General features: G+C 65.2%; 40 protein-coding genes. 19 read left to right on the forward strand and 21 right to left on the reverse strand.

Annotated features, from left to right (window positions below):
- Positions 1-187 (forward strand): hypothetical protein (locus ABDB81_RS14720; protein WP_346811798.1); only part of this gene is annotated, 187 nt, incomplete at its 5' end.
- A gap of 77 nt (positions 188-264) precedes the next feature.
- Here ABDB81_RS14720 and ABDB81_RS14725 read toward each other — a convergent pair.
- Positions 265-1,041, reverse strand: coding sequence for an enoyl-CoA hydratase (locus tag ABDB81_RS14725; RefSeq protein ID WP_346811800.1), 777 nt, complete (start codon positions 1,039-1,041; stop codon positions 265-267).
- Between the two features lie 276 nt (positions 1,042-1,317).
- On the opposite strand from ABDB81_RS14725, the gene paaG reads away from it, so the two are divergent.
- The 3 genes from paaG to paaK all read left to right on the forward strand — a co-directional run bounded on the left by paaG (position 1,318) and on the right by paaK (position 4,014).
- On the forward strand, positions 1,318-2,157 hold the full coding sequence (paaG, locus tag ABDB81_RS14730; protein WP_346811802.1) for a 2-(1,2-epoxy-1,2-dihydrophenyl)acetyl-CoA isomerase PaaG: 840 nt from the start codon (positions 1,318-1,320) through the stop codon (positions 2,155-2,157).
- Positions 2,158-2,199: 42 nt separating this feature from the next.
- Positions 2,200-2,640 carry a hydroxyphenylacetyl-CoA thioesterase PaaI gene (gene paaI / locus ABDB81_RS14735; protein ID WP_160473008.1) on the forward strand — a complete coding sequence of 147 codons (441 nt, stop codon included), beginning with the start codon at positions 2,200-2,202 and terminating at the stop codon, positions 2,638-2,640.
- Positions 2,641-2,709: 69 nt separating this feature from the next.
- The gene (gene paaK, locus ABDB81_RS14740; RefSeq protein WP_160473009.1) at positions 2,710-4,014 is read left to right on the forward strand and encodes a phenylacetate--CoA ligase PaaK; all 1,305 of its coding nucleotides are present in this window, start codon (positions 2,710-2,712) and stop codon (positions 4,012-4,014) included.
- Here the strand turns inward: paaK and norR are convergent.
- Entirely contained in the window at positions 3,915-5,555 is a 1,641-nt protein-coding gene (norR, locus tag ABDB81_RS14745) for a nitric oxide reductase transcriptional regulator NorR (RefSeq protein ID WP_137928547.1), read from the reverse strand. The two genes, paaK and norR, sit on opposite strands and share 100 nt — an antisense overlap.
- A gap of 155 nt (positions 5,556-5,710) precedes the next feature.
- On the opposite strand from norR, the gene ABDB81_RS14750 reads away from it, so the two are divergent.
- On the forward strand, positions 5,711-7,999 hold the full coding sequence (locus ABDB81_RS14750) for a nitric-oxide reductase large subunit (RefSeq protein WP_346811805.1): 2,289 nt from the start codon (positions 5,711-5,713) through the stop codon (positions 7,997-7,999).
- Positions 8,000-8,114: 115 nt separating this feature from the next.
- Here ABDB81_RS14750 and cobA read toward each other — a convergent pair whose 3' ends face one another.
- From cobA to ABDB81_RS14805, 11 genes are all read right to left on the reverse strand, one after another.
- On the reverse strand, positions 8,115-8,969 hold the full coding sequence (gene cobA / locus ABDB81_RS14755; RefSeq protein WP_346811807.1) for a uroporphyrinogen-III C-methyltransferase: 855 nt from the start codon (positions 8,967-8,969) through the stop codon (positions 8,115-8,117).
- A gap of 12 nt (positions 8,970-8,981) precedes the next feature.
- Entirely contained in the window at positions 8,982-10,460 is a 1,479-nt protein-coding gene (locus ABDB81_RS14760; protein ID WP_346811809.1) for a cytochrome D1 domain-containing protein, read from the reverse strand.
- On the reverse strand, positions 10,457-11,620 hold the full coding sequence (gene nirJ, locus ABDB81_RS14765; protein WP_346811811.1) for a heme d1 biosynthesis radical SAM protein NirJ: 1,164 nt from the start codon (positions 11,618-11,620) through the stop codon (positions 10,457-10,459). The genes ABDB81_RS14760 and nirJ overlap by 4 nt, the downstream gene beginning before the upstream one ends.
- Complete coding sequence (locus ABDB81_RS14770; RefSeq protein ID WP_160473014.1) at positions 11,613-12,179, reverse strand: Lrp/AsnC family transcriptional regulator; 567 nt, start codon at positions 12,177-12,179, stop codon at positions 11,613-11,615. Before ABDB81_RS14770 ends, nirJ begins: the two co-directional genes overlap by 8 nt.
- A 10-nt stretch (positions 12,180-12,189) precedes the next feature.
- On the reverse strand, positions 12,190-12,672 hold the full coding sequence (locus ABDB81_RS14775; RefSeq protein WP_160473015.1) for an Lrp/AsnC family transcriptional regulator: 483 nt from the start codon (positions 12,670-12,672) through the stop codon (positions 12,190-12,192).
- Positions 12,669-13,652 (reverse strand): Lrp/AsnC family transcriptional regulator, encoded by a 984-nt coding sequence (locus ABDB81_RS14780; protein ID WP_137927760.1) that lies wholly within the window; start codon positions 13,650-13,652, stop codon positions 12,669-12,671. The genes ABDB81_RS14775 and ABDB81_RS14780 overlap by 4 nt, the downstream gene beginning before the upstream one ends.
- 5 nt (positions 13,653-13,657) lie before the next feature.
- Positions 13,658-14,836, reverse strand: coding sequence for a cytochrome D1 domain-containing protein (locus tag ABDB81_RS14785; protein WP_346811830.1), 1,179 nt, complete (start codon positions 14,834-14,836; stop codon positions 13,658-13,660).
- On the reverse strand, positions 14,836-15,159 hold the full coding sequence (locus tag ABDB81_RS14790) for a cytochrome c (RefSeq protein ID WP_346811832.1): 324 nt from the start codon (positions 15,157-15,159) through the stop codon (positions 14,836-14,838). Before ABDB81_RS14790 ends, ABDB81_RS14785 begins: the two co-directional genes overlap by 1 nt.
- Before the next feature lie 36 nt (positions 15,160-15,195).
- Positions 15,196-15,510 (reverse strand): c-type cytochrome, encoded by a 315-nt coding sequence (locus ABDB81_RS14795; RefSeq protein ID WP_137927758.1) that lies wholly within the window; start codon positions 15,508-15,510, stop codon positions 15,196-15,198.
- A 109-nt stretch (positions 15,511-15,619) separates the two neighbouring features.
- Positions 15,620-17,251, reverse strand: coding sequence for a nitrite reductase (locus tag ABDB81_RS14800; RefSeq protein WP_346811814.1), 1,632 nt, complete (start codon positions 17,249-17,251; stop codon positions 15,620-15,622).
- 442 nt (positions 17,252-17,693) lie between these two features.
- Positions 17,694-18,821 carry an MltA domain-containing protein gene (locus ABDB81_RS14805; protein WP_160473306.1) on the reverse strand — a complete coding sequence of 376 codons (1,128 nt, stop codon included), beginning with the start codon at positions 18,819-18,821 and terminating at the stop codon, positions 17,694-17,696.
- A 159-nt stretch (positions 18,822-18,980) separates the two neighbouring features.
- Between ABDB81_RS14805 and ABDB81_RS14810 the strand changes: the two genes are divergently transcribed.
- Entirely contained in the window at positions 18,981-19,190 is a 210-nt protein-coding gene (locus tag ABDB81_RS14810) for a hypothetical protein (RefSeq protein WP_160473019.1), read from the forward strand.
- A 33-nt stretch (positions 19,191-19,223) separates the two neighbouring features.
- Here ABDB81_RS14810 and apaG read toward each other — a convergent pair whose 3' ends face one another.
- Positions 19,224-19,598: a Co2+/Mg2+ efflux protein ApaG gene (gene apaG / locus ABDB81_RS14815; protein WP_137927755.1), complete on the reverse strand. Its 375-nt coding sequence runs from the start codon at positions 19,596-19,598 to the stop codon at positions 19,224-19,226.
- Positions 19,599-19,815: 217 nt separating this feature from the next.
- On the opposite strand from apaG, the gene rpe reads away from it, so the two are divergent.
- From rpe to ABDB81_RS14855, 8 genes are all read left to right on the forward strand, one after another.
- A complete protein-coding gene (gene rpe, locus ABDB81_RS14820) occupies positions 19,816-20,517 on the forward strand; it encodes a ribulose-phosphate 3-epimerase (RefSeq protein ID WP_346811834.1) in 702 nt (233 codons plus the stop codon).
- 2 nt (positions 20,518-20,519) lie between these two features.
- The gene (gene gph, locus ABDB81_RS14825; protein WP_137927754.1) at positions 20,520-21,254 is read left to right on the forward strand and encodes a phosphoglycolate phosphatase; all 735 of its coding nucleotides are present in this window, start codon (positions 20,520-20,522) and stop codon (positions 21,252-21,254) included.
- A gap of 493 nt (positions 21,255-21,747) precedes the next feature.
- On the forward strand, positions 21,748-23,268 hold the full coding sequence (gene trpE, locus ABDB81_RS14830) for an anthranilate synthase component I (RefSeq protein ID WP_160473020.1): 1,521 nt from the start codon (positions 21,748-21,750) through the stop codon (positions 23,266-23,268).
- Positions 23,269-23,285: 17 nt separating this feature from the next.
- Complete coding sequence (locus ABDB81_RS14835) at positions 23,286-23,855, forward strand: aminodeoxychorismate/anthranilate synthase component II (protein ID WP_137927752.1); 570 nt, start codon at positions 23,286-23,288, stop codon at positions 23,853-23,855.
- A gap of 62 nt (positions 23,856-23,917) precedes the next feature.
- Positions 23,918-24,946, forward strand: coding sequence for an anthranilate phosphoribosyltransferase (gene trpD / locus ABDB81_RS14840; RefSeq protein ID WP_137927751.1), 1,029 nt, complete (start codon positions 23,918-23,920; stop codon positions 24,944-24,946).
- 6 nt (positions 24,947-24,952) lie between these two features.
- Positions 24,953-25,756 carry an indole-3-glycerol phosphate synthase TrpC gene (gene trpC / locus ABDB81_RS14845; RefSeq protein WP_137927750.1) on the forward strand — a complete coding sequence of 268 codons (804 nt, stop codon included), beginning with the start codon at positions 24,953-24,955 and terminating at the stop codon, positions 25,754-25,756.
- Positions 25,757-25,769: 13 nt separating this feature from the next.
- Positions 25,770-26,411, forward strand: a complete 642-nt coding sequence (locus ABDB81_RS14850; RefSeq protein WP_346811816.1) for a CYTH domain-containing protein — start codon at positions 25,770-25,772, stop codon at positions 26,409-26,411.
- Entirely contained in the window at positions 26,411-27,175 is a 765-nt protein-coding gene (locus ABDB81_RS14855) for a uracil-DNA glycosylase (protein ID WP_346811818.1), read from the forward strand. The genes ABDB81_RS14850 and ABDB81_RS14855 overlap by 1 nt, the downstream gene beginning before the upstream one ends.
- Here the strand turns inward: ABDB81_RS14855 and ABDB81_RS14860 are convergent, their stop codons facing one another.
- Positions 27,176-27,463: an acylphosphatase gene (locus tag ABDB81_RS14860; RefSeq protein WP_346811819.1), complete on the reverse strand. Its 288-nt coding sequence runs from the start codon at positions 27,461-27,463 to the stop codon at positions 27,176-27,178.
- A gap of 146 nt (positions 27,464-27,609) precedes the next feature.
- Here ABDB81_RS14860 and ABDB81_RS14865 point away from each other — a divergent pair, with 146 nt between their 5' ends.
- Entirely contained in the window at positions 27,610-29,352 is a 1,743-nt protein-coding gene (locus ABDB81_RS14865) for an ABC transporter permease subunit (protein ID WP_346811821.1), read from the forward strand.
- Between the two features lie 14 nt (positions 29,353-29,366).
- A complete protein-coding gene (locus ABDB81_RS14870) occupies positions 29,367-30,701 on the forward strand; it encodes an AAA-associated domain-containing protein (RefSeq protein ID WP_346811823.1) in 1,335 nt (444 codons plus the stop codon).
- Here the strand turns inward: ABDB81_RS14870 and ABDB81_RS14875 are convergent.
- The 4 genes from ABDB81_RS14875 to ABDB81_RS14890 all read right to left on the reverse strand — a co-directional run bounded on the left by ABDB81_RS14875 (position 30,685) and on the right by ABDB81_RS14890 (position 39,364).
- A complete protein-coding gene (locus ABDB81_RS14875; protein ID WP_346811836.1) occupies positions 30,685-32,169 on the reverse strand; it encodes an efflux transporter outer membrane subunit in 1,485 nt (494 codons plus the stop codon). The genes ABDB81_RS14870 and ABDB81_RS14875 overlap by 17 nt on opposite strands.
- 29 nt (positions 32,170-32,198) lie before the next feature.
- On the reverse strand, positions 32,199-35,372 hold the full coding sequence (locus ABDB81_RS14880) for a multidrug efflux RND transporter permease subunit (protein WP_137927745.1): 3,174 nt from the start codon (positions 35,370-35,372) through the stop codon (positions 32,199-32,201).
- A 13-nt stretch (positions 35,373-35,385) separates the two neighbouring features.
- Positions 35,386-36,633 (reverse strand): efflux RND transporter periplasmic adaptor subunit, encoded by a 1,248-nt coding sequence (locus ABDB81_RS14885; RefSeq protein WP_137927746.1) that lies wholly within the window; start codon positions 36,631-36,633, stop codon positions 35,386-35,388.
- Between the two features lie 295 nt (positions 36,634-36,928).
- Positions 36,929-39,364: a carbohydrate-binding family V/XII gene (locus ABDB81_RS14890; protein WP_346811825.1), complete on the reverse strand. Its 2,436-nt coding sequence runs from the start codon at positions 39,362-39,364 to the stop codon at positions 36,929-36,931.
- Positions 39,365-39,602: 238 nt separating this feature from the next.
- On the opposite strand from ABDB81_RS14890, the gene ABDB81_RS14895 reads away from it, so the two are divergent.
- A complete protein-coding gene (locus ABDB81_RS14895) occupies positions 39,603-40,745 on the forward strand; it encodes a metallophosphoesterase (protein ID WP_137925328.1) in 1,143 nt (380 codons plus the stop codon).
- A 157-nt stretch (positions 40,746-40,902) separates the two neighbouring features.
- On the opposite strand, the gene ettA is transcribed toward ABDB81_RS14895, so the two are convergent.
- The gene (gene ettA, locus ABDB81_RS14900) at positions 40,903-42,570 is read right to left on the reverse strand and encodes an energy-dependent translational throttle protein EttA (protein WP_137925327.1); all 1,668 of its coding nucleotides are present in this window, start codon (positions 42,568-42,570) and stop codon (positions 40,903-40,905) included.
- 233 nt (positions 42,571-42,803) lie between these two features.
- On the opposite strand from ettA, the gene ABDB81_RS14905 reads away from it, so the two are divergent.
- Positions 42,804-43,028: a hypothetical protein gene (locus ABDB81_RS14905; protein ID WP_137925326.1), complete on the forward strand. Its 225-nt coding sequence runs from the start codon at positions 42,804-42,806 to the stop codon at positions 43,026-43,028.
- A 49-nt stretch (positions 43,029-43,077) separates the two neighbouring features.
- On the forward strand, positions 43,078-43,632 hold the full coding sequence (locus tag ABDB81_RS14910) for a M48 family metallopeptidase (protein WP_346811838.1): 555 nt from the start codon (positions 43,078-43,080) through the stop codon (positions 43,630-43,632).
- A 3-nt stretch (positions 43,633-43,635) separates the two neighbouring features.
- Here the strand turns inward: ABDB81_RS14910 and ABDB81_RS14915 are convergent.
- Positions 43,636-43,823: endo alpha-1,4 polygalactosaminidase (locus tag ABDB81_RS14915; protein ID WP_346811828.1), on the reverse strand; the 188-nt coding region annotated here is incomplete at its 5' end.

The raw sequence follows: 43,823 nt of genomic DNA on the forward strand, positions 1-43,823 counted from the left end.
GCAAAACCCCGCAACCCCCGCCACTGCTGCCCCGCAACCCTTGTCCCTGCTGCGTTTGCAGCGCGGTTTGTGTTGCGAGGGGGCGAATATTAAGACCGATTCGGAAGCTTTGCAACACGTATGTCACGGAGCCGTGGAGCGGAATTGGGATTATGCAGTTCAAGCCATTGATTTGAAAGGAAAGTAGGGCTGGAAATTAATTCTCCAGCCCCGCAAATACCCTACTGATCACCTCGGGTATTCCCTAGATTTGGCATCCCGACATCATTGATGACGGAAATTGGGTGCCCTTTTCTCCACAAAAGCGGCCATGCCTTCCTTCTGGTCCTCCGTGGCGAAGGTGGAGTGGAAAAGTCGACGCTCGAAGTGGACGCCTTCGTTGAGTGTTGTCTCATAGGCGGCGTTGACCGACTCCTTGATCATCATGACCACGGGGAGCGAGAAGCCCGCGATGGTGTCGGCCGCAGCGAGGGCGTCTTCGAGCAGCTTGTCTGCCGGCACCACGCGCGAGACCAGTCCGGCGCGTTCCGCTTCGGCGGCATCCATCATGCGGGCGGTCAGGCACAGGTCCATGGCCTTGGCCTTGGATACCGCGCGGGGCAGTCGCTGCGTACCGCCAGCGCCGGGCATCGTGCCGAGCTTGACCTCGGGCTGGCCGAACTTGGCGGTGTCGGCGGCAATGACGATATCGCACATCATGGCCAGCTCGCACCCGCCGCCCAGCGCATAGCCGGCCACGGCGGCAATCACGGGCTTGCGGATGCGGCGGATCGTTTCCCAGTTCCGGGTGATGTAGTCACCCTTGTAGACATCCATATAGGAATACTTCGCCATCATGCCGATATCGGCGCCGGCGGCAAACGCGCGCTCGCTGCCGGTGATGACGATGCAGCCGATCGCCTCGTCGGCGTCGAAAGCGGTCAGGGCCGCGCCCAGTTCGTCCATCAGGGCGTCATTGAGGGCGTTCAACGCTTTCGGGCGGTTCAGCGTCACCAGCCCGACGCGGCCGCGGGTCTCCACCAGGATGTTCTCGTACGACATGTCTTCTCCTATCGTTGGGGGCGTCTTAGATTGCGGATCGATACTCCACTGCTGCCGTGGCAGCGGTCAAGGCGGCGTGTGCCGCCAGGCGGATCGACTTGGCAATATCGCGACGGATGATCCGGCACAGTTGCCAGACATATTGCGCCCCGCGCCCATCCCCTCTATTATTTGCCGACCGTCCGGTCGGTTTATTTAACAGGCGCGCATGCTATCTACAATGGCTCATGCGACGCTTCGTGGACAAAGACCCACACCATCGACCTGGAGAACAACATGGCGCAGGAGACAACCATGCCCCCCACCCCGGCGCAATGCGCGCGCGGCACCATTGAATCCGGACCGATCCTGCTGCGCTGGCAGGCTGACGTGGCCGTGGTCACGCTGAATCGCCCCGACAAGCTCAACAGCTTTACGCGCGAGATGCATCGTGTGCTGGTGCAGGCGATTGATCAGGTCGAAGCCGGTGGCGCCCGGGCGCTGCTGCTGACTGGCGCCGGCCGTGGTTTCTGCGCGGGGCAGGATCTTGCCGATCTGGACTTCACGCCCGAGAACGCCACCGACCTCGGCGAACTGATCGATACCTGGTTCAATCCGCTGATCCGCCGGCTGCAGGCACTGCCGTTGCCGGTGCTGGCCGCCGTGAACGGAACGGCCGCCGGGGCCGGGGCGAACCTGGCGCTGGCATGCGACATCGTGCTGGCCGCGCGGTCCGCCAGCTTTATCCAGGCATTCGTCAAGATTGGCCTCGTGCCGGACTCCGGCGGCACCTGGCTACTACCGAAGCGGCTGGGCATGGCGCGCGCGATGGGACTGGCCATGACTGGCGATCGGCTAACTGCCGACGACGCCGAGAAATGGGGCCTGATCTGGGAAGTCATGGACGATCCGCTGTTGCCTGAACAGGCCATGGCACTCGCCACGCACCTCGCCTCGCAGCCCACGCGCGCGCTGGCCGCCATCAAGCAGAGTTTCCGGGCCAGCGCCACGAACACGCTCGATGCGCAGCTCGATCTCGAACGTGACCTTCAGCGCGAGCTTGGCCGGTCGCACGACTACACGGAAGGCGTAAATGCCTTTCTCGAAAAGCGCGCGCCGCATTTCACTGGCGCCTGAACAGCAAACGGTTCAACTGATTCCTTCGGGAAGGAGTGTCGCTTGACTCAAGATCCCCAGGCTTTGGCCGAGGCCGCCGCCCGCGCCATGTACGAATCCGACGCATGCAGCCGCTGGCTTGGCATTTCCGTCGATGCAGTGCGGCCCGGCTATGCCCGGCTGTCGATGACTGTGCGGCCGGAATTCCTGAACGGCCATGCGATCTGCCACGGCGGGTTGATGTTCACGCTGGCCGATTCTGCCTTCGCCTTTGCCTGCAACAGCCACAACATCAACACCGTGGCGTCGGGCTGCTCGATCGAGTTCCTGCGGCCCGTGCAGGGCGGCGACGTGCTGACCGCCGAGGCCGAGGAGCAGATCCTGTCCGGCCGGCACGGCATCTACGATATCAAAGTGACCAATCGAGCCGGAGAGCCGGTGGCGATGTTCCGCGGCAAGTCGGCCCAGATCAAGGGCCATGTGGTCCCGCCGCCCGACGCATAAATCTCTCGCACTGGCACAGCTTTCCCCCGCGCCAACGTAGCGCACCGATCCCGGAATGTGGAGACATCGATGAGTACCCGCCCCACCGATCTGCCGCTCGAGCCGATCGAGCACGCCAGCCGAGCCGAACTGCAGGCGCTGCAGCTTGATCGCCTGAAATGGTCGCTGCGCCATGCCTATGACAACTCGCCCGTCTATCGGCGCAAGTTCGATGAGGCCGGCGTCCATCCGGATCAGGTGCAGTCGCTGGCCGATCTCGCGCGATTCCCGCTCACCACGAAGAAGGATCTGCGCGACCACTACCCGTTCGGCATGTTCGCCGTGCCACAGGACCGTATCGCGCGCATCCACGCATCGTCGGGCACCACGGGCAAGCCCACGGTGGTGGGTTATACGCTGAAGGACATCGATACCTGGGCTACGGTGATGGCGCGGTCGATCCGGGCGTCAGGTGCGCGGCGTGGCGACAAGGTGCATATCAGCTACGGCTACGGCCTGTTTACGGGCGGTCTCGGTGCGCACTACGGTGTGGAGAAAGCCGGGCTCACCGCGATTCCGTTTGGCGGCGGCCAGACCGAGCGGCAGGTGCAGTTGATCCAGGACTTCAAGCCCGAGATCATCATGGTGACGCCAAGCTACATGCTGGCGATTGCCGACGAGCTGGAGCGCCAGGGCATCGACCCGGCCTCCACGTCGCTGCGCATCGGCATCTTCGGGGCCGAGCCCTGGACGCCCGAGATGCGCACGGCCATCGAGAAGCGCATGAATATCTCCGCCGTCGATATCTATGGGCTGTCGGAAGTCATGGGACCTGGCGTGGCCAACGAATGTGCCGAGACCAAGGACGGCCCTACTATCTGGGAAGACCACTTCTATCCCGAGATCATCGATCCCGACACCGGCGAGGTGCTGCCCGATGGCGAGTTCGGCGAACTGGTTTTCACATCGCTGACCAAAGAAGCAATGCCCGTGGTGCGCTATCGCACGCGCGACCTGACGCGGCTGCTACCCGGCACCGCGCGCGCCGCGTTCCGGCGCATGGAGAAGATCACGGGCCGCACGGACGACATGATGATTGTGCGTGGCGTGAATGTCTTTCCGTCGCAGATCGAGGAACTGATCCTCAAGCACGGCGAACTGGCGCCGCATTACCAGTGCGTGCTGAACAAGGACGGCCCGCTCGATACGCTCACTGTCCGCGTGGAATGCGCCCATGGCGCCGATCCGTCGGTGGCCGGCCAGGCGCAGGCGATGCTGGCACACGATATCAAGTCCTATATCGGCGTGTCGGCGGGTATCGAGATCCTGCCCGAAGGCGGTGTGGAGCGATCCGTGGGCAAGGCGCGACGGATCGTGGACAACCGACCGCGCTGAAGGGCATCGCGCTTGTAGCCCAGTCGGCCGGCCAGTTTGTGCAAATTGCTGGCGTCCACACCCAGCAACCGCGCGGCCTGCGCCCAGTTGCCGTCCTGCGCAGCGAGTGCCTGTTCGATACAGGCACGCTGGCAGGCATCCACGGCTTCGCGCAGCGTCATGCCTGCGTCCGCGATCTGAACGGGAGGCGCGGGGGGCGCGGCGGACGGATCCGAAATCGAATCCGCGAACAGGTCGGCAAAAAGGTCCGCATCCAGCGTCACGATGTCGGTGCGGCTCGCGCCCCGGCTGACGCACTTCAGCGCGGCGCGGCTGATCACGTGCTCCAGTTCTCGCACATTGCCCGGCCAGGGATAGCGCCGCAGCGCCACCTGCGCCGTGGCGGACAACCGCAGGCTGCGCAGCCCCAGCCGCGCCCGATTCAGTTCGAGGAAGTGTCCGGCCAGCAGGAGCACGTCGTTGCCGCGCTCGCGCAGCGTCGGTATCGGGATTGGATAGACGGACAGCCGGTGATAGAGATCGGCGCGGAACGACCCGGCCCGCACCAAATCGCGCAGGTGCCGGTTCGTGGCGGCGATCACCCGCACATCCACGCGGCGCGGCCGGTCAGACCCCAGCCGCTGGATCTCGCCGTTCTGCAGCGTCCGCAACAGCTTGGCCTGGATCGATAGCGGTAACTCCCCCACCTCGTCGAGGAACAGCGTGCCACCGTCAGCGGCTTCGAAGCGGCCCGGCCGGTCGCCCGTTGCGCCGGAGAACGCGCCGCGCGCATGGCCGAACAGTTCGCTCTCGGCCAAGGATTCCGGCAACGCCGCGCAGTTCACGTGGATCAGCGCACGATTGCGGCGCCGCGACAGCCGATGCAGCCGGTGCGCGAACAATTCCTTGCCCACGCCCGTTTCGCCGAGCAGCAGCACCGGCAGCTCCGAGTCGGCCACCACCCGCAGTTCGTGCAGCAGATGGCTCACGGCTTCGCTCTGGCCGATGATCTCGCCGTCGTCGCGTATTGCCTCGCCTGCAGGCGCCTCCGTACGTCCTAGCCGCAGTGCGCGATTCTCGGCTTCGAGCCGCGACATACGGATGGCTGCCTCGATTGTCGGGATCAGCCGGCGCAGTGCCGCCTGCGCAGCCGCAGTGAACGTGCCCACTTGCAACGCATCGAGTGTCAGCACGCCCCACGGCTTGCCCTCGACGTGGAGGCTGACGCCCATGCAGTCGTGCACGGGCAGCGGCTCTCCCACGTGCTCGTCGATCAGGCCGTCGTAAGGATCGGGCAGCACGCTGTCGTGATCGAAACAGGTCACATCGCGCCGGGCCAGGATAACTGCGAGCCGGGGGTGCAGTCCGGTGGCAAAGCGACGACCCAGTGCGTCGCGGACCAGGCCGTCCACTGCCACGGGCCGCAGATGGTCTTCCTCCTGCTGGAGCAATGCCACGGCGCCGCAACGGAATTGCGCGCGCAGGCCCACCACCAGCCGCTGCATGCGCTCGGCCTGCGGCAAATCCGCCGAGAGATCCGCCATGAGACGTTCGCCAATCATGGTTGAAAAAACCCTTCCATGGTTAATTTCACCGCGTCCGGGTATGGTTCAAATCACCATGGAGCGCGGCAAATCATTGAATTTCCGATGCATTTGTTCCGGCACAAGATTCGCACAGGATGCGCCGACATCTGTTGCGAAGGAACAAATCCATCATGGGTCCCTACAAGAAACTATGGTTCACGCTGATCGCCGTGCTGGCGATCACCTTTTCGCTACTCGGCTACTACGGCGTGGAGGTCTACCGTCAGCAGCCGCCGATCCCCGCCAAGGTCGTCACGGTCGATGGCGTCACGCTGTTCACATCCGAGGACATCCTCGACGGACAGACCGCATGGCAATCGGTCGGCGGCATGCAGCTCGGTTCGGTCTGGGGCCACGGTGCCTACCAGGCGCCGGACTGGACCGCCGACTGGCTGCATCGCGAACTCACCGCCTGGCTGGACCTGGCCGCACGCGAGCGCCACGCAAAGGACTACGCCTCGCTCGACGTGGGTGAACGCGCCGCCTTGCGGGCAGAACTCAAGGCCGAGTACCGTGGCAATCAGGCTGACGTCGCAACGAACGTGCTGACCGTATCGGAGCGTCGGGCCAAGGCCATCGCGCTCACTGCCAACTACTACTCGCGCTTGTTCTCCGATGCGCCAGAACTGCGCACCAGTCGCGAGAGCTTTGCGATGAAGGAGAACACGCTGCCATCGGCGGAGCGTCGGGCCAGCCTGACGCAGTTCTTCTTCTGGACGGCCTGGGTGGCAGCCACCGAGCGCCCCGGCCACACGGCCACGTACACGAACAACTGGCCGCACGAGCCGCTGATCGACAACCGGCCTACCGCCGAGAACGTGGTCTGGTCGATCACCAGCGTGGTGGTGCTGCTGGCCGGCGTGGGGCTACTGATCTGGGCGTGGGCGTTCCTGCGCGAAAAGGAGGCCCCACTGCCTGCGCCTCCGGCACGCGATCCGCTGACGACCTTTGCCCTGACACCCTCGCAACGGGCGCTTGGCAAGTACCTGTTCCTGGTGGTGGCGCTGTTCGCCTTCCAGGTGCTGATCGGCGGCTTCACCGCGCACTACACGGTCGAAGGACAGAAGTTCTACGGCGTGGATGTCTCGCAGTGGTTCCCATACGCACTGACGCGCACCTGGCATATCCAGAGTGCGCTGTTCTGGATCGCCACCGGGTTCCTGGCCGCCGGCTTGTTCCTGGCGCCGCTGATCAACGGCGGCAAGGACCCGAAGTTCCAGCGGCTGGGCGTCGATGTCCTGTTCTGGGCACTGGTCATCGTGGTGGTGGGCTCGTTTGTGGGCAACTACCTGGCCATCGCGCAGAAGATGCCGGCGAACCTGAACTTCTGGCTCGGCCATCAGGGGTACGAGTACGTGGACCTGGGACGCCTGTGGCAAATCGGCAAGCTGGCCGGTATCGTCATCTGGCTGGTGCTGATGATGCGCTGCATCGCGCCTGCCCTGCGCGCGCGCGGCACGGGCGACAAGAACCTGCTGGCGCTGCTCACCTCTTCGGTGATCGCCATCGGTCTGTTCTACGGCGCGGGATTGTTCTACGGCGAGCGCACCAGCCTGACCGTGATGGAGTACTGGCGCTGGTGGGTGGTCCACCTGTGGGTGGAAGGCTTCTTCGAAGTATTCGCCACCACGGCGCTGGCCTTCATCTTCTCGACTCTTGGGCTGGTCTCGCGCCCGATGGCCACTGCCGCGAGCCTGGCGTCGGCATCGCTGTTCATGCTCGGTGGCATTCCGGGCACGTTCCACCATCTCTACTTTGCCGGCACCACCACGCCCGTGATGGCGATTGGCGCCACGTTCTCTGCGCTGGAAGTCATGCCGTTGATCGTACTCGGCCACGAAGCCTGGGAAAACTGGCGCCTGAAAGCCCGCGCACCGTGGATGGACGCCCTGCGCTGGCCGGTGATGTGCTTCACCGCCGTGGCGTTCTGGAACATGCTGGGCGCTGGCGTCTTCGGCTTCATGATCAACCCGCCGATCTCGCTTTACTACGTGCAGGGCCTGAACACCACCCCCGTCCACGCCCATGCGGCACTGTTCGGGGTCTACGGCTTCCTGGCACTCGGCTTCACGCTGCTGGTGCTGCGTTATGTGCGGCCTTCCTACGTGTTGAACTCGCGGCTGATGTCGATGGCCTTCTGGAGCCTCAACGGCGGACTGGTGCTGATGATCGCCACGAGCCTGTTGCCGATCGGGATCATCCAGGCACTGGCAAGCATCAACGAAGGGCTCTGGTATGCGAGGAGCGAAGCGTTCGTGCAGCAGCCACTGCTGCAGACCTTGCGATGGGTGCGAACGTTTGGGGATGTGGTGTTTCTGGTGGGGGCGTTGATGTTTGTCTGGGTGGTGGTGAAGGGTGTGGTGGGGCGCAGCCCGACGGTTGTCTCCCCTCTCCCGCTCGCGGGAGAGGGGCGGGGGTGAGGGCTGGCGGCACAAACCGCGGCTTGTGGAAATTTGCGCTGCTGGCCCTCACCCCCAACCCCTCTCCCACTGCGCGGGAGAGGGGAGCAAAACGAGAGGTGTGAATACGCGTCAGCTATGTAACAGCGGGGAGCAAAACAGCCGGAAGCGGTGAGAACACCGGCGGCAAATCAGCCAGTGTCAGCACCTCCGGCGCGGACGCTTTCGTTACGGGCACCGTTCCCACGACGTCGCCGATCAGGATGATGGCCGGGCTTTCGAGTCCGGCTGCGATCGCGTCCGCCAGCGTGAGCAGCGTGCCCGTCCACTGCCGTTCATCGCTGCAACTCGCCTGCATGACCACCGCTGCGGGCGTGTCAGGACGCATGCCTGCCCGTAGCAGCGCATCGCGAATCGAGGCGATCCTGAGCATCCCCATGTAGATCACGAGCGTGGTGCCGCTGGCGGTCAGCGCGCGCCAGTCCGGATCGCCATCGCCGCGCGTGTGGGCGGTCACAAATGTCACGCCGTGGCAATGTGCGCGATGGGTCAGTGCGATGCCCAGTGACTGCGCGGCTGCCACGCCACTGCTAATGCCGTTGACCACCTCCACCTCGATACCATGCCCACGCAGGAACGCGGCTTCCTCGCCACCGCGGCCGAATGTCAGCGGATCGCCACCTTTCACGCGCGCCACGCAGCGTCCTGCCCGTGCGTGCTCCAGTGTCAGCGCCTGGATACTTGTCTGGCTGACCGAGCACCGCCCCCCGCGCTTGCCCACGGGCACCATCTGTGTGCCGGGGCTCGCGTAGTTCTGGATCGAGGCCGGCACGAGATCATCCACCAGCCACACCTGTGCCTCGGCTAGCGCACGAACGGCCTTCACCGTCACCAATTCCGGGTCACCCGGTCCCACGCCGACGAGCCAGACCTTTCCGGGCTGCTGGACACCGCCCTCGTTCCGCTCCTTGATATCGCTCGCATTCATCATCGTTCATCCATTTCAGTGACTCGTCCCCGAAGAGCGCGTGGTCTTGTTGAAGACGTTGTACTTGCCGACCGGCCGGTCCATCGGCAGCCGCTTGACTTCGCGCAGCGTGGCCGCGTCGTAGACAACGATGGCGCCATCGGGCTCCATCAGGCTGACTAGCGCGTAGCGGCCATCGCGCGTGAATTCGACATGCGCGGCGGTACGACCCGGCGACGGTGTCACGGTGCCCACCACTTTCAGCATCTGCTTGTCGATGATCTGCAGGGTGTCGCGGCGCGGACTCATCATCGCGTCGGTCCACGCGTAGGGTGTGGCCTCGTGGCTGCGAATGAAGAAGCCCGGGCCGTTAGTGGGAATCGTCGCCACGGTCTGCCAGCTCTCCATGTCGATCACACTGAGCTGGCCCATTTTCAGGTTGGGCGAGGCCATCACCTCCCGGCCGCCGCGATACCAGGTGATGCCGCTGCCGAGGTGCGGCATGCCGCTCAATGCGAGGTCCGCGACCTTGTGCCCGGCGTCGAGATCGATCACCTGCCCGCCACCCGCCCGAGACGCGCCCAGGATGTGCCGGTAAGGTTGATCGAAAAAGAAATCGTCGAGCACGGTATCCAGGGCGATGACGCGCGGCTCCAGCGTGGCATAGGGGATCTCCCAGACCTCGGGGATATCGCGTAGCGCAGCGATAAAGGATTTTCGCGGCGCGGCGTCATAGACGGCTGACACCCGTGACGAGGCCCCGCCCTTCCCCACCACGGGATAGATCCGTGCGAGCGAAAGATCGTCGGCACGCAACAGCACCATCGTCTGCGGCAGCGTATTGCCGGCCATGACCCACTGGCCGTCGTCGCTGACGGCGACATTGCGCGTATTCAGCCCGACGCGGATTTCCGCCACGAGTGTCAGGTTCCACAGGTCGTACTTGCTGATCCATCCATCGCGGCTGGCTACGAAGACGAAGCGACCGTCTCGGCTGAACTTCGGACCGCCGTGCAAGGCAAAGCGCGTGGCGAATCGATGGATGGGTTCCAGCTTGTCGCCATCAAGCACATTCAGGTGATGGCTACCGGACTCCACCACGAGAAACAGGTTGAGCGGATCGGTGTCGAAGGCAGGCCGGCCCGGCAGGCTGCCTGACGCGTGGATCACCGTGCGCGACGCGCGGATATCGTCGGCTTCCCAGTGCGGCGTGGCTGCCGGCGCCGTGCGCAGCCAGGACACCAGTTGATCGAGCACTGGTTCGGACAACACACCGGCGAACCCCTGCATCTGCGTGGCGGGCCGGCCATGGCGCAGTACATCGCGCAGGGCATCGGGCTTCAGCCGCTCCAGGCTCTCGGGCAGCAGCGCCGGCCCCATGCCGCCCAGCCTGTCAGCGCCATGGCAATTGGCACAGTTCGCGCGATACACGGCGGCGAGGTCGGTGGTCTCCGCCGCGTGTGCCCCGCCGAGCGCCATGGCCACCCAGGCAAGACCGACAAGAAGCGCTTTCATCCGGCCACCTCCGCGCCGGGGGCCTCGGCGGTCTCGGCATCCAGCAGGTAGCAGCCCGGGTCCTCCGCCCAAGGATTACCACTGACCGCGTAGGCACGCACCCGCGTATTGCCATTGCAGATGTCGCGATGCAGGCACACGGCGCAGCGTCCTTCCAGTGGACGGGGACTGGCATTCAGTCCATGCATCAACGGATGATCCCGATCGCTCCAGATGTCGGCAAACGCGCGCTCGCGCACATCGCCAATCGTCACATGCCACCACATCGTGTCCGGATGCACGCGGCCGAGATTGTCGATATTCGCCACGCCCACGCCGGTGGCGTTGCCGCCCCAGTTCACCAGCCGCTGCCGCATGTCGGCAAGCCGACCTGGCTGGCGCCGCGCGATCCAGTACAGCAGCGCCACACCGTCGGCATCGTTGTTACCGGTCACGAAATCGCCAGCGTCGCCGCGCAGCGTTCGCTCCCACACATAGTCGAACAGCCAGTCCACCGCCACTCGTGTGTGGGCGTGATGCGCATCGTCGGCGCGATGGCTGCTGCCCCGCCCCGCATAGTTGAAATGCGAGAGATAGAACTTGTCGATGCCCTCGCCTTCCGTCAGCGCCACCACGTCGGGCAGCTCATCGGCGTTGGCTTCGGTCAAAGTCATACGTACCCCCACGCGCAGGCCGGCCGCCTTGGCCGCGCGCAAGCCGGTCAAGGCCTGATCGAACGCGCCCACGCTGCGCCGGAAGCGATCATGCGTATCGCGCAGCCCATCGAAGCTGATGCCCACATAGTCGAATCCAGAGGCCATCAGGCGTGTGGCGTGATGATCATCGAGCAGCGTCCCGTTCGTCGACAGCGACAGATGAAAGCCCAGCAGCTTGGCTTGTGCGGCGATGTCGTAGAGGTCCTGGCGCAGCAGTGGCTCGCCGCCGGACAGGATCAGCGCCGGCACTCTGGCCGCCTTGAGTTGATGCAGCACGGCAAGCGCTTCCTGCGTCGACAATTCGCCCTTGAAATCCGTATCCGCCGATGTCGAGTAGCAGTGCTTGCAGTTGAGATTGCAGCGCCGCACCAGATTCCAGATCACCACCGGACCCGCCGCCCTGCGCCTCGGTGCCACAGGCCCGCCGTCGCGCAGTGCCTCCATGAAACGGGACAGCCTAAACATGGTTGCCCCTCCGGGAAGCCGGCAGTCGCAAGCCTGTCTTCTTGAGGATGCGGGTGGACCACAGCACGTCGTGCGCGCGGCAGGCATCGCCCAGCAACACGCGGATTTCCTCCACCTGCGGCATGGCCTGCTCGCGCGACCGCGCATGTACCATCGCGAACAGGTTGTAGGGCCAGCCGGGCTGACGCCTGGGCCGCAGATAGCAGTGGCTCACAAACGGCAGCGCGCCCACCTGCTCGCCTAGTTCCCCGGCCCGGGCGTCATCCACATTCCACACCGTCATCCCGTTGGCCCGCCATCCCAGCGCATAGTGGTTCGGTACGGCGGCAATCCGGCGCAGCACACCCGCATCGCGCAGCGCGACAAAGCGCGCGAGCACCTCCTCTCCCTGCAGGCCAAGCGGTTCGCCCAGCACGCGCCAGGGCTCCGCGACGAGGGGCAGGCCACCCTGCGTGGCCGCGATCAGGGCCCGGTCGATGGCGTCGAAGGTATGGGCGGCTGCGAGGCCGGATGAGTCGGTATGTTTCGGAACGTGGACGATGCGGGACGCTTGCGGCATTGCTGGATGGCTAAACGGGTAGATACAGGTTGACGAAGAACTCGCGCTTCTTGGGGAATGGCAGGATGTCGATGTCCGCGCGAGCGGCAATGCGCACGAGCGTGTCCGGAACATCGGACTTGTTTGCCACCGCGACCACGAACCAGAGATTCAGGTGATGGGTACGCTCGTAGTGGTGGGCAACTTCCGGAAAGGCATTGATTGCGGCGATAACTGCTTCGAGCCGATGTGCGGGCGCGTGGCACGCGCACAGCACGAACTGGCCGCCGGCCTGTTCGATCTGGAACAGCGGTCCGAAGCGCGTCAGCACGCCGCGCGCCAGCAGCGCGTGCAACCGCTTGAGCAATTCCGCCTCGACGATGCCCAGCGATCTGGCCGCATCGGCATACGGGTGCGGTGTCAGCGGCAGACCTTTTTGCAGCGCGTTGACGATGCGGCGATCAATGGGATCGAGCCAGGCAGGCGGCCGGCCCGGCGTGTGGACAGGATTCATCCCGGCGTCGCCTCCCAGCTGTAACGGGTGCCGCGCTGCCGGTAGCAGGTGCCGCTGCGCAGCACCACGCCGGGCATCGGCGCCATGCCTGCCTCGCGATCAAACAGGTCCAGCGCTGCCTGCAGCTCAGGCTCGCTCCGCGCGTGGACCATCGCAAACAGGTTGTAGCGCCAGACCGGCTCCCGTCGTGTCCGGCAGTAGCAGAGGTTGACCGGCGCCACACCGGCAAGGCGGATGCCAACCTTGTCCACGCAATCGTCGGGCACATCCCACGCGCACATTGCGTTGTGACGGAAGCCGAACGGCCGGTGATGGAGGATCGCGCCAAAGCGGCGGATCACGCCGCTCGCACGCCATTGCGCGATGCGCGTCAGCACCCTGTGCAGCGGCACCCCGCACTGCCGTGCCAATGCATGAAACGGCTCCGGCGTCAGGGGCAAGCCCGTTTCAAGCGCAGCCACAAGACGCCATTCGTCATCGTCGAGGAGCGTCGCCGCCGGTGGTTGCATGCGCCGGCGGCTCCTGCGGGAACGCGCGCCCGAGATCGGAAAGCCCAGGTCGATGTGGTACTCGCGCTCCATCGGCAGATCCAGCGGCATCTGGCCCACGTCGGAGGCGATGCGCAACAGCAGCGTGTCGAGCGCGGCCCGGTGGCGCGCGCCGGCGACGAACCAGAGGTTGTAGCGATGACCGCTGCGCGCGTAGTTGTGGCTCACCGCGCCGTAGGCATTGACGCGCGCCGCCACCTCCTCGAGTTCGGACGGCGGCACGGCCAACGCGGCCAACGTGCTGGTGCCGATCACGTTGGGGGCAAAGACCGCGCCGATCCGGCTGATACGCCCCGCGCCCACATCGCGCGCCAGCACGCTCAGCACGGCGTGCTCCGACAAATCCATCGTCGCCCCCGCGCTGCGGAAGGGCCTGGGCTCGATGGGCAGATCGCGTTGGAGGCGGTCGTAAAAGCGTTGCTCGTCGAACATGGTGGTCACATGCCCATGCGCTGGGCGCGTGCGGTGAAAAAGATGCCCGAAGGCTGGTCAGCCGGCAGGGTCGCCACGCGTTCGAAAGTGGCGGTGTCGTAAATCTCCACGCGGTTGTCGTCCCGGCACGGAAGCCACAGCGATTCGCCCTTCGGGGTGAACTCCATGTGCAGCACGCCCCGGCAAGGCGTGAGTGTCTTGACCACGCTGCGCGTGACGGTGTCGATCACCTGCACGGTGTTGTTCTTCGGAAATGCAAAGTTCACCCAGACCTGGCGTCCGTCCGGGCGCGCCATCGCGAAGACCGGCTGCCCCGCCACGGCCACGCGGCCCGCTTCGCGCCAGTCATGCGCCGGATCTGCCACCAGCAGTTCGTGGCGCCCCACTGCTGGCAGCCACGCCTGCCCTTGCGCCATCGCCCAACCGCGCAGATGCGGCATCTTGTAGACAGGCAGCGGCGTCTCGCCCCGGCCATACCCCGACAGCACCTTGCGTGCCATCGGCGGCGTCTGCCAGAGATCGACCAGCGACAGGCCGTCCTCGCCGAACAGGCCCGCCAGGTACCAGCGGCCCTCGGGCGTTACCAGTCCATCGTAGGGCTGCTTGCCGGCAGCGAGCTTCGTGACAGTGGGCTTGCGTGGATCGGCGGCGTCGATGATCCAGATCTCGCCCGCTTCGAAAAGACTCGCAGCGAGACGCTGCCCGGGCAGATCGGCCAGACCGACCACCTTCGAGGGCCGGCCATCGCGTCCAATCGCCGGGATATCGGCCAGCAACGCAAGCGTGGCGGCATCGAACAGCTTGACCCCACCCGGTGCGTAGTTCTGCGCGGCCACCACGCGACCGTTCTGCAGGATGGCGCCGCCGATGCTGTTGCCCGCCTGCATGACCCGATGCGTGATGCGCATGCCGAGCAGGTCGACGCGCGTCAGGCCACCGTCGCGGCCGAACACATAGGCGTGGCGGCCATCGCGTGCGAACACTACGCTCGCGTGCGACAGATCGCCAAACCCCTCCACCGTACCGAGTCGCGTCATGCCGGAGGTCTCCACGATCTGGATGCGTCCGGATGCGCGCTCGATTACCACGCCGAGGTCGCCCGTTCCGCGCACGTTGACGGACGGCGCGGTCGAGCAAGCCGAGGCCACGCAGATTGCGCCAAGCCACAGCACCACTCGGCGCATCAGTCGTGCGAGATAGTGGCGGGCGAGGGGGTCGGCGGCGTGCCGGCCTGGAGTCGATCGATCAGCCATTGGGCTTCTTCCTGCGTCATGAACGGTTGCCAAGGCGGCATGGCAGTGCCGGGGCGGCCCAGCATCACCGTGGCCACAAGGCTGTCGCGTGGCTTGCCGGCCAATGCCGCAGCCGTCAGCGGCGAACCGAGTCCGCCCTGTAGCGTCATGCCGTGGCACGCGCCACAGTCATTGCGCAGCCAGCCGGCGAGTTGCGCCTGCCGTGCCGCCGATGGCTCGGCGTGTACGGCGGTGGCGACGGACACCATGCCCATCGCCAGCACGAGCGATGCCTTGCCCCGTGCCATGGATCAAAGTCCGAGCACCCATTTGGCCAGCGCATTCGCGTCGGCCTCGCTCACGGCGTTCGGCGGCATCGGAATACCGCCCCAGCGTCCGCTACTGCCTTTGAGGATGCTCTGCGCGACCTGGGCCGCGGCGCCCTTGTCGCCCTTGTACTTGGCGGCCACGTCCTTGTACGACGGCCCTAGCACCTTCTTGTCGACGGCGTGGCAAGCCATGCAGTTCTTGCTCTTGGCGAGTTCCAGGCTGGCATGTGCAGACAGGGGGAGCGCCAGAGCCGTCAGTGCGGTCATCGCCGTGCCAAGGACTTTTGCGGGATGCATGGTGTTCTCCTGAAATTTCGGATGGAAGGTGGAAGGCAGAGGATGGATTGGGCGTTGGGAGGAAACAGGCGCGCGCGGCGCCAGCCGTCCTCCCGTCCGGGCCAGCAAGTCAGTAGACGTCGTGCCGGGTGTTGTACGTGTTGAACTTGCCCGTGGGCGTGATCAGGCGCGGGTCCCGGATCACGGTCTTGAGCTTGCGGGTCCTGTCATCGACCACTACGAGCGCCGACTCCTGATCCTTGGTGCCCCAGACCGAGAACCACACCTCGTCTCCGGCATGGTTGTATTCCGCCTGCACCACGCGCTTGGCACCGTCGCCCTTGAGGTTGGCCCACTGCGCGATCGGCAGCACTTCGAATCCGCCATCGAGCCGCTTCGTGTCGAACACGGCCACCGACTGGTTGAGCTTGTTGTCGGGGTGGAACGGTGTATCGACCCAGAGGTTGCGAGACTTGGGATGCGTCTTGATGAAGAGCGAGCCACCGCCCTGCCCCTTGAGCGTCTGCACCACCTTCCACGCCTGCGCCTTGTGGCCCTCCGGATCGGTGCCGATCAGGCTGATCGTCTCGTCGCCAAGATGGCTCGTGGCCCAGACCGGCCCAAAGGTCGGATGGATGAAGTTGGCGCCCCGTCCGGGGTGTGGCGTCTTGCCCACGTCGACCAGCGCGGCCAGGCGATCCTCCTTGGTATCGACCACGGCGATCTTGTCCGAGGCGTTGGCGGCCACCAGGAAGTACCGCCCCGTGGAATCGAAGCCGCCGTCGTGGAGGAACTTCGCCGCGTCGATGGTCGTGGTCTTGAGGTTCTCCAGGTCCGCGTAGTTCACCATCAGGATCTTGCCGGTCTCCTTGGCATTGATGACGAACTCCGGATGGAAGTGGCTGGCAACGATGGACGCCACGCGCGGCTCGGGGTGATATTCGTTGTCCACGGTCATGCCGCGTGTGGACACCACCTTGAGCGGCTTGAGCGTCTCGCCTTCCATGATCACGTACTGCGGCGGCCAGTAGGCGCCCGCCACGGCGTACTTGTCTTCGTAACCCTTGTACTTGGAAGTCTCGACGGAACGCGCCTCCATCCCGATCTTCACCTCGGCCACGTTGTCGGGCCTGGGCAACCAGAGATCGATCAGGTTCAGGCGCGCATCGCGTCCGATCACGTACAGGTAGCGCCCTGACGCCGACATCCGCGAGATATGCACCGCGTAGCCGGTCTTGATGATGTTGATGATCTGCTTGCTGTCGCCGTCGATCAGGGCCACTTCCCCGGCATCGCGCAGCGTGACCGAGAACAGATTCTCCAGGTTGTAGCTGTTCATCTTGCGCGTGGGCCGCTTGCCCACCGGCATGATGTCCTTGCGCGATTTCTCGATATCCGCGAGGGAAAATTCCGGCGGGGTCGGTGGCTCCAACTGGACGTAGCGTGCCATCAGGTCCACGTCGGCATCGGACAGGTCACCCGAGGTGCCCCAGTTCGGCATGCCGGCCGGACTGCCGTACTTGATAAACGTCTTCAGGTATTCCGTGCCGCGCGCCACCGTGATGTCCGGCGTCAGCGCCTTGCCCGTGGCGCCGCGGCGCAGCACACCGTGGCAACCAGCACATCGCTCGAAGTAAATCTGTCGGGCCGTGTCGAACTCGCCGGCCGTCAACGTCGGCGGGGATGCCGCATGACCCTGGCCGATCCATAGGGCCAGCGGCAACGCCGCCAGCGCGGGGAACCTCCATCTCTTCGCCTTCATGATTCTTCTCTTGCGAGGGTGGGAAAAGCATTGGCGTGGTCAACACGTCCGATGCGCCCATCATCGGGATAAAGCGAGAAAGCGGGATTGATGGCAATCAACTGCCCGATAGGTCGGGTGGGAGTTCAGCGGAGAACGTTAGCGGCGGGGGTTTTTGGTCCGAAAGAGCTTCGGATACCGAGGGGTTTTTGGCTCCCCTCTCCTGCGGAGTGGGAGAGGGGTTGGGGGAGAGGGTCGGAGGGTCTGCTTGCTGACTTGTCGCAAATTGCACCGCGTTGGCACTCCCCCCCCCCCCGGCCCCCCCGGGGGGGGGGGGTGTGGGGGCCGTGGGTCGGAGGGTCTGCTTGCTGACTTGTCGCAAATTGCACCGCTTGCCCTCTCCCCCGCCCCTCTCCCGCAAGCGGGAGAGGGGAGAAAACAAAGGGTCCGCGAGAGAGCGACGTCAGCCCCGCGGCATCAGCACCCACATCTTGCCGCCCTGCTTCATGCGGCCGGCGGTTTCGCCGGCGGCGTCGCCGGCGCCCCAGAAGAAGTCGGCGCGGACGCCGCCCTTGATCGCGGAGCCGGTGTCCTGGGCGAACATCAGGCGCTGGATCGGCTCGGTGGAGAGCGGGCGCGTGGTGGACAGGAACACCGGCACGCCTAGCGGAATCGTGGCCGGGTCCACGGCGATCGAGCGTTCGGCGGTCAGCGGCACGCCTAGCGCGCCCACCGGGCCGTCGTTGTTGGGCGGCAGTTCGCGGAAGAACACGAAACGCGGGTTCACGTTCAGCATTTCCTCGACACGCGCCGGGTTGGCTTTCGCCCAAGCCTTGATGCCCTGCATCGTTGCCTGCGAAGGTGTGATCTCGCCCCGGTCGAGCAACCACTTGCCGAACGAGCGGAACGGCTGGTCGTTGGTGCCGCCGTACCCGACACGCATGATCTTGCCGTCGGCCAGCCGGATGCGGCCCGAGCCCTGAATCTGCAGGAAAGCGGCTTCCACCGCATCGTCCACGTAGACCAGTTCGCTGCCGCGCATCGCCGGGTTCTGCAGCAGTTCGCCGCGTGCGGGCAGCGTGCCCTTGCCGAGTTGGACCGGGCGCCGGTACAGCGGCACCTGGTAGGCGCCCTGGCGCGTGCGCGATCCGTGCAGGATGGGTTCGTAGTAGCCGGTAATCAGGCCGCTATCGGTGCCATCGACATTGATCACGCGATAGGGCTGGAAATGGTTCTCGAAGTAGCTGCGCATGGCCGGCAGGTCTCCGGCATCGACCATCATGCCCACCGCGCAGACGCGGGTCCATTCCGGCTTCTTCTTCAGCACCTGGCAACTGGCCTGCAGCGCCGGCCACGCGGCGCGCACATCGTCCTGGCTCCAGCCGCCGATCTCGGCCCAGCTTGCCGGTTGCAAACGTCCGGCCGTCGGTGACGTGGGAGGCGGCGTGGTCGTGCCGCCCGGCGGCAGGATGCGCGGCGGCGGACCACTCATGCAGCCAGCCAGCAGCGCGGCGCCGAGTACCGAGGCCAGCAGCGCCAGCCGGTCGTTTGCAGTCGCGCGGATGCCGCGCAGGGAAAGCTGATATGCCATCGTGTTTGTTTGTTCCGCGTGGCGGGCAATGGGCTGCGGCGCGCCTTCGTTCTCACGCTCGCGCCAGCCTTTCACCCCGCATGTCCTACAATCTCAAGCCGATCCGTCGACTGTCCCCGAGTACCTTCCGAAGCGCCCCCCGGAGTCTCCAACCAAGCGATGAGCCAGTTCTTCGAAAACCACCCCACCCTGCTGCTGGCCGCCGAGGCCGGCGTGGCGCTGTTCCTGCTGATCTTCATCGTGGTCTGGACGATGGGCACGGCGAAGAAGAATCCCCGCCCCACGCGCGCACCGGATGACCACCCTTCGCGTGCCAGCCAGACAGGACAGCCGGCACCGAAGGAAGCAGACCGCACACCGGACGCTTAGGTTCCGGCGCGTTTTCGTGTCAGGCCATATCGCTCAATGGAGCATGCGCGGCAGCACCAGGGCGAATTCGGGAATCGGCACCTCGAAGCGGTGGCCGTCCTCGGCCACGCAGAAGTAGTCGCCCTTCATCGATCCGACTGGCGTCGAGATCGTGGCCCAACTCGAATATTCGAAGTGCTCGCCCGGCTTCAGCAGCGGCTGGTGGCCCACCACGCCGAGTCCGGCCACTTCCTGCGTGCCGTTGTCGCTGTCGGTGATGATCCAGTGGCGCGAGATCAACTGAGCGGCCACTTCGCCGATGTTGTGGATGGTGATCGTGTAGGCAAACGCATAGCGCCCACGGTCGGGGTCGGACTGGTCAGACATGTAGTGCGTGCGCACCGCCACGGAAAACGCGTACTCGCTCATGGATCGACGGGTGAGGATGGTGGGCTGGCCGCATGCCGGGGGCGGCGGCTCGGGTGTCCGCATTGTGCGGCAAGCCCTTGGCAGCGGCAAGCGGGCATTCCGCGCCCCTTGCGAGACGCCGCCGGGCGAGATGGCCGCCGATCGGCGTAAAATACCGGCCATTCCGGCGGCATGGCTGCGCTGCCTGCCGCACACCGCCCGCTTTCAGAGCCTAGCCATGAGCCAACCCACGTACCGCATCGCCCCGTCCATCCTGTCCGCAGACTTTGCCCGCCTGGGCGAGGAAGTGCGCCGCGTCACCGAAGCCGGCGCCGACTGGATCCACTTCGACGTGATGGACAACCACTACGTGCCCAACCTGACCGTGGGTCCGCTGGTCTGCGAGGCCATCCGCCCGCATGTGACGGCCCCGATCGACGTGCACCTGATGGTGCGCCCCGTGGACCGCATCATCCCCGACTTTGCCCGCGCCGGCGCCAACATCATCACGTTCCACCCGGAAGCCAGCGACCACATCGACCGTTCGCTGGCGCTGATCCGCGACAACGGCTGCCAGGCCGGCCTGGTGTTCAACCCGGCCACGCCGCTGCATCACCTGGACCACGTCATGGATCGTCTGGACGTGATTCTGCTGATGAGCGTGAATCCGGGCTTCGGCGGCCAGTCGTTCATTCCCGAGACGCTGAACAAGCTGCGCGCCGTCCGCGCCCGCATCGACGCCTACACGGCACGCACCGGCCGCCAGATCCTGCTGGAAGTGGACGGCGGCGTGAAGCCCGATAACATCGCCGAGATCGCCGCTGCCGGCGCCGACACCTTCGTGGCCGGCTCCGCCGTGTTCGGCAAGCCTGACGCCGATGGCGGCTACAAGGGCATCCTCAACACGTTCCGCGACGTCCTGGCGAAGGTTGGCAAGTAACAATGAGCGAAGACATCCTGCGCCGCACGGACTGGAGCGGCATCCAGGCGGTGATCGTCGATCTGGACGGCACCATGGTCGATACCGCCGGGGACTTCCACGCGGCCGTCAACGCGATGCTGCTGGCCCTGGTGCACCAGCATCCGAACCTCGGGCCGGTGGAGCCGATGTCCGCCGAGGAGATCGTCAGCTTCGTGGGCAAAGGGTCGGAGAACCTGATCCGCCGTGTGCTGGACGCCCGGTTCAGTCCGCTGCACGCCAACGGGCTGTTTGCCGATGCCTACGCGCTCTATGACCGCGAGTACGTGCGCATCAATGGCCAGTTTTCCGATGTCTACCCGAATGTGCGCGAGGGCTTGGCGGCGCTCAAGCGGCTGGGACTGCGCATGGCCTGCGTGACCAACAAGCCCTGGAACTTCACGGAGCCGCTGCTGGCCAAGACCGGCCTGGCGCAGTATTTCGAGCTGGTCTACGGCGGCGACGCCTTTGCGCTGCGCAAGCCGGACCCCTATCCGTTGCTCAAGGTGGCCGAGGTGTTCCGGCTCGATCCGTCGGCCGTGCTGGCCATCGGCGACTCCGAAAACGACGCCCGGGCGGCCCGCGCGGCAGGCATGGGCGTGCTGCTGATGCCCTATGGTTACAACCATGGGAATCCTGTACAAGCCGTTGATGCCGATGGTATAGTCGCCGACATTGCCCGTGTGGCGGCCCTGCTGGGCGCGCATCGGCGAGTTTGACGACTACGAGTATTACGACTCCCAGACGAATCCGAACACCTTCAATGTTCCTCAACCGCAAACGCAACTTTCTTGGCAGTGATCGGCAGGCTTGGCCCTGGCGTCGCTGGCGCGCCTCTCAACAGGCGTAAAGTGCGTTCGCGAGTTTCCTGACGGGCTTGCCAGGGCATTGCCAATCCGCGCAGCGGACCTTGGCAGCCCCCAAGCTCAGCCGGACCGGTTCCCATGTTTCCCATGCGGCAACCGGCCTCTCCGGCAGATCCTTCCGCCAGCGCCGTAGTCCCGGTTGCGCTCCTGCGCCTGTGCTACGGTTAGCCTCGAGAACGTGCCGCGCGCCATTCCTGGCCGTGTGCGCAGCTTTGCGAAAGTCATGTGCACGACCGGCCACCCCGGAGCGGGGTCTTGCGCGAAGCATCCGCCCTCCTCCGCAGACATTCATCACGGTGCCGCCTGACCCGACCAAACTCGGCGGCGCCGCAAGAAGAGGACCGACATGACCGAACTCGAATTCAAATCGCTGGCCGACCAGGGCTACAACCGCATTCCAATCATCGCGGAGGCGCTGGCCGACCTGGAAACGCCGCTGTCGCTGTACCTGAAGCTGGCCCAGTCGCAGACGCGCGGCGTGAATACCTTCCTGCTGGAGTCCGTGGTCGGTGGCGAGCGCTTTGGCCGCTATTCGTTCATCGGCCTGCATGCCCGTACGCTGATCCGCGCCTATGGCCATCGCGCCGAGGTGGTCACCGACGGTAAGGTCGTGGAAACCCACGAAGGCAATCCGCTGGACTTCATCGCCGCCTTCGAGAAGCGCTTCAAGGTGGCGCTGCGTCCGGGCCTGCCGCGTTTCTGCGGCGGCCTGGCCGGGTACTTCGGCTATGACGCGGTGCGCTACATCGAAAAGAAGCTGGCCGATACGCAGATGCCCGACGACCTGGGCCTGCCCGACATCCAGTTGCTGCTGTGCGAGGAACTGGCGGTCATCGACAACCTCTCCGGCAAGCTCTACCTGATCGTCTACGCCGATCCGACACTGCCCGAAGCCTATCCCCGCGCCCGCCAGCGCCTGCGCGAACTGCGCATGAAGCTGCGCCAGCCCGTGGACGTGCCCGTGACGAGCCCGTCGGTGCAGACCGAGGTCTATCGCGAATTCGCCAAGGCGGATTACCTGGCCGCCGTGCACAAGGCCAAGGAATACATCATGGCCGGCGACATGATGCAGGTGCAGGTCGGCCAGCGCCTGATGAAGCCGTATCGGGATTCGCCGCTGTCGCTGTACCGCGCGCTGCGTTCGCTGAACCCGTCGCCCTATATGTACTTCTACAACTTCGGCGATTTCCAGGTGGTGGGCGCCTCGCCCGAGATCCTGGTGCGGCAGGAGACGCGCAAGGTCGGCGGCACGAACGGCGATGCCGAGACTGCGCGCATCGTCACGATCCGTCCGCTGGCCGGCACCCGTCCGCGCGGCAGCACGCCCGAACGTGACACGCAACTGGCCACCGAACTGCTGAACGATCCGAAGGAGATCGCCGAACACGTCATGCTGATCGACCTGGCGCGCAACGACATCGGCCGCATTGCCGAGACCGGCTCGGTCAAGGTCACCGACAAGATGGTGATCGAGAAGTACTCGCACGTGCAGCACATCGTCAGTTCCGTGGAAGGCACGCTGCGCGACGGCATCAGCAATCTCGACGTGCTGCGCGCCACGTTCCCGGCCGGCACGCTGTCCGGCGCGCCGAAGGTGCACGCGATGGAAATCATCGACGAACTGGAACCGCGCAAGCGTGGCATCTACGGCGGCGCCGTGGGCTACCTGTCGTTCGGCGGCGAGATGGACCTGGCCATCGCCATCCGTACCGGCGTGATCAAGGACGGCAACCTCTACGTGCAGGCCGCGGCCGGCATCGTGGCGGACTCCGATCCCGAATCGGAATGGAAGGAAACCGAAGCCAAGGCGCGTGCCGTGATCCGCGCCGCAGAACAGGTCCAGGACGGCCTGGACGCCGACCTCTGAGCCCCGGGAGAGATGACATGCTGCTGATGATCGACAACTACGACTCGTTCACCTACAACCTCGTGCAGTACTTCGGCGAACTCGGGGCAGATGTGCGCACCTATCGCAACGACGAGATCACCATCGCCGATATCGAGGCGCTGAACCCGGACCACATCTGTGTCTCGCCCGGCCCCTGCAGCCCGCGCGAAGCCGGCATCTCGGTGGACGTGCTCAAGCACTTCGCCGGCAAGAAGCCGCTGCTGGGCGTGTGCCTGGGCCATCAGGCCATCGGCGAGGCATTCGGCGGAAAAGTCATCCGCGCCAAGCAGGTGATGCACGGCAAGGTCAGCAAGATCGAAACCACGCAGGAAGGCGTGTTCGCTGGCCTGCCGAAGCACTTCGACGTGACGCGCTATCATTCGCTGGCCATCGAGCGCGAGACGTTGCCCGATTGCCTGGAAGTCACGGCCTGGACGCCTGACGGCGAGATCATGGGCGTGCGCCACAAGACGCTGAATGTCGAGGGCGTGCAGTTCCACCCGGAGTCGATCCTGTCCGAACACGGCCATGCGCTGCTGGCCAATTTCATCAAGGCGCCGCGATGAGGCGCGCCGAATTCAACACCTACGCCTCTGCCGCCCCCGCCCCAGCCAACCAAGAATCCGCCATGTCCATCACGCCACAAGAAGCGCTGACCCGCTGCATCGAGCACCGCGAGATTTTTCATGACGAGATGCTGCATCTGATGCGGCAGATCATGCAGGGGCAGATCAGCCCGGTGATGGCCGCCGCCATCCTGACCGGCCTGCGCGTCAAGAAGGAAACCATCGGCGAGATCTCGGCTGCCGCACAGGTAATGCGCGAGTTTGCCAACCACGTGACCGTCAGCGATCGCCAGAACTTCGTCGATATCGTGGGCACGGGCGGCGATGGCTCGCATACGTTCAATATCTCCACGGCGTCGATGTTCGTGGCTGCCGCTGCTGGCGCCAAGATCGCCAAGCACGGCAACCGTGGCGTGTCGTCGAAGTCCGGCAGCGCCGATGTGCTTGAAGCCCTCGGCGTGAACATCATGCTGACGCCGGATCAGGTGGGCCAGTGCATCGAACAGACCGGCATCGGCTTCATGTTCGCGCCCACGCACCACCCGGCCATGAAAAACGTGGCGCCGATTCGCAAGGAAATGGGCGTCCGCACCATCTTCAATATCCTGGGTCCGCTGACCAATCCGGCCGATGCGCCGAACATCCTGATGGGCGTGTTCCATCCCGATCTCGTCGGTATCCAGGTGCGCGTGATGCAACGCCTGGGCGCGCAGCACGCCATCGTGGTCTACGGCAAGGACGGCATGGACGAGGTCTCGCTGGGCGCGGCTACGCTCGTGGGCGAACTCAAGGATGGCGAAGTGCGCGAGTACGAGATCCATCCCGAAGACTTCGGCCTGTCGATGATTTCGAACCGGGGTCTCAAGGTGGCCGACGCCGCCGAATCGAAGGAGATGCTGCTCGAAGCCCTCGGCAACGTGGCGGGCACGCCGCGCGAGATCGTCACGCTGAACGCGGGCACGGCGCTGTACGCCGCCAACGTGGCCAGCTCCATCGAGGACGGTATCGAACGCGCCCGTGAAGCCATCGCCAGCGGCGCCGCCCGCGAGAAGCTCGACCATTTCGTGCGCGCCACGCAGCAATTCAAGTAAAACGCCATGTCCGACATTCTCGACAAGATCCTGGCCGTCAAGGCCGACGAAGTATCCGCCGCGCGCAAGAAGCGCGACCTGCCGAGCCTGCGCGCCGAAGCCGAAGCGCTGCGCGCCGAACCGGGGCTGGCGCCGCGGGGTTTCGAACGCGCGCTGCGCGACAAGATCGCGGCCGGCCATGCTGGCGTGATCGCCGAGGTCAAGAAGGCGTCGCCGTCCAAGGGCGTGCTGCGCGAGAACTTCGTGCCCGAGGCCATCGCCGAAAGCTACGCCACGCACGGCGCGGCCTGCCTCTCGGTACTGACCGATGTGAACTTCTTCCAGGGCCACGCCGAATACCTGAAGCGTGCGCGTGGTGCCTGCCCGCTGCCGGCGCTGCGCAAGGACTTCATGGTCGATCTGTACCAAGTCTACGAAGCGCGCACCTGGGGCGCCGATGCCATCCTGCTGATCGTGGCCGCACTCGACCACGGCCTGATGGCGGAACTCGAAGCCTGTGCGCTCGAACTCGGCATGGACGTGCTGGTGGAAGTCCACGGCGCCGACGAACTCGACGCCGCGCTGCGCCTGAAGACGCCGCTGCTGGGCATCAACAATCGCAACCTGCGCACGTTCGAGGTCTCGCTCGACAACACGCTGGCCCTGCTGCCGCAGATTCCGGCGGAGAAGCTGGTGGTGACCGAGTCGGGCATCCTGGGACCGGCCGATGTGCAGCGCATGCGCGATGCCAATGTCCACGCGTTCCTGGTGGGCGAGGCGTTCATGCGTGCGCCGGAGCCGGGCGTGGAACTGGCTCGCCTGTTCGCCTGAGCGGTTGCGAACGATGGCCATCGAACTCGAATTGAAGCTGGCCGTGCCTGACGCCGCCTTGGCGGCCGTGGCAGCATGGCTCGACGCCAACGGGCAAGCTCGGGGCGAGACGACGCTGCTGAACATCTACCTCGACACAGCCGCCCGCGACCTGGCGCAAGCACGTGCCGCGCTGCGGCTGCGCAAGAAGGGCGCGCAGTGGCTGCAGACGCTGAAGACCGCCGGCAAGAGCAGCGGCGGCCTGGCATCGCGGCACGAATGGGAAACGGAAGTGGCCGGTGAAGCCATCGAACTTTCGCGCTTTCCTGACGAGGCCCGCGCCGTGCTGGCACCGCTGGCGGAGCGGCTCGGTCCCGTCTTTCGTACCGATTTCACGCGCCGCACCTGGATCGTGGAGCAGGATGGCGAGCGGATCGAGGCCGCGCTGGATACGGGCGCGATCACCGCGCCGGGCGCCACTGTTTCCGAGCGCATCCAGGAACTCGAACTGGAATGGCTGCCGCGCGATGGGGCTGACGCGCACGCTGGTGAGGTGGCGCTGCGCGCTTTCGGCGCGCGGCTCGGCCACGTTGCTCCGCTGACGCCGTCCGATCTCAGCAAGGCTGCGCGCGGCTATCGACTCAGCGCCCCAACCTCACCCTCTTCCACTGCTTGATGCAATCCGATCTGTTCGCCACCGAGTCCTCGTCATCCCACACCACATCGGTTGCCTGCCTGCAGGATCAGGTCGATGCCTTGCCCAAAGGCTGGCGCGATGTGCTGGCCCCGTGCCTCGGCAATGCCAACTGGCAAGCGCTCTGTGCATTCGTCGATGGGGAACGTGCGGCGGGCAAACCCGTGTTTCCGCATACGGTCTTCCACGCGCTGCACCTGACGCCGCCCGAGGCGGTGCAGGTCGTGATTCTCGGCCAGGACCCGTACCACGGCACGGGCGTGGTCGGTGGCAAGGAAATTCCGCAGGCGCATGGGCTGGCTTTCTCGGTGCCTGATGGCGTGAAGGTGCCGCCGAGCCTGCGCAACATCTTCAAGGAAATCGGTGCCGAATATGGCGCCGAGCCGGTGCGCGCCTCGGGCAATCTCGAAGGCTGGGCACGCCAGGGAGTGTTGCTGCTCAACACCGTGCTGACCGTCGAACAGGCCAATGCGGCCAGCCATGCTAAGCGCGGCTGGGAAGCCGTGACCGATTGCCTGATCCACGGGCTGGCCGCCTCGCGCCCGAACCTCGTCTTCATGCTCTGGGGCAGCCATGCGCAGGCCAAGCGCGCCTTGCTGGAAGGGCAGACGCATTGCGTGCTGGAAGCGCCGCATCCGTCGCCGTTGTCGGCGCATCGTGGTTTTCTGGGCTGCGGGCATTTCCGGCAGGCCAATGACTGGCTGGAAAGCCATGGGCGGCCGGGAATCGACTGGCTGACGGCTTAGTTAGCGCGTTTCGCGGAACGAGAAGCCGTGGAAGACTTCGGGCGGCAAGGTTTCCTGCTCGACCTTGGAGACGCGGGCGGCCGGCGGACCTTGTTCCATCCACTGCCGCAGCGCTTCGAGCTGGTTTCGTGAGCCCGTCGCGACGACCTCCACCGAGCCATCGGTGCGGTTTCTTACCCATCCTCCCAGTTGCAACGAGGTGGCCTGTGCCTCACAGGCGGCACGGTAGCCCACGCCCTGCACGTGGCCATGGGCGAACAGGCGCCAGGTTTCGGAGGGTGCAGTCATGAAAAACTCCATGCCTAGGTAAACTACCTAGTCGGGTTGGGCGTTAGGGTTGAGGTCAGGTGTCAGCAGCATACGACGCCTTGGCCCTCACCCCCAGCCCCTCTCCCGCTTCGCGGGAGAGGGGAGCAAAATCAGAAGGCGTGACCATGCCACCAACGCCCCGCAAACCCACCCCTGGCTACGTTGCCCCCCTGCTGACCGCGCCGCCGAACCGGTTCGACTTCGCGCTGCTGCCGATCATCCTGGCTGTGATCGTTATCGTGGCATTCGCGGCGCAGCAGATGGATGTGCCCTATCAGCCCGGCCAGGCGCTGGCGGTGCACCTCGATCCCGCGTGGCTGCCCTATTACCTGATGCGCACCAGCATCCGCATGCTCGCAGCGCTCGGGGCGTCGCTGGTGTTCTCGTTCGCATTCGCTGCGCTGGCCTCGCGCAACCGCACCGCCGAGAAGATCATGGTGCCGGCGCTGGACATCCTCCAGTCCATTCCCGTGCTTGGCTTCCTGTCGGTCACGGTCACTGGCTTTATCGCGCTGTTCCCCGGCAACCTCGCCGGCGTGGAGTGCGCGGCCATCTTCGCCATCATCACGTCGCAGGCGTGGAACATGGCCTTCAGCCTGTACCAGTCGTTCCGCACCATCCCCGGCGATCTACTTGAGGCCGCCGCGATGTTCCGGCTCTCGCCATGGCAGCGCTTCTGGCGGCTGGAAGTGCCGTATGCCATGCCGGGTCTCGTCTGGAACATGATGATGTCGATGTCGGGCGGCTGGTTCTTCGTGGTGGCCTCGGAGGCCATCTCGGTGTCGGGCCACGACATTCGCCTGCCCGGTATCGGCTCGTATATCGCCGTCGCCATTGCGCAGCAGAACCTGGCCGCCATCGGCTGGGCGATCCTGGCCATGCTGATCGGCATCATGATCTACGACCAGTTCCTGTTCCGCCCATTGGTGGCGTGGGCGGACCGCTTCCGCTTCGAGACGCTGGCGCAGGACACCACGCCGCAATCGTGGCTGCTCAACCTGCTGCGCCGCTCGGCGTGGGTGCATGCCCTGCTCGATGTCATCACCTCGCTAGCCAGCCGCACGCTATCGTGGGGCGCGCGCCGCCGCAAGGTGGTAGCGCGACCTGCTGACTCGGCGACATCGCATCCATGGATCGACCGCCTGCGCGACGCCCTGATCATCACCGTGGCGCTGGTTGCACTCTGGCGCGTGTTCCACTTCGTCCACAGCGAAGTGGGCTGGGCCGAAGCCGTTCACGTGCTCTGGCTTGGCACGCTGACGATGCTGCGCGTGGTGGTGCTCATTGCGCTGGCGGCGGTGGTCTGGGTGCCGATCGGGATCCGCATTGGCCTGAACCCGTCGGTGGCGCGCATCGCCCAGCCCATCGCGCAGTTCATGGCCGCGTTCCCCGCCAACCTGATGTTCCCGCTGGCCGTGATGGCAATCGTGCGATTCCACCTGGACCCGGAAATCTGGCTCAGCCCGCTGATGATCTTTGGCACGCAGTGGTACATCCTGTTCAACGTCGTAGCCGGTGCATCGGGCATTCCCAGCGAGCTGCGGCTGGCGGCACGCAATTTCGGGCTGCGGGGCTGGCTGCTGTGGCGGCGCTTCCTGATTCCCGCGGTGTTCCCGAGCCTGCTGACGGGACTGGTCACGGCCGCTGGCGGTTCGTGGAACGCGAGCATCGTGTCCGAGTACGTGACATGGGGCGACCGCACGCTGGTAGCCACGGGCCTTGGCAGTTATATCGCCGAGATGACCGCGCGCGGCGACTTCCCGCGCATCGCGCTCGGCATCTGCGTGATGGCGTTGTTCGTGGTGGGCTTTAACCGCCTGCTCTGGAACCGGCTCTACGACCTGGCGCAGTCGCGCACCCGGCTTTAAGAAAGGAATCGACGATGGCTCTGCATGACATGCCCCAAGGCCAGCCCGTAATCGAACTGCGCGACGTCGGCAAGATGTTCCGCACCGCCGACGGCACCGATCGCGCCGTACTCGAAGGCGTCAATCTGACGCTGTGCGAAGGCGAGATCGTCGCCATGCTCGGCAAGTCCGGTTCGGGCAAGTCCACGCTGCTGCGGATCATGGCGGGCCTGGTGGGGGCCGACCGGGGCGATGTGCTGTTCCACAACCAGCCGCTACGCGGCGCGGCGGAAGGCATCGCGATGGTGTTCCAGTCGTTCGCGCTGTTCCCTTGGCTGACCGTGCAGCAGAACGTGGAACTGGGCCTTGAAGCGCAGGGCGTGGCCAAGGCCGAGCGCGCGCGCCGTGCCGAGGCAGCCATCGACATGATCGGGCTGTCCGGCTTCAACAGCGCCCTGCCGCGCGAGTTGTCGGGCGGCATGCGGCAGCGCGTGGGCATCGCCCGGGCACTGGTGACCGAACCGGACCTGCTGCTGATGGACGAGGCGTTCTCCGCGCTCGACGTGCTCACGGGCGAGACACTGCGCGACGAAATGCTCGATCTCTGGCAGTCGGGCCGCGCCAATATCCGTAGCATCCTGATCGTCTCGCACAACATCGAGGAAGCCGTGATGATGGCGGATCGCATCGTGATTCTCTCCAGCGATCCGGGCCGCGTGCGCGCCGAGGTGCGTGTGCCGTTCACGCGTCCGCGCAATCGTGACGATGCCCTGGTGCGCGCCCTGATCGACGAGATCTATGCGCTGATGACGTCGCCGGCTGGACACGGCGCGCGCGTGCCCGCCGCGGCCGCCGCGCAGCAGATCGGTTATCGCCTGCCCGATGCCGATATCAGCCAGATGGAAGCCGTGCTCGACCTGCTGCACGAATCCCCGTTCTTCGGCCGCGCTGACCTGCCGCACCTGGCAACGGAAGCTGGCCTGACCGACGACGACCTGCTGCCCGCGTGCGAGGCCATGCAACTGCTGGGCCTCGCCCATATCGAGCGCGGTGACATCACGGCCACCAACCTGGGTCGTCTCTACTACGACACTGCCCCGCCCGAGCGCAAGGTGCTGTTCGGCAAGCAGTTGCTCTCCCACGTGGCGCTGGCCGCGCATATCCGGCGCGAACTCGAACAGAGCGAGGATGGCGAAGTGGGTGAGGAAGCGGTGCTGCGCGAACTGGAAGCCTTCCTGAAACCCGAGGAAGCCGAGCGCGTGCTGCGCATCGCCATCGACTGGGGACGTCATGGCGAGGTGTACGGCTACTCGCTCAACAGCGGGATGCTGACGTTGCCCGAGATGGGGCCGGTCAACGCGCAGGCATAGCTGTCGCTGGGGCCGTCGTGGCTGTCGTGGTGGTTGTGGCGGTGGTTACGGTGGTTGCCGCCGCATCGCCCTGCAGCCCGGCTCCGCGTACATCGTCCGGCACCGCAGACCATCCCCCTCCGAGCGACTTGTAGAGCGCGGCAGCACTGGTCAGCACATCGACCTGTCCCTGGATGGAAGCCAGTTGCACCGCGAACAGCTTCTGCCGCGCGTCGGTGACTTCGAGATAGCTCGAATAGCCGCCCTCGTAGCGCGCATCGGCCTGATCGGCATAGACCGTCAGGCTCTGCTCCTGTTTGCGCAGGCTGACCAGCCGGTTGCGTGTTTCGGTGCCGTTGGCCAGCGACGTGTTCACATCGGCCAGCGCGTTGAGCACGGCGGATTGGTAGCCCAGCATGGACTGGTCGCGCACTGATTCGGCCGCGTTGACCTGCCCGCGAATCGCCCCGCCCTGGAACACCGGCTGCGCGAGGCTCGCGCCGAAGCCCCAGACCTTCGAGGCACTATCCCACAGTGCGGCGGGCGAGCTCGCCAGCGCACCGAAGAAGGCCGAGAGATTGACCGATGGCAGGTACAAGGCGAGCGCCGCACCCACCTGCGCATTGGCGGCCACGGCCTGCTGTTCCGCCTGCAGCACATCGGGCCGCCGTGCCAGCAACGCGGCAGGCAGGTCGGCATTGATCGGGGGCGGCTGTAGTTGCGCGAGTGTTGCGCCGCGTTCGATGGGACCCGGCTGGCGGCCCAGCAATAGCGACAGTGCGTTCTCGGTCTCCTGGATCGACGAGCGCAGCGGCGGAATCGTCGCCTCCGCCGAGTAGTAATCGTTTTCCGATTGCGACAACTCCACCTGCGAGATCACGCCGCCTTCGTAGCGCTGCCTGAAGATGTCCAGGGCCTGCCCGCGTGTCAACAGCGTGGCCTGTGCCACCTCCAGTTGTGCATCGAGCCCGCGCAGCGTGGCATAGCCCTGCACCACGGACGCCGCCAGCGACAGCACGATGCCGCGCCGCGTGTACTCGGCATTCCACAGGCTCGCCTCGGCTGACTCGGCCTGCCGGCGGATCTTGCCCCACAGGTCGATCTCCCAGCTTGCATTCAGCAAGGTCTCATAGCTGTTGCGCGGGCCGCCGAACGATGCGAACGGCGTGCCGTTGAACGAGCCGCTGCGCTGCCGCGCCGCCGACCCCGTGGCATTCAACTGCGGGAAGTAGCCCGAGCGCGCGATCATCAACTGCGCACGGAATTCTTCGATGCGGGCCGATGCAATGCGCGCATCGTAGTTGTTGCGCAGCGCCGTCTCCACCAGCGCCGTCAGCACCGGATCATTGAACGCGTTCCACCAGTCGCTGTCGGCGGCCAGCGTCAGCATGCCGGAATCGATCCGATACGCAGTCGGTTCAGTCACTTCCGGACGCTTGTAGTCGGGGCCGATGGCGCAAGCGGACAGCAGGGCTCCCATCGTCAGCATGGTCGGCACGCCTAGCCGTTGGAGTGGAATCATGACGGTTCTCCCGTAGGCGGCACGGCGGGCGTGGAGGGCCCGGCCGGCACCTTCTTGCCACGGCGTGCCGCCCATTTATCGGCAGCCGTCCCCACCAGCCACGAGAACAACGGCACGAACAACAGCGCCAGCGTGGTCGCCGCGATCATGCCGCCAATAATGCCGGTGCCGATGGAATGACGCGAGTTCGACCCCGCGCCCGAGGCAATGAACAGCGGCACCGCGCCCAGGATGAACGCCAGCGACGTCATCACGATGGGGCGCAACCGCAGCTTGGCCGCCTCCACTGCCGCATCGGCATGCGACAGCCCTTCCTTGTGTTTCATCACCGCGAACTCGACGATGAGAATCGCGTTCTTCGCCGCCAGCCCGATCAGCGTGACCATGCCGATCTGGAAGTACACATCGTTCGACAAACCACGCAGCAGAATCGCCAGCAGCGCGCCGAAGATACCGAACGGCACGGCGGTCAGGATCGATAGCGGCAGCGACCACGACTCATATTGCGCCGCCAGGATCAGGAACACCATCACAATACCGAACACGAACACGATGGTCGTGGTGTTGCCCGATTTCTTCTGCTCGAACGCCTCGCCGCTCCACGCAAAGCTGTAGCTGGCCGGAAGTGTCTCGCGCGCCACCGCCTCCATGGCCGCGAGCGCCTGGCCAGAGCTGTAGCCCGGCGCCGCGTCACCGGTGATCTTGGCCGCCGGAAAGTTGTTGAAGCGCGAGAGCAGGTCAGGTCCGCTCGAATACTTCGTGCTCAACAACCCCGAGACGGGCGCCATCTTGCCGTCGTGGCCGCGCACGTAGAGGTATTCGAGATTGTTGGGCGAAGCGCGATACTGCGGTTCGGCCTGCAGGATGACCTGCCACACGCGGCTGTACTGCGAGAACTGGCTGATATAGAGCGAGCCGAACTGCGTCTGCAGCGTGCCGTAGACATCGGCAATCGGCACGCCCATGGTCTCCGCCTTCTCCTTGTCCACCTCCACCCGCATCTGGCGCGACGCCGACTGGATGGTGCTGGTCAGCCGCCCCAGTTCCTTGTGGTTGGCCGCAGCCTTGATGAAGTTGCGCGTCACGCCTTCCAGCTCGGCCGTACTGCCCGTGCCACGATTCTGCACCCAGAATTCGAAGCCGCCCTGTGACCCCAGCCCGGGGATCGACGGCGGGTTGACCGGAATGACGATGGCCTCGGAAATCCCGCGCAGCTTCGGCGTGATCTCGTGCAGCATCGCCTGCACGCCAAGGTCCGCCGACTCCCGCTTGCTGAAGCTCTTCATGCCGACGAACACCGTGCCGGCGTTGGTCTTGTACTGGCTGTCGATGAAGCTGTAGCCAGACAGCGCCGAAGCATCCTCCACGGCCGGATGCTGGCGGAACATGTCCGCTACCTGCTGCGTCACTTTCTCCGTGCGATCCAGGCTGGCCGAGTCCGGCATCATCACTGCCACCAGGATGTAGCCCTGATCCTCGGCCGGCACGAACGCCGTGGGGATATGCGAGAACAGTTGCCACACCGCCAGCAGCATCACGCCGAACAGCGCCATTGCCAACACCACGCGGCGCATGAACCCGCGCACCCAGTTGCCGTAGTGATGCACGATGCGGTCGAACCGCTCGTTGAACCAGACAAAGCCGCGCCATGGCGTGTGATGCCCCGGCTTCAGGATCATCGCGGCCAGCGCAGGTGACAGCGTCAGCGCGCAGAAACCCGAGATCACCACGGAGACGACAATCGTCAGCGCGAACTGCCGGTAGAGCTGCCCCGTGGTGCCGGACACGAACGCCACCGGGATAAACACCGCCGACAGCACCAGCACGATGGCGATCACCGGGCCGGTCACTTCCTCCATGGCGCGCAGCGTGGCCTCGCGCGGCGAGAGCTTGAACTCGGCCATGTTGCGCTCCACGTTCTCCACCACCACGATAGCGTCGTCCACCACGATGCCGATGGCCAGCACCAGCGCGAACAGCGTCAGCAGGTTGATCGAGAACCCGAGCGCCAGCAGCCCCGCGAACGTGCCGATGATCGACACGAACACGGCCAGCACCGGGATCACCGTGGCGCGGAAGTTCTGCAGGAAGATGAACACCACCAGCACCACCAGGATCACGGCTTCGATCAGCGTATGCACCACCTCGTCGATCGATGCGCTCACGAACTCCGTGGTATCGAGCGAGATCTTGTAGCTCATGCCCGCCGGGAACGACTTCTGCATGTCGTCGAGCGTCTTCTTGACGTCCTTGGCCACCTGGATGGCATTGGAGCCGGGCTGCTGGTACACGGCGATGATCGTCGCCGGCTTGCCATTCAGCGCCGAGCGCAGCGTGTACTGCTGCTGGCCGATCTCCGCGCGGCCCACGTCGCTCAGCCGCACAATCGCCGCGCCCTGGTTGTCGGCGCGCAGGATGATGTTCTCGAACTGCTGCGGCGTGGTCAGCCGGCCCGGCGTCACCAGCGGGAACGTCAGTTCCACCGGCCGCGCATTGGGCGCCTGCCCCACGCTGCCCGCGCCGAACTGCTCGTTCTGGTTCTGCACGGCGCGCTGCACATCCTGCGCGGTGATGCCGAGCGCGGCCATGCGGTCGGGCCGCAGCCAGATGCGCATGGCCAGGTCTGCCGAACCCATGATCTGCGCCTGGTTGGCGCCGTTCACGCGCTTGATGGCGTCCAGCACATAGAGGTTGGCGTAGTTGTTGATGTACTGCTGGTCGAAGCGGTTATCGGGCGAATACACCGCAATCAGCAGCAGGAAGCTCGACGACCGCTTCTGCACGTTGATGCCGGTCTTCTGCACCGTATCGGGCAACTGCGGCAACGCCAGGTTGACGCGGTTCTGCACCTGCACCTGCGCGGTGTCAGGATCGGTGCCGATATCGAAATAGACGTTCAGCGTCATCGACCCCGTGGGCGACGACGTGGACTGCATGTAGATCATGTTGTCCGCGCCGTTGACCTGAGTCTCGATCGGTGCGGCCACGGTCTGCGCCACGGTGTCGGAGTCGGCCCCTGCGTACGTGGCGCTGACGGTGACTTGCGGCGGGGTGATATCGGGATACTGGGCGATGGGCAGCGCGAACATCGCAACGCCGCCACCGATGACGATGATCAGCGATATGACCATCGCGAAGATCGGGCGGTTGACGCAGAAGGCGGAAAGCATGGCGGGCCTCCGGTCAGGACTTGGCGGCAGGCGGAGCCGAAGCCGGCGGCGCGGATGGTGCGGAAGCCGGTGCCGATGGCGTGGAAGCCGGCGGCCGGCTGCCTTCGCCCACTGCCGCAATCGGCGCCTCTCCGGTCACCTTGACCGGTGCGCCTTCGGTCAGCTTGCCCGCACCGTCAACCACCACCACCTCTCCGGGTTGCAAACCCTTGGCAATCCGCCACATCGGCCCAGAGAGTTCGCCCACCATGACTGGGCGCGGCATGGCCTTGTTGTCCTTGTCGACCACGAACACCACATCGCCCTTGGGCCCGTGCATCACGGCCCGCTGCGGCACCACGATGGCATTGGGCCGCGTGGCGCCATCCACCAGCACGCGCACGAACTGGCCGGGACGTAGCACGCCATCCGGATTCGGCATCAACGCGCGCACGAGGAACGTGCCGGTCTGCTGGTTGTAGGTGGCATCGGCAAACGTGATGCGGCCCTGCTGCGGATACCTGCTGCCATCGGCCATGACCACGGTCACCGTGTAGTGCTCGTCATTGGGCACCACAAGCGATTTGTCTTCGCGCTGGGCGCGGAATTGCAAGGTCTGCGGTTCCGACACACTGAAGTTGATCCGCATCGGCTGCAGCGTGGACACCGTGGTCAGCAGGCTGTTGGTGGTGCTGACGTATGCGCCTTCGGGCAGCACAGCAAAACTGGAAATGCCATCCACGGGCGCGCGCACATAGGTGTACGAGAGATTCAGTTGCTGCGTCTCGACTTCGGCCTGCGCCTGCTCCACGCCGGCCCGCGCCGAATGATAGTTGCCGGTGGCATCATCGAGATCCTTCTGCGACAACGCATTGCGCTCGGCCAGCGGCTTCACGCGCGCCAGGTTGGCATTCGCCACTTCGAGCCGCGCCTTCTGCTGGTTCAACTGCGCGCGTGCTGCATCGAGCTGCGCCTGGAACGGCTTGTGGTCGATCTCGAACAGCAACTGGTTGGCCTTGACCAGGCTGCCCTCCGTGTAATTCCGCTTGATCAGGAAGCCGGCCACGCGGGCGCGGATATCGACGGCCTGGTCACTCTGTGTCTGCCCCACGAAATCGAACGTCACGGGCAGATCCTGCGCGCGGGTCGTGTAGACCTGCACCGGCACCGCTTGCTGCGCTGCAGCCGGCGGCTCCGACTTGCCACAGCCGGCCAACAGGATGGTCATTGCCGTGGCGGCCACCAGCCACCGTCCCTGCGTTGCCTGAACCGCCGAATCCATGCGCCGCTCCCATAGCAGACCGGGCACGTACCGCGCCCGTGTAGTCGGCAGGTTATGTCTGCGCAAAGTCTGCGGCCAATGAATCTTTTATTTGGGGCGTTAAGGGAAATCGACCGTCCTTACTCCCCTCTCCCGAGCGCCATCCTTGCTCCCCTCTCCCGCATGGCGGGAGAGGGGTCGGGGGAGAGGGCCACGCGATTCAAACACCAATATCGCATCCTGAGCCGCTGGCCCTCTCCCCTAGCCCCTCTCCCGCAAGCGGGAGAGGGGAATCAACCGGACGGACGTGGAATCTCTACCGCCGAAACCCATGAAAATGCCCGCCTCCACCCCCGCCGCCAAACCTCCCACCTCCGAACCCCCTGCCTTGCCATTGCGACGCCGCATTCCCAAACCGCTGCTGCCCCACATCCCGCGCCTGCCGTTGCTGGTCCAGCCGGTTCTGCACATCGGCATTCGGTTGCACCGACTGCCAGCCGTTGCTGGTGTGCTGCTGCCAGCCGTTATCCGTGTGCTGGTAGACGTTTCCGTCGTGCCCCGCATAGACATTGCCGTTGTTCCAGACCACGGCGTTGTCCTTGTTCGGATTGGCGACAAAGCCTCGACTGCCCGCCGTCTGCTGGCCGGTCTGCGTGTTGCCGGCCACGCCGATCTCGCCAGCGCCCACGCGGCCGGTCTGCGCGTTGTAGCCTGCGGCCTGTCGGCCCGCCGCATAGTTGCCCGAATACTCGTTGCCGGCCACGCCGCCGCGCGCCGCACCTTCGCGGCCGGTCGACGGATTGGCGAACGATCCCTGGCGCCCCGCCGCGTAGTTGCCCGAGTAGGGATTGAAGGCCGCACCCCGGCTGCCCTGGTAGCGAGCGCCCGTGGCCGCGTTGTAGCCGGCACCTGCCGTGCCACGCCACTGGGTGCCGGTCCAGGCATTCCAGCCTTCGGCATGGGTGACCGTGCCTTGCCCCCACCGGCCATAGAAGTTCGCCTGGTTGATATTGACGAAGTTGCCGCCGCCCCAGCCGCCGTACCAGTACGGACCCCAGTACGGCGCCGCGCCGCCCCAGATCGCGCCTGCCGCAAAGCCGAACGCAAACCCCTCGGCCACGCCGATGCCGAAGCCTGCGCCATAGCCGTACGTCACCGGATAGCCGTAGTAATAGCTGCCGACATAGGGCGGATAGACATAGCCCGTGCCGTAGACGACGGTGCCGTCGGGGCTGACCACCACGCCCATATAGCCCGGCGTGTAGCCGACCACGACAGTCGTCGGTGTGACCGAGTAGATCCGCACATAGGTCACGTAATACAGCGGCGAACTGGGCGGGATCGTGTAGATGGCCGAGGGCACTTCGGTGGCCACGCGCCACGGGCCGCCCGGCACACCAGCGGTGAACCAGACGCCGTTGGCCACGGCGTAGTAGTGGGCGCTATCGACCTCGATCACGGGCGTGCCCGTGTTGACCGCGTAGCGCAGTGACGTGCCGGTGATGGCCTCGAATTTCGGCGGGCCATCGTAGGTGACGGCGACCGTGGCCTTGTCACGTGCCACCGAGGCGGTCTGCGGAATCGTCGCCGCGATCTCGGCTTCGCGGGCCTGCGGCGTGCCCGGCACCGAGACCAGTACATTCGCCTTGGGGTCCTTCGGCGAGATCTTCGCGAACTCCGCCGGCAACTGGTCACCGGGCACGTATTCCCATGGCCCGTTGAGCATCGCCGCGCGGAACCAGCGCCCCGAGATCAGCACATAGGTCTGGTTGCTCGACGGATCGACAAAGACCGCGTGGTCGGCATTGGACATCGTCAGCAGGCCCACCCCCGCGACCGGTGTCATCTGCGGCTCGCCCTGTGTCACGATCAGTTCCGCTGGCCGCGTCGCCAACTGCACGGCTGGCGGCCGCGCGGGCTTCTTGCCATCGGCAGGCATCATCGGATCCGCCTTCGGCTCGTTCTTGACCGCTGCAATCTTGCGGGCGGCGCCTAGCAGCGCGGCGGGCGGATTGGCGACGGCATCCCACTTCCCACCCTCCGATGCCGAGCGATACCAGTAACCCCCCGCCTGCAGCCATAGCTCGCCGCTGGTATCGCGCAGCAGCAACGCGCGGCTGTTGATCGCGCGCTCGTAGCCAGTGCCAGCCACCTCGCGCCAGACGGGCTCGCCATCCACATGCACAAGCAGCGTGGGCGTGGCGGCGAACAGGATCTGCGGAGCATCGTTCTTCACGGGCACGCGCTGCGCTTTCGCCAGTTCCTGCGACACGGCGTAGCTGGCCTGCAACTCATCCAGCGGCACGGTCAGGCCCTTGGGAGACAACTGGCCGATCAGGGCCTGGCGGATCTTGTCGGCGGCTTCCGGGCGTGTGGGCACGTCCACGCTATCGATCTGGATCTTCGACAGTTGCACCAGCGCCGATGGCTTGTCGATATCGGCCTGCGCCGAAAAACGCGCCACGCCATAGGTCGGCGCACCGTCCTTGGCGCCGATGCCCACTGCGGCGCGACCTGACATCCGGTCACCCTCCCATTTCTCGATCTCGGGCTGGTAAAGCTCCACGTGCTCACCCGCCACCTCGTAGCTGCGCGGCCAGGTGAGCGGCGCCACCTTGCGGGCGGCGCTGGCGGGCTGGGCCGTGGTGGCAGCCTGCGCATCCACCGGCAGCGGCGCCGCCGCCACACCGAGCAGCGCCGCGGCGATCAACGTAGGGCTGATGGGCAAACGCCTGGGAAATCGCTTCAACATAGAAACTCCAGCAAGAATGGGCAGCATCAGACACCACTGCAGCGTCAGTGAATCTAAATGACCGCGCAGGCTGGAACAATGCGCCTCGAAAACATTCATCTTGCGCCCAAAATCGGACAGATCGATGCCGCCTTGCCACGGGCAGCGCAGGCATTTGTCGCGTATCTTGCACCTACACCCTTGAATCATGCGCGTGAGGGCCTCAACTACGTCGAATTACGATGCCATCGCCCCCGCCATGAGTTCCAAGCTGCTGCGCCGCTCCCTGTTGCTGCCCGCGATGATCGTCGCGGCGCTCCACGTCTATATCGGGGTGCGCCTGCTCCCGCCCCTGCCCGGTCCGCTGGTGGTCCACACGGTGGGCGTGCTCTGGCTCATGGCGTCGAGCCTGCTGATTCCGTCCGCGTTGATGGCCCGGCGCCTGTCCACGGGCTGGGCGGATCGACTGAGCTGGATCGGCATGCTGGCGATGGGCTTCTTCTCGTCGCTGCTGATCCTGACCGTCGCCCGCGACATCTTCCTGCTCGTAGCCACCCTGACCGGCTGGCAGCCTGCCCGCCTCGCTGCCAACAGCGCAGCGGCAGTGTGGGGACTGGCGCTGGCAGTCTCGGCCATCGGTTTCTTCAACGCGCGGGGGCTGGCGCGGGTGGTGAAGGTGGATGTGCCGATCGCTAACCTACCCGAGGCATTCCAGGGTTTCACCATCGCGCAGATCAGCGATATCCACGTGGGGCCGACGATCAAGCGCCCCTATCTCGATCGCATCGTCGATCGCGTGAACGGCCTCAAACCCGACGCCATCGCCGTGACGGGCGATCTTGTGGACGGTTCGGTTCGCGAGCTATCGGCCCACACCGCACCCTTCGCGCGACTGGAAGCGCGGCATGGCGCCTATGTGGTCACAGGCAATCACGAGTACTACTCTGGCGCGGAGCCGTGGATCGCCGAACTGCGGCGCCTGGGCCTGACGGTGCTGATGAACGAGCATGTGGTGGTCACGCGCGGGCAGGCGTCGCTGGTGCTGGGTGGCGTGACCGATTTCACGGCGGGCGGCTTTATCGAAAGCCATCGCAGCGATCCGGTTCGTGCGCTGCAGGGTGCGCCAGCCGATGCGTCCGCACGCGTGTTGTTCGCCCATCAGCCGCGCTCGGCCCCCGCTGCTGCAGCGGCAGGTTTCGATCTGCAGCTATCGGGACACACGCATGGCGGCCAGTTCTGGCCATGGAACCTGTTCGTGCCAATGCAGCAGCCCTATGTGCATGGGCTGAACCGGCATGAAAGGATGTGGATCTATGTGAGCCGCGGAACGGGCTACTGGGGTCCGCCGAAGAGGTTCGGGGCACCGTCGGAGATTACGCTGGTGAGGTTGGTGCGGGGGTGAGTCTTCTGCTCTACCGCTTGTTTGCTCCCCTCTCCCGCGACGCGGGAGAGGGGTTGGGGGAGAGGGCCGGAAGTTCTGCTTGCCGACATCAGCAATTTGAACCGCTGGCCCTCTCCCCCGCCCCTCTCCCACAAGTGGGAGAGGGGAGAAGAACCAATCAACGCATGATCGGCTTGTACCGGATCCGCTTCGGCTTCGCAGCTTCTTCACCCAGGCGCTTCTTCTTGTCCGCTTCGTATTCCTGGTAATTGCCCGGGAAGAACTCCACGTGCGAATCGCCTTCGAAGGCCAGGATGTGCGTAGCGATACGATCCAGGAACCAGCGATCGTGGGAGATCACCATGACGCAGCCGGCGAACTCCAGCAGTGCGTCTTCCAGCGCGCGCAGCGTTTCCACGTCGAGGTCGTTCGACGGTTCGTCCAGCAGCAGCACGTTGCCGCCTTCGATCAGCGTCTTGGCCATATGCAGGCGACCGCGTTCACCGCCTGACAGCGAGCCCACGGTTTTCTGCTGGTCGCCGCCCTTGAAGTTGAAGCGGCCGATGTAGGCGCGCGACGGCGTTTCGTAGCGGCCCACCGTCAGCACATCGGAGCCGCCCGAGATTTCCTCGAACACGGTCTTCGTGCCATCCAGCGCATCGCGGCTCTGGTCCACGAATGCCATCTTCACCGTCGGGCCGACCTTGATCTCGCCGCTATCCGGCTGTTCCTTGCCGGTGAGCATCTTGAAGAACGTCGATTTACCGGCGCCGTTCGGCCCGATGATGCCGACGATGGCGCCCGGCGGCACCTTGAAGCTGAGATTGTCGATCAGCAGTCGATCGCCAAAGCTCTTGCTGACGTTCTCGAATTCGATCACTTCATTGCCCAGACGCTCGCCCACAGGGATGAAGATTTCCTGGGTTTCGTTGCGCTTCTGGTATTCCTGGCTGTTCAGTTCGTCAAAGCGCGCGAGACGCGCCTTCGACTTGGCCTGACGGCCCTTCGGATTCTGGCGCACCCACTCCAGTTCCTTGTTCAACGCCTTCTGGCGGGCCGACTCGCTCGACTCTTCCTGCTTCAGCCGGTTTTCCTTCTGCTCCAGCCACGAGCTGTAGTTGCCCTTCCACGGAATGCCATGGCCGCGATCCAGTTCGAGAATCCACTCGGCGGCGTTATCGAGGAAGTAGCGATCGTGGGTCACGGCCACCACGGTGCCCGGGAAGCGCGTCAGGAACTGTTCGAGCCAGTCCACGGACTCGGCGTCCAGGTGGTTGGTCGGTTCGTCGAGCAGCAGCATGTCGGGGCGCGACAGCAGCAGGCGGCACAGCGCCACGCGGCGCTTTTCACCACCGGACAGGTTGCCGATCTTGGCGTCCCACGGCGGCAGGCGCAGCGCATCGGCGGCGATGTCGAGTTGCAGCTCGGCGTTGTTGCCATCGCTGGCAGCCAGGATGGCTTCGTACTTGGCCTGCTCGGCGGCCAGCGCGTCGAAGTCGGCGTCCGGCTCGGCGTAGGCCGCATAAATTTCGTCGAGCTTCTTGCGCGCTTCGAACACGCCGCCCAGCCCGGCTTCCACCGATTCACGAACGGTCTGCTCGGGATCGAGCTGCGGCTCCTGCGACAGATAGCCGATGTTCAGGTTCGGCATCGGCGTAGCTTCGCCCTCGATTTCCTTGTCGAGGCCGGCCATGATCTTCAGCAGCGTGGACTTGCCCGAGCCGTTCAGGCCCAGCACGCCGATCTTGGCGCCGGGGAAGAAGGACAGCGAGATGTCCTTGAGAATGTGACGCTTGGGCGGAACGATCTTGCCCACGCGGTTCATGGTGAAAACGTACTGTGCCATGGGAGCGGGTTCGGTTGAGTGCTGTGGAATGCGGAGGAAGGCGGCTGCGCTGGGCGCACCGCGAGGGAATGGCGGGAGTGTAGCAAACGGATGGCAGGACTCAATGCCATCCCCGCATCACCCACGTGGCACCCACGCATTGATCCGGCACGGCCGGTACAATACCGGGTTCTTTCGAGTGCCTTCCCGGCGCTTTCACCACCCCGAATTTCTCCGATATTTTCCGAGTCGCAATGAGCAAACCCGCCCTGACCCTGAAGTTCAAGTGCAAGAAGTGCACGAAACCCGTCACGCTGTATCTGCAGAAGACCTCGGCCTGCTCGCACATCATGCCGTACCAAGGCATCTGCAAGTGCGGCGAACTGATGCGCCACGCCACCGGCGACAAGGACGCCGTTGCATCGTTCGTCAATTCGACGGACAACAGCTGGATGCACCAGCACCATCACCACCACTGATTGACGATTGGCGATGACCGAAGGCTGGCGGCCGGGCGTGAAAGACCCGATGCGATTCCTGGGCGGCTATCCGCCCAACGTGCTCGACCAGGTGCGCGCTGCCCTCGCAGCCGGCACGCTGGGCGACCACATCGCACGCCGCTATCCCGAGCGCCACATCATCCAGACGGATCGCGCGCTCTACGAATACACCGCCGAACTCAAGCAGGAATACCTGCGCAGCGCGCCGCCGCTGCACAAGGTGGGCTACGACGCGCGGCTCGACACCGCACAACACGCGCTCGGCCTGCACACAGCCATCTCGCGCGTACAGGGTGGCAAGCTCAAGGCAAAAAAGGAAATCCGCGTGGCGTCGCTATTCAAGGACGCACCCGCCGATTTCCTGCGCATGATCGTCGTGCACGAACTCGCCCATTTGAAAGAGAGCGACCACGACAAGGCGTTCTATCGGCTGTGCGAACACATGGAACCGCGTTATCACCAGTTGGAGTTTGATACGCGGGTGTATCTGGCGTGGCGGGAAGTGGAAAAGACGCGAGGGGTGCTCCCCTCTCCCGCCTTGCGGGAGAGGGGAGCAATACAGCGCATGGATCGCGCGCTGTAGTCCTCAATCGCAGCTATACCGATACTTGTCATTCAACGCCAACGGCAGCACCAACGTCCGCAGGTTCAACGCCTTGGCCTTCGCGCATAGCGTCTTGCGCGTGGTGGCGTCCTTCCACTTCGTCTGATACTCCACGTTGAACACAGGCTTGCCCTGTACGGTGAACGCCGAGTAACCCGCGCATTCGTTGT

Source organism: Cupriavidus sp. DL-D2 (assembly GCF_039710735.1).
GTDB lineage: Bacteria > Pseudomonadota > Gammaproteobacteria > Burkholderiales > Burkholderiaceae > Cupriavidus.

What these genes read in the sequence shown, in the direction of transcription:
- ABDB81_RS14725 (WP_346811800.1), bottom strand. Translation starts at nt 1,041, where the DNA reads ATGTCGTACGAGAACATCCTGGTGGAGACCCGCGGCCGCGTCGGGCTG.
- paaG (WP_346811802.1), top strand. Translation starts at nt 1,318, where the DNA reads ATGGCGCAGGAGACAACCATGCCCCCCACCCCGGCGCAATGCGCGCGC.
- paaK (WP_160473009.1), top strand. Translation starts at nt 2,710, where the DNA reads ATGAGTACCCGCCCCACCGATCTGCCGCTCGAGCCGATCGAGCACGCC.
- norR (WP_137928547.1), bottom strand. Translation starts at nt 5,555, where the DNA reads ATGATTGGCGAACGTCTCATGGCGGATCTCTCGGCGGATTTGCCGCAG.
- ABDB81_RS14750 (WP_346811805.1), top strand. Translation starts at nt 5,711, where the DNA reads ATGGGTCCCTACAAGAAACTATGGTTCACGCTGATCGCCGTGCTGGCG.
- cobA (WP_346811807.1), bottom strand. Translation starts at nt 8,969, where the DNA reads ATGATGAATGCGAGCGATATCAAGGAGCGGAACGAGGGCGGTGTCCAG.
- ABDB81_RS14760 (WP_346811809.1), bottom strand. Translation starts at nt 10,460, where the DNA reads ATGAAAGCGCTTCTTGTCGGTCTTGCCTGGGTGGCCATGGCGCTCGGC.
- nirJ (WP_346811811.1), bottom strand. Translation starts at nt 11,620, where the DNA reads ATGTTTAGGCTGTCCCGTTTCATGGAGGCACTGCGCGACGGCGGGCCT.
- ABDB81_RS14770 (WP_160473014.1), bottom strand. Translation starts at nt 12,179, where the DNA reads ATGCCGCAAGCGTCCCGCATCGTCCACGTTCCGAAACATACCGACTCA.
- ABDB81_RS14775 (WP_160473015.1), bottom strand. Translation starts at nt 12,672, where the DNA reads ATGAATCCTGTCCACACGCCGGGCCGGCCGCCTGCCTGGCTCGATCCC.
- ABDB81_RS14780 (WP_137927760.1), bottom strand. Translation starts at nt 13,652, where the DNA reads ATGTTCGACGAGCAACGCTTTTACGACCGCCTCCAACGCGATCTGCCC.
- ABDB81_RS14785 (WP_346811830.1), bottom strand. Translation starts at nt 14,836, where the DNA reads ATGCGCCGAGTGGTGCTGTGGCTTGGCGCAATCTGCGTGGCCTCGGCT.
- ABDB81_RS14790 (WP_346811832.1), bottom strand. Translation starts at nt 15,159, where the DNA reads ATGGGCATGGTGTCCGTCGCCACCGCCGTACACGCCGAGCCATCGGCG.
- ABDB81_RS14795 (WP_137927758.1), bottom strand. Translation starts at nt 15,510, where the DNA reads ATGCATCCCGCAAAAGTCCTTGGCACGGCGATGACCGCACTGACGGCT.
- ABDB81_RS14800 (WP_346811814.1), bottom strand. Translation starts at nt 17,251, where the DNA reads ATGAAGGCGAAGAGATGGAGGTTCCCCGCGCTGGCGGCGTTGCCGCTG.
- ABDB81_RS14805 (WP_160473306.1), bottom strand. Translation starts at nt 18,821, where the DNA reads ATGGCATATCAGCTTTCCCTGCGCGGCATCCGCGCGACTGCAAACGAC.
- ABDB81_RS14810 (WP_160473019.1), top strand. Translation starts at nt 18,981, where the DNA reads ATGAGCCAGTTCTTCGAAAACCACCCCACCCTGCTGCTGGCCGCCGAG.
- apaG (WP_137927755.1), bottom strand. Translation starts at nt 19,598, where the DNA reads ATGAGCGAGTACGCGTTTTCCGTGGCGGTGCGCACGCACTACATGTCT.
- rpe (WP_346811834.1), top strand. Translation starts at nt 19,816, where the DNA reads ATGAGCCAACCCACGTACCGCATCGCCCCGTCCATCCTGTCCGCAGAC.
- gph (WP_137927754.1), top strand. Translation starts at nt 20,520, where the DNA reads ATGAGCGAAGACATCCTGCGCCGCACGGACTGGAGCGGCATCCAGGCG.
- trpE (WP_160473020.1), top strand. Translation starts at nt 21,748, where the DNA reads ATGACCGAACTCGAATTCAAATCGCTGGCCGACCAGGGCTACAACCGC.
- ABDB81_RS14835 (WP_137927752.1), top strand. Translation starts at nt 23,286, where the DNA reads ATGCTGCTGATGATCGACAACTACGACTCGTTCACCTACAACCTCGTG.
- trpD (WP_137927751.1), top strand. Translation starts at nt 23,918, where the DNA reads ATGTCCATCACGCCACAAGAAGCGCTGACCCGCTGCATCGAGCACCGC.
- trpC (WP_137927750.1), top strand. Translation starts at nt 24,953, where the DNA reads ATGTCCGACATTCTCGACAAGATCCTGGCCGTCAAGGCCGACGAAGTA.
- ABDB81_RS14850 (WP_346811816.1), top strand. Translation starts at nt 25,770, where the DNA reads ATGGCCATCGAACTCGAATTGAAGCTGGCCGTGCCTGACGCCGCCTTG.
- ABDB81_RS14855 (WP_346811818.1), top strand. Translation starts at nt 26,411, where the DNA reads ATGCAATCCGATCTGTTCGCCACCGAGTCCTCGTCATCCCACACCACA.
- ABDB81_RS14860 (WP_346811819.1), bottom strand. Translation starts at nt 27,463, where the DNA reads ATGACTGCACCCTCCGAAACCTGGCGCCTGTTCGCCCATGGCCACGTG.
- ABDB81_RS14865 (WP_346811821.1), top strand. Translation starts at nt 27,610, where the DNA reads ATGCCACCAACGCCCCGCAAACCCACCCCTGGCTACGTTGCCCCCCTG.
- ABDB81_RS14870 (WP_346811823.1), top strand. Translation starts at nt 29,367, where the DNA reads ATGGCTCTGCATGACATGCCCCAAGGCCAGCCCGTAATCGAACTGCGC.
- ABDB81_RS14875 (WP_346811836.1), bottom strand. Translation starts at nt 32,169, where the DNA reads ATGCTGACGATGGGAGCCCTGCTGTCCGCTTGCGCCATCGGCCCCGAC.
- ABDB81_RS14880 (WP_137927745.1), bottom strand. Translation starts at nt 35,372, where the DNA reads ATGCTTTCCGCCTTCTGCGTCAACCGCCCGATCTTCGCGATGGTCATA.
- ABDB81_RS14885 (WP_137927746.1), bottom strand. Translation starts at nt 36,633, where the DNA reads ATGGATTCGGCGGTTCAGGCAACGCAGGGACGGTGGCTGGTGGCCGCC.
- ABDB81_RS14890 (WP_346811825.1), bottom strand. Translation starts at nt 39,364, where the DNA reads ATGTTGAAGCGATTTCCCAGGCGTTTGCCCATCAGCCCTACGTTGATC.
- ABDB81_RS14895 (WP_137925328.1), top strand. Translation starts at nt 39,603, where the DNA reads ATGAGTTCCAAGCTGCTGCGCCGCTCCCTGTTGCTGCCCGCGATGATC.
- ettA (WP_137925327.1), bottom strand. Translation starts at nt 42,570, where the DNA reads ATGGCACAGTACGTTTTCACCATGAACCGCGTGGGCAAGATCGTTCCG.
- ABDB81_RS14905 (WP_137925326.1), top strand. Translation starts at nt 42,804, where the DNA reads ATGAGCAAACCCGCCCTGACCCTGAAGTTCAAGTGCAAGAAGTGCACG.
- ABDB81_RS14910 (WP_346811838.1), top strand. Translation starts at nt 43,078, where the DNA reads ATGCGATTCCTGGGCGGCTATCCGCCCAACGTGCTCGACCAGGTGCGC.